At 46.0% G+C, this 57,671-nt stretch carries 54 protein-coding genes and 1 riboswitch (1 of these 55 running past the window's edge); of the genes, 12 read left to right on the forward strand and 42 right to left on the reverse strand.

Translation table 11 applies throughout. From position 1 onward, the window contains the following. Nucleotides 1-76: 76 nt before the first annotated feature. The 7 genes from ASD24_RS30345 to ASD24_RS15175 all read right to left on the reverse strand — a co-directional run bounded on the left by ASD24_RS30345 (nt 77) and on the right by ASD24_RS15175 (nt 4,573). A complete protein-coding gene (locus ASD24_RS30345; protein ID WP_156395467.1) occupies nt 77-235 on the reverse strand; it encodes a hypothetical protein in 159 nt (52 codons plus the stop codon). Between the two features lie 52 nt (nt 236-287). Continuing rightward, nucleotides 288-686 (reverse strand): hypothetical protein, encoded by a 399-nt coding sequence (locus ASD24_RS15150; protein ID WP_056697151.1) that lies wholly within the window; start codon nt 684-686, stop codon nt 288-290. 39 nt (nt 687-725) lie between these two features. Further along, a complete protein-coding gene (locus ASD24_RS15155) occupies nt 726-932 on the reverse strand; it encodes a hypothetical protein (protein WP_056697153.1) in 207 nt (68 codons plus the stop codon). 236 nt (nt 933-1,168) lie between these two features. Beyond that, nucleotides 1,169-1,720, reverse strand: coding sequence for a VanZ family protein (locus ASD24_RS15160; protein WP_056697155.1), 552 nt, complete (start codon nt 1,718-1,720; stop codon nt 1,169-1,171). A 63-nt stretch (nt 1,721-1,783) separates the two neighbouring features. Beyond that, nucleotides 1,784-2,647, reverse strand: a complete 864-nt coding sequence (locus tag ASD24_RS15165) for a M15 family metallopeptidase (RefSeq protein ID WP_056697157.1) — start codon at nt 2,645-2,647, stop codon at nt 1,784-1,786. A gap of 149 nt (nt 2,648-2,796) precedes the next feature. Further along, on the reverse strand, nt 2,797-3,885 hold the full coding sequence (locus ASD24_RS15170) for a HAMP domain-containing sensor histidine kinase (RefSeq protein WP_056697159.1): 1,089 nt from the start codon (nt 3,883-3,885) through the stop codon (nt 2,797-2,799). Further along, nucleotides 3,878-4,573: a response regulator transcription factor gene (locus tag ASD24_RS15175; protein ID WP_056697162.1), complete on the reverse strand. Its 696-nt coding sequence runs from the start codon at nt 4,571-4,573 to the stop codon at nt 3,878-3,880. The genes ASD24_RS15170 and ASD24_RS15175 overlap by 8 nt, the downstream gene beginning before the upstream one ends. An 84-nt stretch (nt 4,574-4,657) precedes the next feature. On the opposite strand from ASD24_RS15175, the gene ASD24_RS15180 reads away from it, so the two are divergent. From ASD24_RS15180 to ASD24_RS15190, 4 genes are all read left to right on the forward strand, one after another. Further along, nucleotides 4,658-5,608 carry a helix-turn-helix transcriptional regulator gene (locus ASD24_RS15180; protein ID WP_056697164.1) on the forward strand — a complete coding sequence of 317 codons (951 nt, stop codon included), beginning with the start codon at nt 4,658-4,660 and terminating at the stop codon, nt 5,606-5,608. 71 nt (nt 5,609-5,679) lie between these two features. Beyond that, nucleotides 5,680-6,501 carry a zinc ribbon domain-containing protein gene (locus tag ASD24_RS15185; RefSeq protein ID WP_056697165.1) on the forward strand — a complete coding sequence of 274 codons (822 nt, stop codon included), beginning with the start codon at nt 5,680-5,682 and terminating at the stop codon, nt 6,499-6,501. 514 nt (nt 6,502-7,015) lie between these two features. Continuing rightward, the gene (locus ASD24_RS30350) at nt 7,016-7,183 is read left to right on the forward strand and encodes a hypothetical protein (RefSeq protein WP_156395468.1); all 168 of its coding nucleotides are present in this window, start codon (nt 7,016-7,018) and stop codon (nt 7,181-7,183) included. A gap of 307 nt (nt 7,184-7,490) precedes the next feature. Further along, nucleotides 7,491-8,180, forward strand: coding sequence for a hypothetical protein (locus ASD24_RS15190; protein ID WP_056697167.1), 690 nt, complete (start codon nt 7,491-7,493; stop codon nt 8,178-8,180). A gap of 450 nt (nt 8,181-8,630) precedes the next feature. Here the strand turns inward: ASD24_RS15190 and thiC are convergent, their stop codons facing one another. Together thiC and ASD24_RS15200 are read right to left on the reverse strand one after the other, a co-directional pair. Continuing rightward, nucleotides 8,631-10,415: a phosphomethylpyrimidine synthase ThiC gene (gene thiC / locus ASD24_RS15195; protein ID WP_235540597.1), complete on the reverse strand. Its 1,785-nt coding sequence runs from the start codon at nt 10,413-10,415 to the stop codon at nt 8,631-8,633. 383 nt (nt 10,416-10,798) lie between these two features. Next, a riboswitch (TPP riboswitch) is annotated at nt 10,799-10,912 on the reverse strand. A 171-nt stretch (nt 10,913-11,083) separates the two neighbouring features. Next, the gene (locus ASD24_RS15200) at nt 11,084-11,827 is read right to left on the reverse strand and encodes an IclR family transcriptional regulator (RefSeq protein WP_056697171.1); all 744 of its coding nucleotides are present in this window, start codon (nt 11,825-11,827) and stop codon (nt 11,084-11,086) included. 344 nt (nt 11,828-12,171) lie between these two features. Here ASD24_RS15200 and ASD24_RS15205 point away from each other — a divergent pair, with 344 nt between their 5' ends. Together ASD24_RS15205 and ASD24_RS15210 are read left to right on the forward strand one after the other, a co-directional pair. After that, nucleotides 12,172-13,185, forward strand: coding sequence for an alpha/beta hydrolase (locus ASD24_RS15205; protein WP_056697173.1), 1,014 nt, complete (start codon nt 12,172-12,174; stop codon nt 13,183-13,185). A gap of 216 nt (nt 13,186-13,401) precedes the next feature. Then, on the forward strand, nt 13,402-14,682 hold the full coding sequence (locus ASD24_RS15210; RefSeq protein WP_056697175.1) for a Fe-Mn family superoxide dismutase: 1,281 nt from the start codon (nt 13,402-13,404) through the stop codon (nt 14,680-14,682). A gap of 190 nt (nt 14,683-14,872) precedes the next feature. Here the strand turns inward: ASD24_RS15210 and ASD24_RS15215 are convergent, their stop codons facing one another. The 9 genes from ASD24_RS15215 to ASD24_RS15255 all read right to left on the reverse strand — a co-directional run bounded on the left by ASD24_RS15215 (nt 14,873) and on the right by ASD24_RS15255 (nt 25,810). Continuing rightward, nucleotides 14,873-18,595: an S-layer homology domain-containing protein gene (locus ASD24_RS15215; RefSeq protein ID WP_056697177.1), complete on the reverse strand. Its 3,723-nt coding sequence runs from the start codon at nt 18,593-18,595 to the stop codon at nt 14,873-14,875. A 234-nt stretch (nt 18,596-18,829) separates the two neighbouring features. After that, the gene (locus ASD24_RS15220; RefSeq protein ID WP_056697180.1) at nt 18,830-19,054 is read right to left on the reverse strand and encodes a hypothetical protein; all 225 of its coding nucleotides are present in this window, start codon (nt 19,052-19,054) and stop codon (nt 18,830-18,832) included. A 79-nt stretch (nt 19,055-19,133) separates the two neighbouring features. Continuing rightward, on the reverse strand, nt 19,134-19,991 hold the full coding sequence (locus ASD24_RS15225; protein ID WP_156395469.1) for a lipoyl protein ligase domain-containing protein: 858 nt from the start codon (nt 19,989-19,991) through the stop codon (nt 19,134-19,136). A 270-nt stretch (nt 19,992-20,261) separates the two neighbouring features. Further along, on the reverse strand, nt 20,262-20,855 hold the full coding sequence (gene folE, locus ASD24_RS15230) for a GTP cyclohydrolase I FolE (protein WP_036668229.1): 594 nt from the start codon (nt 20,853-20,855) through the stop codon (nt 20,262-20,264). 55 nt (nt 20,856-20,910) lie between these two features. Further along, entirely contained in the window at nt 20,911-21,174 is a 264-nt protein-coding gene (locus ASD24_RS15235) for a YneF family protein (RefSeq protein ID WP_056697181.1), read from the reverse strand. A 177-nt stretch (nt 21,175-21,351) separates the two neighbouring features. Next, the gene (locus ASD24_RS15240; RefSeq protein ID WP_056697183.1) at nt 21,352-22,383 is read right to left on the reverse strand and encodes an HD-GYP domain-containing protein; all 1,032 of its coding nucleotides are present in this window, start codon (nt 22,381-22,383) and stop codon (nt 21,352-21,354) included. Between the two features lie 15 nt (nt 22,384-22,398). Next, nucleotides 22,399-24,300 (reverse strand): tRNA epoxyqueuosine(34) reductase QueG, encoded by a 1,902-nt coding sequence (gene queG, locus ASD24_RS15245; protein WP_056697184.1) that lies wholly within the window; start codon nt 24,298-24,300, stop codon nt 22,399-22,401. 170 nt (nt 24,301-24,470) lie between these two features. Further along, nucleotides 24,471-25,076: a signal peptidase I gene (gene lepB, locus ASD24_RS15250; RefSeq protein WP_056697185.1), complete on the reverse strand. Its 606-nt coding sequence runs from the start codon at nt 25,074-25,076 to the stop codon at nt 24,471-24,473. A 308-nt stretch (nt 25,077-25,384) separates the two neighbouring features. Next, the gene (locus tag ASD24_RS15255; protein WP_056697186.1) at nt 25,385-25,810 is read right to left on the reverse strand and encodes a GNAT family N-acetyltransferase; all 426 of its coding nucleotides are present in this window, start codon (nt 25,808-25,810) and stop codon (nt 25,385-25,387) included. A 531-nt stretch (nt 25,811-26,341) separates the two neighbouring features. Here ASD24_RS15255 and ASD24_RS15260 point away from each other — a divergent pair. Continuing rightward, nucleotides 26,342-26,953, forward strand: a complete 612-nt coding sequence (locus ASD24_RS15260; protein ID WP_056697187.1) for a superoxide dismutase — start codon at nt 26,342-26,344, stop codon at nt 26,951-26,953. A gap of 840 nt (nt 26,954-27,793) precedes the next feature. On the opposite strand, the gene ASD24_RS30355 is transcribed toward ASD24_RS15260, so the two are convergent. The 3 genes from ASD24_RS30355 to acpS are packed head-to-tail and all read right to left on the reverse strand — an operon-like array spanning nt 27,794 to nt 29,753. Further along, entirely contained in the window at nt 27,794-27,967 is a 174-nt protein-coding gene (locus ASD24_RS30355) for a hypothetical protein (RefSeq protein WP_156395470.1), read from the reverse strand. 9 nt (nt 27,968-27,976) lie between these two features. Then, nucleotides 27,977-29,308: an A/G-specific adenine glycosylase gene (gene mutY / locus ASD24_RS15265; RefSeq protein ID WP_056697189.1), complete on the reverse strand. Its 1,332-nt coding sequence runs from the start codon at nt 29,306-29,308 to the stop codon at nt 27,977-27,979. 49 nt (nt 29,309-29,357) lie between these two features. Continuing rightward, complete coding sequence (acpS, locus tag ASD24_RS15270) at nt 29,358-29,753, reverse strand: holo-ACP synthase (protein ID WP_056697191.1); 396 nt, start codon at nt 29,751-29,753, stop codon at nt 29,358-29,360. Nucleotides 29,754-30,080: 327 nt separating this feature from the next. On the opposite strand from acpS, the gene ASD24_RS15275 reads away from it, so the two are divergent. Next, a complete protein-coding gene (locus tag ASD24_RS15275) occupies nt 30,081-30,902 on the forward strand; it encodes an alpha/beta hydrolase family protein (RefSeq protein WP_056697193.1) in 822 nt (273 codons plus the stop codon). Nucleotides 30,903-31,101: 199 nt separating this feature from the next. Here ASD24_RS15275 and nadE read toward each other — a convergent pair whose 3' ends face one another. The 3 genes from nadE to ASD24_RS15290 form a co-directional block, all read right to left on the reverse strand. Continuing rightward, entirely contained in the window at nt 31,102-31,911 is an 810-nt protein-coding gene (gene nadE, locus ASD24_RS15280; protein ID WP_056697195.1) for an ammonia-dependent NAD(+) synthetase, read from the reverse strand. A gap of 137 nt (nt 31,912-32,048) precedes the next feature. Then, a complete protein-coding gene (locus tag ASD24_RS15285) occupies nt 32,049-32,483 on the reverse strand; it encodes a BrxA/BrxB family bacilliredoxin (protein WP_056697197.1) in 435 nt (144 codons plus the stop codon). A gap of 219 nt (nt 32,484-32,702) precedes the next feature. After that, nucleotides 32,703-34,397: a two-component system sensor histidine kinase NtrB gene (locus ASD24_RS15290; protein ID WP_056697199.1), complete on the reverse strand. Its 1,695-nt coding sequence runs from the start codon at nt 34,395-34,397 to the stop codon at nt 32,703-32,705. Nucleotides 34,398-34,692: 295 nt separating this feature from the next. Between ASD24_RS15290 and ASD24_RS15295 the strand changes: the two genes are divergently transcribed. Next, nucleotides 34,693-35,961 carry an NAD(P)/FAD-dependent oxidoreductase gene (locus ASD24_RS15295; RefSeq protein ID WP_056697201.1) on the forward strand — a complete coding sequence of 423 codons (1,269 nt, stop codon included), beginning with the start codon at nt 34,693-34,695 and terminating at the stop codon, nt 35,959-35,961. Between the two features lie 261 nt (nt 35,962-36,222). On the opposite strand, the gene ASD24_RS15300 is transcribed toward ASD24_RS15295, so the two are convergent. From ASD24_RS15300 to ASD24_RS15320, 5 genes are all read right to left on the reverse strand, one after another. Further along, nucleotides 36,223-36,606 carry a hypothetical protein gene (locus ASD24_RS15300; RefSeq protein ID WP_056697203.1) on the reverse strand — a complete coding sequence of 128 codons (384 nt, stop codon included), beginning with the start codon at nt 36,604-36,606 and terminating at the stop codon, nt 36,223-36,225. A 114-nt stretch (nt 36,607-36,720) separates the two neighbouring features. Then, on the reverse strand, nt 36,721-37,980 hold the full coding sequence (locus ASD24_RS15305; protein ID WP_056697208.1) for an ABC transporter permease: 1,260 nt from the start codon (nt 37,978-37,980) through the stop codon (nt 36,721-36,723). Nucleotides 37,981-38,008: 28 nt separating this feature from the next. Continuing rightward, nucleotides 38,009-38,743 carry an ABC transporter ATP-binding protein gene (locus ASD24_RS15310; protein ID WP_056697209.1) on the reverse strand — a complete coding sequence of 245 codons (735 nt, stop codon included), beginning with the start codon at nt 38,741-38,743 and terminating at the stop codon, nt 38,009-38,011. Between the two features lie 164 nt (nt 38,744-38,907). Next, nucleotides 38,908-40,077, reverse strand: a complete 1,170-nt coding sequence (locus ASD24_RS15315; RefSeq protein ID WP_056697211.1) for a hypothetical protein — start codon at nt 40,075-40,077, stop codon at nt 38,908-38,910. Nucleotides 40,078-40,126: 49 nt separating this feature from the next. Next, a complete protein-coding gene (locus ASD24_RS15320) occupies nt 40,127-41,470 on the reverse strand; it encodes a hypothetical protein (RefSeq protein ID WP_056697213.1) in 1,344 nt (447 codons plus the stop codon). Nucleotides 41,471-41,893: 423 nt separating this feature from the next. On the opposite strand from ASD24_RS15320, the gene ASD24_RS15325 reads away from it, so the two are divergent. After that, the gene (locus tag ASD24_RS15325) at nt 41,894-42,355 is read left to right on the forward strand and encodes a MarR family winged helix-turn-helix transcriptional regulator (RefSeq protein ID WP_056697214.1); all 462 of its coding nucleotides are present in this window, start codon (nt 41,894-41,896) and stop codon (nt 42,353-42,355) included. A 102-nt stretch (nt 42,356-42,457) separates the two neighbouring features. Here the strand turns inward: ASD24_RS15325 and ASD24_RS15330 are convergent, their stop codons facing one another. From ASD24_RS15330 to ASD24_RS15340, 3 genes are all read right to left on the reverse strand, one after another. After that, on the reverse strand, nt 42,458-44,011 hold the full coding sequence (locus ASD24_RS15330; RefSeq protein WP_056697216.1) for an MDR family MFS transporter: 1,554 nt from the start codon (nt 44,009-44,011) through the stop codon (nt 42,458-42,460). Nucleotides 44,012-44,067: 56 nt separating this feature from the next. Continuing rightward, a complete protein-coding gene (locus ASD24_RS15335; protein ID WP_056697219.1) occupies nt 44,068-44,646 on the reverse strand; it encodes a GNAT family N-acetyltransferase in 579 nt (192 codons plus the stop codon). Between the two features lie 269 nt (nt 44,647-44,915). Beyond that, entirely contained in the window at nt 44,916-45,203 is a 288-nt protein-coding gene (locus ASD24_RS15340) for a hypothetical protein (RefSeq protein ID WP_056697220.1), read from the reverse strand. A gap of 184 nt (nt 45,204-45,387) precedes the next feature. Between ASD24_RS15340 and ASD24_RS15345 the strand changes: the two genes are divergently transcribed. Then, nucleotides 45,388-45,867 carry a GAF domain-containing protein gene (locus tag ASD24_RS15345; RefSeq protein WP_056697222.1) on the forward strand — a complete coding sequence of 160 codons (480 nt, stop codon included), beginning with the start codon at nt 45,388-45,390 and terminating at the stop codon, nt 45,865-45,867. Between the two features lie 167 nt (nt 45,868-46,034). On the opposite strand, the gene ASD24_RS15350 is transcribed toward ASD24_RS15345, so the two are convergent. The 8 genes from ASD24_RS15350 to ASD24_RS15385 form a co-directional block, all read right to left on the reverse strand. Continuing rightward, nucleotides 46,035-46,847: a MerR family transcriptional regulator gene (locus tag ASD24_RS15350; RefSeq protein ID WP_056697224.1), complete on the reverse strand. Its 813-nt coding sequence runs from the start codon at nt 46,845-46,847 to the stop codon at nt 46,035-46,037. A 59-nt stretch (nt 46,848-46,906) separates the two neighbouring features. After that, on the reverse strand, nt 46,907-48,331 hold the full coding sequence (locus ASD24_RS15355) for an aldehyde dehydrogenase family protein (RefSeq protein ID WP_056697230.1): 1,425 nt from the start codon (nt 48,329-48,331) through the stop codon (nt 46,907-46,909). Nucleotides 48,332-48,528: 197 nt separating this feature from the next. Next, nucleotides 48,529-48,924, reverse strand: coding sequence for a universal stress protein (locus tag ASD24_RS15360; protein WP_235540595.1), 396 nt, complete (start codon nt 48,922-48,924; stop codon nt 48,529-48,531). Nucleotides 48,925-48,970: 46 nt separating this feature from the next. Then, nucleotides 48,971-50,191 (reverse strand): MFS transporter, encoded by a 1,221-nt coding sequence (locus ASD24_RS15365; RefSeq protein ID WP_056697232.1) that lies wholly within the window; start codon nt 50,189-50,191, stop codon nt 48,971-48,973. A gap of 230 nt (nt 50,192-50,421) precedes the next feature. After that, nucleotides 50,422-50,889, reverse strand: coding sequence for a MerR family transcriptional regulator (locus tag ASD24_RS15370; protein ID WP_056697237.1), 468 nt, complete (start codon nt 50,887-50,889; stop codon nt 50,422-50,424). A 122-nt stretch (nt 50,890-51,011) separates the two neighbouring features. Then, the gene (locus tag ASD24_RS15375) at nt 51,012-51,221 is read right to left on the reverse strand and encodes a DUF6366 family protein (protein ID WP_056697239.1); all 210 of its coding nucleotides are present in this window, start codon (nt 51,219-51,221) and stop codon (nt 51,012-51,014) included. Nucleotides 51,222-51,422: 201 nt separating this feature from the next. Next, on the reverse strand, nt 51,423-51,719 hold the full coding sequence (locus tag ASD24_RS15380) for an SdpI family protein (RefSeq protein ID WP_156395473.1): 297 nt from the start codon (nt 51,717-51,719) through the stop codon (nt 51,423-51,425). Nucleotides 51,720-51,894: 175 nt separating this feature from the next. After that, nucleotides 51,895-54,243 (reverse strand): heavy metal translocating P-type ATPase, encoded by a 2,349-nt coding sequence (locus ASD24_RS15385; RefSeq protein ID WP_056697244.1) that lies wholly within the window; start codon nt 54,241-54,243, stop codon nt 51,895-51,897. A 446-nt stretch (nt 54,244-54,689) separates the two neighbouring features. Here ASD24_RS15385 and ASD24_RS15390 point away from each other — a divergent pair, with 446 nt between their 5' ends. After that, nucleotides 54,690-55,061: an ArsR/SmtB family transcription factor gene (locus ASD24_RS15390; protein WP_056697248.1), complete on the forward strand. Its 372-nt coding sequence runs from the start codon at nt 54,690-54,692 to the stop codon at nt 55,059-55,061. Between the two features lie 442 nt (nt 55,062-55,503). Here ASD24_RS15390 and ASD24_RS15395 read toward each other — a convergent pair whose 3' ends face one another. Together ASD24_RS15395 and ASD24_RS15400 are read right to left on the reverse strand one after the other, a co-directional pair. Then, a complete protein-coding gene (locus ASD24_RS15395; protein ID WP_056697250.1) occupies nt 55,504-56,664 on the reverse strand; it encodes an AI-2E family transporter in 1,161 nt (386 codons plus the stop codon). Between the two features lie 304 nt (nt 56,665-56,968). Then, nucleotides 56,969-57,671 carry the 3' portion of an LLM class flavin-dependent oxidoreductase gene (locus ASD24_RS15400; RefSeq protein ID WP_056697252.1) on the reverse strand. It continues 332 nt past the right edge of the window, so only the last 703 of its 1,035 coding nucleotides appear in the window; its start codon lies beyond the right edge, outside the window — the gene reads right to left on this strand; its stop codon occupies nt 56,969-56,971.

A 57,671-nucleotide genomic window follows, 5' to 3' on the forward strand; every position in this document is an offset into this window, starting at 1 on the left:
CAACGGAAACTAAAAAAACTGACGCCGGTAGAGTACCGACGCCAGTTTGCAGCCTAGGGTCTTTTTATAGTGTCTATTAAATGGGGTCTTGACCATGGGTGAAGGGGTGCTTATATTCTAACGTCTGCAGAAAATCGGAAAATTCTACTCGCCACTCTTCAATTCGCTCTACGTAATGATCAGGGACATAAAAATAGTGGCCATCCGGGCTATAATATGAAATCTTCATTATCATTGAACAAACCTCCTTCTGACTTACCGTTCCGGTTGTAACTTCATATACAAACTCACAGTTTTAAGATTTCCATGCCTTCCCTGAGTTCTTCCGTCACAACAGTACTAAATTCAATGCTATTCGCCAGTTCACTTTCCGTCTTATGTACAAGGTAGTAGGAGTACTTCTGCATCAACTCATGCTGGTTTAATTCAATCGGTAGTTTAATGATCTCTATCTCATCCGATCCAGCATGGAATCGGTATCCTCGCTCTCCACGCCCTACTTTCATCACCGTTTTGATCACGAATAACTCATCTCGTGTAGAGCTATTGATCAACTCAGATCTCTTCTGTTCCAGATCAAGTACAGCCTTATCATCGACATCTTTGCTTTTGAATGCTGCAATCTCATTCTCAACTTCTATAATAGCTCTCATTCGGCTAGCCAGTTGTGTAGCTAATGAATACAATTGATGTCCTCCTGTTCAGTTGACGAACATGCCTGCTCACTAATGATCCATATGATGAGAGGCTTGATCCAGCATTTGCAGTACTCCCATGATAAGAAATAAGCATGACATCATGATGAGCGAGTATCCGATCCATCGGGATGCCGTACGATCCATCATACGACGATTCGAGGTATGCGTTACATAACGCGGACTAACAATAAACATAAGACCTACGCCAATGATCAGAAGAGCCATATAGAACATGTAAATCCCCCCCTCTAAGTGCGTGTTAAAAAAGGTCGGTTTTCAGTACCGAGAAGCTGGGATGAAGATAGAAATGGAGTAGCGGAACGTAGGCAAAACTACGTGAGCAACTACATTGTTTCCGAAGGAAACAAGCTTCGTAAGCATCCACTTATTTCGGCTGAATTCCATATCGGACGCTGAGATGCCGCTCGCGCATCCTTCGTAATCAAAAGCGGACTTTTTGAACAACCTCTTTAGGTGTGACTTTTGTTTGCATCATATCGTTTCTTCACAGTACGCTCAGGTTCACCTGCTATCATCCGTTTCACCCCACTAACCAACGCAAAGAGAACATACCCAATGATTCCACCCGCAGTATTGAGGATAAGATCATCCACATCAAATACACCCATACCGGTCAATAGCTGTGTCACCTCATAGGCCAGACTGAGCAGTAGAGATAACACCAACACGCTTGCCCCCGCCAACAACTTGTTACCCATTAGCACAGGAATAAATATACCTAGTGGAATAAAAGCGAGCACATTGCCAAACAGATGAATGGCACTACCCGGTCGACCCAACGACACACTATGCCAGTCTCTTGCAATCTCCTGAAATGGCGTTAAGTTGACAATTCGTGTATGAATAAGGTCTGGCTCTTGCATGAGCAACTTAAGTTGAGTCAGTACCAATTTAATATCAACCGGGTTACCTTTAAATAAGATCAGCTTAGTTAACAGATATAGATAGATGACCAAAGCGGAGATCCATAAGAGTTGGATTAATATTTTTTGGGTTTTCATGATGGAACCTCCATTATATTGTACGATTGCGAGTATGCAAATGTTGCGATGTTACTGGTAATGTTACTCCTTCACCGTCACGACGACGCCGTCCATGTTATCGCCCGATATCTCATATGAACGGTTCTCAGGGATGTATACCGCCTGTTCTCGGGAAGCAGTGTAATAATGAACGTGATAGGTCTGACCCTCAACATCAACAGTCAGGCTCTTCTTGTCCTTAAGCAGCTCCAGATATTGCTCCAATGCCAAATTTCGCTGAACCATGACGGCACTATGCGGTAAACCTACATAACGAAAGTGCCAGGGTTCGTATTGAATCCCTGTAATATGTACCTTGTCCTTCGGATACCGTAAAATGAAACCATATTTCCAAGCATTCTGCTCCAGCCATGCCCCTTCTGGTGCTTCACTCATGGCGGCTAGTGTAGAGCCTACATCTACGGACAAGCCTAGATTATGTTCACTGTGCCCTGGAGGGAGCGCATAATCTAAACCCTTTTGCTCATACAATCGCGCTTGTTCTGCCAAGTCCCGATAACCACTACTTATAATAAAATATCGGACATCATCGTGGCCAGCGGCTTCAACCATCTTCTCGAACGCTTGGGCTACGTAACGCGATAACATGATGTTCTGATCCATCAAGCCGTATCCACGCACCAACTCGTTCTGTTCAGCTAAATTCACAATATCCGTTCTCATGCCCTCTGGATGAACAGGATACTCCGAATTAACGAGTAATAGATTACCTTTATGTACTTCATTTTTCATATCTACATGAATGGTTTGGGCGTATTGTGTATGAATCTCATTCGTATACTGAATCTCGATCATCGGTTCGGTCGGTTCTTGTAACCAAGCAGTTGATCTGCTAAAAATATAACCCACGGCAATGATACATATCAAAAATCCCCACTTTTTCATCTCCACGCTCCTCCTTTTCCTCATTAAATCAAGGATAGAAGAAACTAGTTAAATAAAAGCAGGGCAATTCTAAAGTTTTTCTTAAATTAGAGTGTTTCTTATAACTATTTCATTTGATTTGATTTCATTTAAATTCATTTATATTCACTTCACGCTAGCGCGGGGAGTCGAATCTCAAATACCGTCCGTACAACATCACTTTGAGCCGATATGGCTCCATCATGCTGCTCCACAATATTCTTTGCGATAAACAGCCCTAGACCTGTTCCACCCTCCTGAGGTGTCCGCGAGCGATCGCCGGTATAATACATATCGAATATATGGGGCAAATCTTCTACATCAATATGTCCTCCATAATTCATGACCTGAACGATGACTTGTCCCGCTTCATTACGCCCGTTAATATCTACGTATAGGCCGTCCTTACCGTGGCGGGCCGCATTAATCAAGAGATTTTCGAACACACGAGCAAGCAGCTCACCATCCCCGGAAATGATTAATTCGGGATCCACGTTCAATCGAGTAACCAAGTGGTTCTTTTCAAATACCGGATACAACTCCTCACTCAACTGTCGGAGCAATTCGCTAATATCCAGTCGCTTTTTCTCAAGTGGTAACATGCCGTAGTTCATTCGTGTAATTTCAAACAAATCATCAATTAGTTTCTCTAAACGCTGGGACTTGGTATATGCAATGGAAGTAAAATGCCTAACCTGCTCCTCTGTAAGTTGATCATCCTTCACCAATAGATCTAGATAACCTAACACGGAGGTTAAAGGGGTTCGCAGATCATGTGCTAGATTCACCACCAGCTGATCCTTGCTGTTCTCTGCAAAATCACCCCGCTCTACCGCTTCCTTGAGCTTGAGACTTGCTAAATTAATATCCTCGGCAATGGTTCCTAATTCGTCTTTGGAGGAGATCTGCACCCGATGCTGAAAATCTCCATTGGCCAAGTGTCTTATACCTACAGAGATGTCTTTAAAGTAGGTAACATAGGGTTTGGTAAACCAGAAGAAGAACAATATTGCAAGTGGAATGAACAGGAGTAAGAAAAAATAAATATCCCCAATGCTCTTCATAAAATGACGATACTCAGCAAGCTGATCTTCTGCCCGCACTCCCGAATAGAAGTATTGCATCAGTTTGTACACACCATAGGTAATCGCACCAGAGGCGAGCATACTCAGCCCAAGTAACAGAATCATCGTTGTTCGAAAACTTCTACGTTTATTCATTGAATGTGTACCCCACACCCCAAATTGTTTTGATAAACTTGTTCTTGTCTATGTCTTCACCAAGCTTCTTACGCAGAGTTCGAATATGAACCATAACGGTATTACCGCTCTCATAATACGCCTCTCCCCACACTTGTTCAAAAATGCTCTCTGCACTAAAGACCTGTTTGGGATGGCTAGCAAGCAGATATAAAATATCGAATTCCTTCGGTGTTAACTCTACAGGCTTGCCGTAGAGCATAACACTATGCTGATCGGGAGAGATCACAAGCCCACCCTTCTCGAGAACAGAGCGCTGGACAGATGGTGCCTGACTGAATTGAAGCGAACGGCGTAGCTGTGAATTCACACGGGCAACCAGCTCCATCGGATTAAACGGCTTCGTCATGTAATCGTCCGCACCCATCACAAGTCCCGTAATTTTGTCCATATCCGAGGTCTTCGCGCTCAGAAAAATAATAGGCATATGGTGCTGCTCCCGAATTTTGCGGGTCACCTCATATCCGTCCATACCAGGCATCATAATATCCAAAATCGCTAAATCTATCGCTTGTGTCTGAACAGCCTGAACCGCTGTTTTCCCATCGAATGCTTTGATGACATGATATCCTTCTTTTTGCAGGTGCAAAGCAACCAAATCCGCAATCTCAACTTCATCATCTGCAATCAAAATCGTAATACGTTTCATTGCCTATTCCACTCCTATATGTGATAGTGGGCAGTATAATCTATCTGAATCTAACATAATCAACGATCGAAAGGAAACCCACTCATGAAACTGGATCGTTTATTAGCCATCGTGGTTCTGCTGGTCAATCGAGGTCGTGTACAGGCCAAAGATTTGGCGGATACGTTTGAAGTGTCTATCCGTACCATTTATAGAGATATCGACACACTGGGTCAAGCTGGCATCCCTGTCGTTACGTATCAAGGCGCTAGTGGCGGAATTGGTCTTGCAGATGGCTATCGGCTTGACCGTAACGTGCTGACAGATCAAGATCTGGCATCAATCGTGACCGCACTTCGTAGTATCTCTACTTCTCATAGCAACGTGGCACGTGATCTCTTGGTGGAGAAGCTCAGCAGTATTGTACCTGAAGCCAAAAATGAAGATTTCCAGTCCAATACGAGCCGCTTCATTGTCGATTATTCAACTTGGACACATCCCGAAGCATTGCAGATCAAGCTTCAGTTGATCGAATCGGGGATGGACCAGTCACGGCTCATCACCTTCACCTATTGCAGTGCTGGAGGAGATCAGACGATCCGAACTGTTGAACCCCACACGCTGGTGCTCAAGCGACATTCTTGGTATCTCTATGCATTCTGCCATGAGCGGAATCAATTCCGCATGTTCAAGCTAGTCCGTATGCGAGATGTAACCCTTGCACAAGGGTATTTTGAGCGAAGGCTTATACAACCACATGACAGACCCTGGCAGCAAGAATGGGTGGCACCCGACAACCAGGCTCCTCTGACCCTACGATTCCACGCTCGTGCCCGTCATCTAGCAGAAGAATGGTTTGGCATTGAAAATGTCATTCCCGATGGAAACGGATATTACATCAGTCAGGTCGCCTTTCCAGAAGATAACTGGCTGTACGGCTTCATTTTGGGCTTTGGAGCAGATGTCGAGGTGTTAGAGCCAGAGCATATCCGAGTTACAATAAGGCAAATGGCAGAACAGATTGTACAAAATTATACTTCTGCATCTCAAACCTGACAGACTGCTGTCTAGTTCCTCTCGGTATACTTTCCATATATTCAGTTACAACTATCGAGGAGGAATTGATAATGAACACGACGTTATGCCAAAGCTGCGGTATGCCGCTAACAACTCCAGCACAGTTCGGAACAGAGGCTGATGGGAACGCTACAAGAGAGTATTGTATCTACTGTTATAAGGAAGGGCAATTCGAGCAGCCTAACATTCCACTAGAAGGTATGATTGAAATGTGCACCGCGATTCTCAAGGAGGAAGGCATGGATGAGGAGTCCGCACGATCTATGCTGCGGAATCAGCTTCCTTATTTGAAACGATGGAATGGCACTATAATGAGAGGAACCTCGGCAAGCTCAGGGGACGATTCAAATGATACATCTACGGAGTCGAATGGTCTGAGCGGTGCGCTTCTTGGATTGTCTGAGCCTGTTCGTTATGTCACACTTCCGGCGAAACGTCTTGCGGGTGTGTCTGCGAGAACAACCAATGCAATTGAGATCAGTGGCAAAGGCTGCATTCAAGGCTTGTGGAATCAGTATTTCTCCTCCGACCAACTACCTGCACCAGAGGTAGCTCGCTATGGCTGTTATAGTGACTATACAGACGGTATTACCGGGGAGTACACCATTCTGGTTGGTCACGAAGTGAATGTGGATGAAGTTTTGCCCGAGGATATGGATTCAGTTCATCTGCCTCCGGCTACTTACGCCGTGTTCACCTCCAGAAGAGGACCTATGGCAGAAGTTGTAGGTGAAGCTTGGGGAGCAGTATGGGCTTGGGCAGATCAGCATAAACGTACATTTACAGGGGACTTCGAGCTGTATGATGAACGTAGCATCGACCCTGAGAATGTTCAGGTAGATGTGTATATTGCTGTTCAATCCATGCAATAGATTGTGATTTTATGTGATAGCAATGACTAATCATAAGTTTATACTCTAGATTCATATTGAGCGAGCTATCGGAGGAATCCGATGGCTCTTTGTTATGTGTACTTTTAGCGAATGGAGGTCACTTATTAGAGTCAGATCAACGCCAATGGCTTATTATTTGCGCAAATAGATAACCCTACTCCCTCCAAACAACGGTCTAAGGTACCAAGTTACTTAGCAAATCCCGTACCTATTCAACCAGACAATATGTCTTAATTAGAGCATGGTTGACTTATCTAAAATTGGGTCTATTCACTTAACAACCGATTCTATCCTCCCATATGTCCGCTTCGAAATACAGTCCTTTATTCCTGAATTTCCCTAAAAACGTTTACATCTCTCAAATACCGGGTAAAATCACTACAATCCAATTGGAATTACATCATAAATTTGCTCGTTTCATATAACAAGTCACATGTACCTATATAGGTATAAAACATGAATACATAGAAAATGCATCAAAGGAGGAACCAAGATGATCCGCATGCCTATTCAGCAAATGATCCCGTATCACCACCAATATCCGCGCAACACGGCGACCAATGCTCCAAAAAAGGAGAATGAGAGCACTCAAGGCCTATCCTTTCATGAAATTTTGCAGCAAAAGATCGCCAATAAGAACGCTACGCCATCTATGCGCTAATATATTACGGCGTAACCGTCTCTTGTTCTTATTCGGTTACAACCAGCTTACCGTCCTTCCAGAACGCTAGGGATGACGGTTATTCGCTGTTGTCGAGTACACAACGATCAGATCGGATGATGAACTACTAACAAGTGATAGCCTTCGTCCTCACACACGAGGCAGACCCTTCATGTGACGGTTTACCTGGCATTGTACGAGCGTATACCGTATGTACAGTGCCCTGTCCACCCTCTATAATGGTTAAAATACTCAGGCAAGCCTAGGTTGCTCACAGGTAGCTGAAGCCATTAGGGGGAAGATCACCATGATTACCATTAGTTGTTTTCACGCTCACTATTCCAACATTGCACTTATCGAAGAAGCTCTCTCTGCCTATGCGGTTGAACTCGTACATTATGTTGATCCCGGGCTGGATCGGCTTAAACATGATGTAGGCTTCTCGGACACAATAACGAAGGACAAAGTATCCCAAACCCTGCAATGGATTGAACGCTGCCATACCGATGCCATTCTTGTGACCTGCACCCTGTTTGCTGCTGTTCTGGAACAGGAAGCACGGGAGATTGCCATTCCTGTCATCGGCATTGATGACCCACTGTTAGCGGAGATACAGCGTGAGAACAAGGAATACATATTCGCTTTTACCAACCCGGCTACAGTTGAAGGTACGATGGCACGGGTGTATCAGGCTTTACAACAGGATTATGAGAAAGAGCCGAACTGTGTTACCGAGGTGCCTCAGCCAAAGGCCGTGTGTATTCCTGGGACGTTTCAATTGATTATGCGCGGTGACAAGGAAGGTTATCTTGCAGCAGTACGTGAAGGATTACAGTATATTGCTGGGCAGCATCCCGGCAAAACGGTAGTCGCAGCCCAATTATCCATGGCTCCTGCTGCTGCGCTTGTCCAGGCAGACACGGGTATTGCGATCCATAGCCCTTTGGCATTGCTTGCAACGTATTTGGAGAAGAAGCTAGGCATAGCACCGCATTGAATGTTGGAATGGGGAGTAGATTAGGGCGTTAGTTTTTCGGGTTCAGCCAATAATGATTCCAGAGGTGTAATTAAGAATTTCTATTATTAATAAGGCCTTTATTAAATAATATTTTATATGTATGAGGTAAAATAAAACATATAGAATTAAATTCAAAAAAGAGAACGATTTAAAAATCGTTCTCTTTTACACATTTTACTTAATGAGAGAGGTGAATAAGTAAATGCGATTTTTATATACTCTTATCTTGTTCCTAGTGGGTATGGGCTGTTCTGCACTTCTGCATACTGGTAATCTTAAGCTGTCCGACGGGGTCCTGTTTGTCATCGCAGGCATCCTATTTCAGATTTGGCGTAAGTTGGATTGAACCCAAACGTTAAGTTGAATTGGAATTCGGCCTTTCAAAACATTAATATTAAAGCTATGGAAGCCTGTCATCTCCGAATTTTATTAGGAACGTGTCCGATATTCCTCAGCCTTCGCCTGCATCCCTGCGGCTACCGCATCATCTTCGGACAATCCCTTGTCTGCGGCAAATGCACGAATATCTTGCGTAATTCGCATACTACAGAACTTCGGCCCACACATCGAGCAGAAATGGGCTTCCTTAGCTCCCTCAGCAGGCAATGTCTCGTCATGGTAAGAGAGCGCCCGTTCAGGGTCAAGCGACAGGTTGAATTGGTCACGCCAACGGAACTCGAATCTAGCCTTGGACAGTGCATCATCTCGGCGTTGAGCTCGTGGGTGACCTTTGGCTAGGTCGGCGGCATGCGCAGCAATCTTATAAGCAATGACACCCTCGCGTACATCATCCTTGTTAGGCAGCCCCAAATGTTCCTTCGGTGTAACATAACAGAGCATGGATGTCCCGAACCAGCCAATCATCGCCGCTCCAATGGCTGAAGTAATGTGATCATAACCTGGAGCAATGTCCGTTGTCAGGGGTCCCAAAGTATAGAACGGAGCCTCTTTACAGATTTCCATCTGTAGATCCACATTCTCTTTAATTTTGTGCATCGGCACATGCCCTGGACCTTCAATCATCACCTGTACATCATGCTTCCATGCAATCTGCGTTAACTCGCCCAGCGTAGCCAGCTCTGCCATCTGAGCTTCGTCATTGGCATCATAGATACTCCCCGGACGCAGTCCATCTCCAAGCGAGAATGCCACATCGTACCTTTTCATAATTTCACAGATCTCTTCAAAATGCGTATACAAAAAGTTCTCTTGATGATGTGCCAGACACCATGCCGCCATAATAGATCCACCCCGGGACACAATGCCTGTCATGCGTTTGGCTGTCATCGGGATATAGCGCAGCAAGACACCTGCATGGATGGTGAAATAGTCTACGCCTTGCTCTGCCTGCTCAATTAGTGTGTCTCGGTACAATTCCCACGTTAGTGCTTCCGCTTCCCCATTGACCTTCTCCAGCGCCTGATAGAGCGGCACAGTACCGATCGGTACCGGAGAATTACGAATGATCCATTCCCGCGTGGTATGGATATCCTTGCCGGTAGAAAGATCCATAACGGTATCCGAGCCCCAGCGTACAGCCCAGGTCATTTTCTCCACTTCTTCTTCGATGGAGGAAGAGACAGCAGAATTCCCGATATTCGCGTTGATCTTCACATGAAAATGTCGACCAATCAACATCGGCTCACTTTCAGGATGATTGATGTTGGACGGTAGAATCGCTCGGCCACTGGCCAGCTCTTGTCGCACAAACTCCGGCTCTACTCCCTCACGAATCGCGGCAAACTCCATCTCTGGCGTAATGATGCCCTGGCGTGCATAGTGCATCTGCGTTACACATTGTCCAGCCTGCGCTCGCAGCGGCTTGCCACGCAAGCCTGGGTAGGCTTCAGCCCCGGTTCTCCTGCTCCCCGCCTTCAGCCCGTTATCTTCCGGTTGCACCGTACGCCCTGCATAAACCTCCACATCCTCACGCTCCGTAATCCAGCGTGTGCGCAATGCGGGTAGCCCTGCCCGGATATCAGCGTGAAAATCAGGGTCGGTCATCGGGCCGCTCGTATCGTACACACGCAGCGGCTCATTATGCTCCACCCCTTGGGGAGTACTCGTGTCATGAAGGGCTATTTCACGCTCAGGCACAGCAATGTCTGGACGTGAGCCCTGAATGTATACTTTACGGCTACCGGGAAAAGGTTGAATCCCTCCAGCCGTACCTGTTTCTTTTGCCACCTGTGCTTCTGTATTCCCTTGTCCCATCAATGGTTGTCCTGTACTCATCGTCTTTGTCTCCTCCTCATTGGTCTTCACGACTGCATCACTTCATTTCCATGCGGGCGCATCTAACCTGGAGACCATCCATACAAGGAGCAATGACAACCTTCCCTAGAGAGACAATATACAGTAAGACAACATACGGCAGAGAACGATTCATTCACCGAGCTCATTCGAATAGATTCCATAACCGATTCCAGCCTCGGTTCTTTCATCGAAAGTAACCCTAAAGCTAGATTCTGTCTCTGCTCACTGTATATAAAAAAGCCGGTTCCCGAGGGAACCGGCTATGTCCATCACCAATGATGTGCCGACTACCGAACTCTAATCGAGTCCAGCCATAGGTTACATCCCATTGATGTTCATGGTTAATTGGCCGATTACTTCCCTACGCTGGTATGATCCAGATCAGGTGCAAAGGGTCCAGAATCTCATGCGATTCCGTCTCAGTCCGGACAATTCGGACTCCCCTAGTAACGTTAACAAGTTGCGGCAAGTATACCGCAGTGTCATATTCAATTCATTAAGCCCCGCTTGGGCTGTCCATATCAGGATAGCTCAAACGAGAAGGAAAAACAACCTTTATGCTCCAGAATCAACAGATTCATCATGATATGCCTGTTCCTTAAGAGCGTTGTTGTTGAACACCCTCTTTAAGATAACATCAAGCCCATCTGAGCAGCTGCTTCCTTCAACACCGGCGCATACTCATGTAATGTCTCTTGTGATAGACGGCTGACAGGCCCTGATACAGACAATGCGGCAGCAATTTGGCCTTTGCGATCCATAATCGGCACAGATACCGCTGCAGCCCCAGGCTCACGCTCCTCATAGCTCGTTGCATAACCATGCTCCAGAATATCCTTCATCTGCGCTAGATAGACCTTAGGATCAATAAAGACAGGCCACTCCGGCCCATTCATCAGCTCCTCACGATCCTCTTCCGTTGCAAAGGCCATCAGCACCTTACTGGAAGCTCCTACGGATAAAGGAAGGCGCACACCAACAGGCGCTACACGCCGTATAGCCTGATCGCTCTGAACAGCTTGAATTCGAATCCGTTCACTACCATCGCGCAAATACAAGCTAACCGTCTCCCCGAGTCGATCTCTTAGACGCTCCATCGCAGGTAGAAGAAGAATGGCAGGATCATCGCTACGGGACATGTGCGCGGAAAGCTCCCAGATCCGGATACCAAGCCGATACTTCTCAGTAGCTGCATCCCGGATGACAAATCCACGTTCCTCTAAGGTTGCCATCAGCCGGTGAACCGTGCTTTTGTGCAGACCAATCTGGCTGGCAATCTCGGTAAGCCCCAGATCACTCCGCGTTGTGAAGCACAATAATATATCCAAGGCTCGTTCCACAGCCCTGACGGTCAACTTACGGTCTTCCATGACACTAAGCCTCCTCATGTTTCATCACATGAAACTTGGTTACATAAATTATATGAGAAACGATCTCATCTGTAAACTAAAAAGGGGCAAAATTCTCCTTTTTATAAGACTAAATCTCCCGCGATTTGTACACTTAGGAAATGTTAACCAGATTCTCTCGGAACTATATAACAATTGCGTAACAAATGCTGCCAATCAATTGACTTTGGTTATATAGGAACATACGATAAAGATATATTATGCATTTGTATCATTCGTTCCTGCGACTTAGGAACTACGTATATGAGTTGAATGGTTCTCGTTGTTATCCTCAATTTCATCTGAACTTATAAGGAGGGGCAATCATGTATTCGACATCCCAGAGCGAAGCCCCGCTGCAAACGAAAGTGTCCGATCTGCCTACTTCGTTATCGCCAAGGCTGATTCGGTTCAAGCATATTATCGTAGCGTTGCTGCTCTCCGTGGTATTTTTTCTACTCTTTTGTTTCATTGCACTACACGGTTACATTGCCTGGGTTTTATCCAACCCAACGGTAGCCCCTGTCTTCTCTAATCCGATGCAAGCGAGGAACATGAAGTATGAAGACATTACGTTCCCTGCGGCAGATGGAAGCCGAACGATGCAGGGCTGGTATATTCCTGCCGACAAAGATGTGAATAAAACGATTATCTTCAGTCATGGCTATGGTGCCAACCGTGAGGAAACCTGGGTTCCGATGTATGACCTTGCCCATTATGCGCACCAACTTGGATTTAACGTCATTATGTTCGATTATGGTTTTGCTTCTCAGGTAAATAAGGCTGTCGCTACAGGCGGCAAAGCGGAATCTCAACAATTGCTAGGTGCCATTCAAACGGCGAAGCAACGAGGGGCTCAAGAGCTCGTCGTCTGGGGATTCTCCATGGGTGCCGGCACAGCATTACAGACAGGCCTTCTCACTGAGGATGTCGATGCGATGATTCTGGACAGTACCTTCTTACTTGAACCAGATACGCTGTATCACAACATTCATAATCAGATCAATCTTCCACGCCAACCTACACTTGAGATTATGAAGCTGCTGTTCCCGGTTCTGAACGGCACTGGATTACAGCAAATTCCGTATCAAGAGGTCAAAAAAGAGGATTATCCTTTCCCGATTTTCTTCATTCACGGTACGGAAGATGAGAAGGCGCCTTATCCAATCGCGGAGCTGCTCGCCGCCAATCAGACCAATGCAAATTCAGAGGAATGGATCGTGGACGGAGCCCATCATGAGTTAATTTTCCGTGAGCATCCCAAAGAATACCTGCGCCGCGTATCTACTTTCCTGAGCCATGTAACGAAGACCACCAGTGACGATCTGGACAGATATTAACATTTATGTCCTGAAGATATAACTTCTGACTACGAACTACGTAAGAGCCCTTATAGGGCTCTTTTTTTGTATACATAGGACAACATCATTTATGAATATATTGATGCGATGGCTATGCACGACATGTTCGAGGATAAAGAGACTGGGCAGTTTTAGCCTAATTTCAATGTTAAAAATGGATTCGGAATCATATCACTGATGGGAGGATGCTTGGTTATGCAATGGAAAGGATATGGGCCGCTCTTACCCCTGCGTATACTCGAAGAAATTCGTTTCTGGAAAGAGCAAGAGAAAGAGCACACCCTTGTTATTCGTACACTTGTACCTGACTTAGAGCCTGAATATGTCAAACTACTGGAGGAATGGGAGGTAGCATTTTCAAACAGTGAACACACGGCTAACCAGCTTATAAAACAAGTATTACCCGGAACTCACTCTCCCGCCCCCTATATTCTTCGTAGCGTAGAACAGTTAGTGTCTGCGAGCATAGCGCAGTCCAGAGAGTTCATCCGGCAACTCTATGTTTTATTGGAGCAGAGTGCTGCGGTGCAGGCCGTACCCTCTGCCAAAACCGTCATTCTACATTTCATCCGGGAATCAGAGTACTTCCTTGGTGTGTTAGATACACTTCGTGGCCCCGGACTCTTGAGAGACTCAGCAACGGATGCCCCTTTTACGCTGGACAGTCTCCTTCAATCATCCCAACGAGAAAGCGTAGAGAAGCCTGCAGCTACATCGTCTAAAGAAACCTCTAATGCTTCTGCATCTGCTACTCAGACTCAAAACTCTCCAGCAATTCACTCAGCCCCCACACAAACAAGCGATAGCACCATCACTTCCGTAGCTGCAACACCACCTGTTAAGGAGCGCCCTGTACCGATTGGCGGGCATACCTTACCACCACTGCCTTATGCGTACAACGCCTTGGAGCCACATATTGATGAGCTGACCATGCGCATTCACCATGATAAGCACCATCAATCCTATGTAGACGGATTAAATACCGCTGAGAAAAAATTAGCAGAATCCAGGAAAAAGAACAATTTCGAACTCGTAAAACACTGGGAACGGGAACTCGCCTTTAATGGGGCAGGTCATTACCTGCATACCATTTTCTGGACGATCATGAGCCCTCAGGGTGGCGGCAAACCATCCGGTATGCTGGCTGAACAGATCAAACGTGATTTTGGCAGTTATGAAGCATTCAAGAACCAATTCACAGAAGCGGCCAATAAAGTAGAAGGCAGTGGCTGGGCTATGCTTGTCTGGAGTCCACGGGCACATCGTCTTGAAATTTTGCAAGCAGAAAAGCATCAGAACCTATCTCAATCCGACATTGTTCCGCTTCTCCCTCTGGATGTGTGGGAGCATGCGTACTATCTGAAGCACCAGAATGAACGCAAAAAATACATTGAGGATTGGTGGAAAGTCGTCTACTGGCCTGCAGTAGCTGAGCGATACGAGACGGCAAGAAAGCTACTTTGGCCACCTTATTAAAGGCTCTTATGATTTTTAAAGTTTTTCCACTCTAAGAACGACTCCATCAGCAAGAGACAACATAAATAAATATGTCAGACCTCTTTAAGCCTGATGCTTCACAATATAAATGTAAAAAAGAGATATCTCCAGCCGAATGACTGAAAGATATCTCTTTGCATTATTTGAACATAACTATAAATGTAACGATCTATTTGCGGATAGAAGCTGCTTCAATCGCTGCATAAGCCCAATGTGTGGCAGGTACATCCGACCACTGTCCTACTGCATCTGTTGCAACTTGAAGACCAATCAGCTTATTCAACATCGTCACGGCTTCAGCGCGAGTTATTGGCTGACTTGGACGGAACGTGCCATCTGTGTAGCCAGTAACTATTCCCGCTGAACTCAATTGTTCTACTGCCTGTTGTGCCCAATGCCCGTTTACATCGGTAAATGTTGACGGCACAGCAGTCATCAGATCAGATGTTACTAGCGGCTGTAACAGAGCAGCCATTTCTGCACGAGTAATTGCTTGATCTGGCTTGAAGCTGCCATCGTTGTAGCCTTGAACATAACCGGATTGAGCTGCTGCTGATATAGCTGATTCTGCCCAGTGACTGGAGTTCACGTCTGTAAAACGATGACTGTCTTCCAGTGTGCTTGCTCCTGTAATACGTGTAATTAATGTTGCCATTTCTGCACGAGTTACATTACGCTCTGGTCGGAAACTTCCATCAGTATACCCTTGAATATATGGCTGAGCTTTCAAGCTGTTGTCCGTCCAGTCTTTCACTTTAACAACGGAGAACGTACTGAATTTGTTGACTTGAATCTCAATACCCTGTTGATTATCATTGTTTATCGTAACGAGTTTACCGTGCACAAGCTCCTTCGTTCCATCGCTGTGCTCAATATATACGCCTAACTCCTCAGAATTCACACCTGCGATCTGACTAGCCTCTACAGGCAATACGAGCGTTACAGGTCTGCTCTGCAAATTCGTTTCAATCGTCATTGGACGACCGAGAATCTGGATATTCGTTGTGCCTACAACTTGAGTTATTGTCTCATTGCTTTGCACTCTCGTTTGGATTTCTGAACGTTCAGTCTCTTTTTTCACCGGTACAAGACGGAAATAAATATCATCAGTACGTCCAAGCAAGGAACTTGCCGGGATCGTAATCTTCACGTTTGGATTGGAGATAACGAGATCCACACCTTGCTCAGCCAGCATTGCTGACGATTGTGGAGAGAGATTAAGATCCCACTGCGATACTTCATCTTTGGTATCTGGAATCAAGACAACCGCCGTGTGGGAGCCTGTCCGTTTCAATTGGTCGATAATAGTTTGTGTTTTGCTCTTATCAAGCAGTAGCTCATCCTTAATCGTACCATCTGTACTCCGTGTACGACTAATTTCCAGAGAAGCGATTGTTGAAGCTTGATTCCCATTCTCCACATCCACTTTAATTACTTCTTTCTGTGGAGCTTGTGGTGTGGTAGGTGTAGGACTTGTAGTCACAGGTGCTGGTGAAGGCGATGGTGTTGGCGTTACAGGGATAGGTGTAATAACTCCCCCGCCTCCTCCATTACCTGGCGTTTCTGGATTGGATGGAGTGATGTTAATCTTCACTGAATTAGAAATTCCATATTCCGATTCGCCGCCATCATATACAGCTTTAACAGCGAATATATATTTTTCGCCTTCTTTAAGATCTTTAATTTCCCAACTACTATTCAAAATATAAGAAGTTACAAGTACCCATTGTGAAGGATCTGCTGGTGCTGATGAACCTTCGTACATATAGACCGAAGCTACGCCATTCATGATTGGACCCCAAGTTAACGTAACCTTTTTATCTCCCTTTGTTGCCACTACATGCTGCGGTACAGGAAAATTCGGGTCTGGGTCTGGGTCTGGGTCTGGGTCTGGATTAGATCCACCACCATCATTACCACCACCTGTATTCTCCTCTTGTGGGATCACAACGTTAGATGCAACATAATCTGAATTCACCTCTTCAGAAGCATACGATCTAACTGCAAATACATAAGATTCACCATTCGTCAGCCCACCGATATGTCCATCGATGTAACTGTCCGTTACATTTGTCCACAGATCTGGATCTTCAGGTGCTGCTGTTCCTTGGTACATATACACGCGATAATCTAGTTCTGGTTCTGTAGTCCATTCAATAGCAGCCTGACCATCCCCCGGTGTAGCTACTACGTTTTGTGGAAGAGGCGTTGAGTTTGCAAGCGTTGGATATCCTCGATCTCCCATGTTCTTGAGCTGACCATTCTTATCTTCTACCGCCAGGAACACACGGTACCAAGTGTTCTCGTCCAATCCTGTGAACAAGAACGACTTCTCTTCATTGGCTTCTAGATCAACATAAGATTGATTAGCCAAGGCATGTAATTTAGTATCTTCGTCAGACTGTCCTACGATTTCCCCATCATATAATTGATTGTCAAAATAAAATCTACCACCTTCATTAAGCTTCACTGTAACTTTAGATGTGGACTGAGTAACTGTTCCATACGTAGGATATGGGTACAAATAATTTATTGTAGGATCAGGTAGCGGTGGAGTCGGTGCATACATCAGCTTGGATGACTGCAAAATCGGATACCCGTCATTAATACGTTGTCTGAATGTCCAAACTCCATCGAAATTCCATCCACTGAAATTAGATTGTTGTTTCATCTGTTCAGTAGTAAGAGCTGTTGCATAATCAGAACCATTCTGTTGGTTCGTACTAATTTTGTTCAAATCAAAATAATTATTGAAAATAGTCACTTGATCTGTTGAACCTTTCACTTTGCCGATGACTGACCCTATCGTCTGATCATCAATGGGTGATGATACGCCATTAGAGAGGTCAACTGCGAGAGATGCAGCGACATAATTATTCTGAATAATTACTTGGATATCATCATTACGACCATTTTTTCTTACTTCACCAATCAGACCTCCAATAGTCTCAGCAGAAAATTCATCCTCACCTGCGGCATAAGTTTTTACAGAACCAACCACATAGTTATCTTCAATGGTTTGGTTTAGTTTAGACTCAGATTCATAATTAAGTTCACCAATCAAGCCGCCGACCTGATAATTACCTATCACCTGTCCTGAAGCGTAACTCTGACGAATGGTATTATCATTCGATTCTCCGATCAGTCCACCTATCGTCTGATAACCACTCACTGTACCTTCAGCAGCATTTGCAATGACTGTACTCTCGTAAAGTTCTCCAAATAATCCCCCGAGAGAATAACCATACTCATCTAAGGTGCTCACCACGACGTCAGTACTATTATTAATATATTCACTATTATTGGAATACCCTGCAATGCCTCCTAATCTTCCATTTCCTTGTATATGCCCACTGATATGCACGCCCTCGATACGTGATCGTGAAATACTACCTGCAAGCCCACCTACCGACGCATTCCCTGTGAAGGATACATCATTTAATATAAGATTTTTAACCTCAGCATCATATAAATCAGAGAACAGCCCCACATCATACTGAGTTTCATCTGTTGTTCTCAAACCAGAAATGGAATAACCATTTCCATCGAACCTACCTGTAAAAGGCATACGCTCATCTTCTATCATGTCAACAATTGGAGTCCAAGATCCTCCATTTAAATATGTGCTCATAGCTGCTTCAGAAATATCATTCTTCAACTTGTAATTGCCATCCAAATCCTCAACCACACAAGCTAATTCTTCAGGCGTACTGATGAGCTTCCATTCCACACCATCAGAATCTGTTTCCGTTTGATAATAACAACTCTTGGCCTGTACCACTCCTTGTTGGAACAAACCTGGTAGCAAACCTAAAACCATAAGGAACGTCAATAACACAATCCCTATGCGTCTATGAAGCCCAGAACGCTTCCCTTGATCCTTTTTATGCATGTTTGAATCTTCCCTTCTCTTTCTTTATGTGAGAAGAGTATACCTGTCAGCTCTGAACGGATTCTGAACATTTTCGACATTTTTCGCGAAAAAGAGCTTTTCTCGCATTTTTGCAAAAAATATTTTCAAATATGAATGATTTTTTCATTTTCGCGCGTTTTACAACACAAAAAAAGCAAGCCTCTATACCAGAGACCTGCTTATCATTAGAACCTATCCGTGCAAGACATTCACTTAAGAAGCGCAACCTTCACACGCAACATAGTTGTCGCCAACTTGTTTGCTGATTGCGATAAGATCGCCTAGCTTAATATCTTCCTCGCCTGTAAACTCTAGGTCAGCAATCCGCGCAATAATTAATGCAGCAGCTTCTTCTTTGCTTGTAGCCATCTGACTGAATTCAGACTTTTCGCCCGAAGATACAACCTCGTACTCAAATGTATATCTCAATGTTTCCATTCTGTCACTCTCCTTCCGAAATCACATCATATCATCTCTATTAACCAATTCCAAGTCAGTGTATTCCAATCGAATCATTCTAATCATATCGTAATTTCATCTGCTGCATCGTCTGTTCAACCGTCTCCCGGTTCACAGTCAATACTCGGCTCGTTTCTGCCGAAGGATACTGGTCACGTAGTGTGCGCACCAAGGAAGCTGTATATGCCGCCGCAGAGGGAACACCGGCTAGCTCTTGCAGACTCGCCATCGTACCTGAATGTACATCCGGATAGCCTGATTTCATCCCATTGGCTGCTTGCTCATAGAAACGTCTTACTTCTGCGGCAAGCACATCGCCCTTGCCTTCCACGATCACAAACGCAGTAATAATGTAAGCCTTAGCCTGTCTTCGCTGTGCGATTCCGCAAAATTTCAATCCCCCGACACTAACATCATAGTCCCCTGGGCAAAATGCACCTTCGACTTCTCCCGTCTGAGCCTGATTGGACCATGGATTCAGAGAACGGGCAATCAAGGCAGCCATATGGCGGAAATCATCATGAATATTGATTGCGTGCCTAGGATTAGGCAAGATTAGCGATAAGTTAACCACACCTGGATTGAGTGGAACCGCCGCACCGCCAGAAGGTCGAACACAGACGGAGCTCCCTTCATTTCGGATACGTTCCATGGCCTCTACTGCATGTGGCAGTTTGCGATCACGCAAACCAGCAACAAATGCATCCGTATGCCGCCAAATATGAGCCACCGGTTCATGCCCCTGTCCTACAAGTCGACACATCACTTCTTCCCAAGCAAAAGCCTCAAGTACACTTCTATTTGATCCCATAAGCGGTGTCTCCCATATCTGAAGACGGCTGGGTGGACGATGTTCCGACGAACTCTGCTCCATTGTTTTACCAAATCGATCCTCTGGTGTTGAAGGTACACTCATAGAAGACAGCCTCCGTTATATATAGATGAATGAGAGCCTACAAGTCATTATACATTCTCGAACCAACCATAACTCACACCACAATTATAAAATAATTTCATATAAATAAGCCGGGTTCCTGAGGGAACACGGCTTATTATGGTACAACCTCAGATGCTTGCTCTATAATGCGCTGCTCCGCATACAGACATTCGAGTTCGTCCTAATGCGAAGCAGCAAGGTAGAACGCAGGTGAGAGTATGCAGCTTGTCTATTAAGCCAAGCTCAGCCTCAATCTTTAACAAGTGACAGGAACTCGGCACGCTGTGCAGGGTTCTCACGGAAGGAGCCACGTACGGCAGACGTTACCGTCTTGCTGCCCGGTTTCTTCACGCCGCGGGAACACATGCACAAGTGCTCGCCTTCCACAACGACCATAACGCCGTGAGGCTCAACTGCCTCTGTCAAAATATCAGCGATCTGTGATGTAATACGTTCTTGAACCTGGAGGCGACGCGTTACCGCTTCGACCAAACGAGCCATTTTGCTAAGACCAACGATCTTGCCGCTTGGCACATACCCAATGTGTACCTTACCAAAGAACGGCGCCATATGGTGCTCACATTGGCTATAGTAGACGATATCCTTAACGATAACCAACTCTTCATGATTCTCGTCAAAGGTTACCCCCAGCACATCACGTGGATCTACCTCATACCCACCAAAAATCTCTTCATACATCCGGGTTACGCGTGCAGGCGTTTCAAGCAGCCCTTCCCGCGTACTATCCTCGCCAATCAATTTTAAGATCTGTTCCACATGGTACTCGATCTTCTCCCGATTGTCGGATACTTTTGAATTCAAATAATCTTTCACGCCAGCCACTGCCGAACGCCTCCTTTCGAACCACATAGTGTAAAGCAGTTACCATACACTGCTATTATTTTCGGCGGCCCGAATTTTTACGCGCAGGATGTTGTTGCGGTTGAGGCATTTTCGCACCCGGTTGCTGGTTCTTCATCATCTGCTGGGCACGCTGCATTTGCTTACCATTCAGGTTATACCCCATTTGCTTCGCCATCTTCTGAAGTGCGTCTGGATCGCTTTGCATTTTCTCAAGCTGTTTACGCAAGTAGAACACCCCGATGAAGAAGCCCCCGACCAGACCAACAATCAATGTAATAATCGGTATTACAATTTCCATCTCTTAGACACCTCTTTATGCAATCTAAAAAGCATGATGATCCGCGCATATACATAACATCCTAATGCCTGTTCATACACGTGTCACGGACCGGATTTCCTGAAAATTATCATAGCATTTCCGCACGCATGGAGCAAACGGATTTTCCAGCTTTCGCTTTCTTTGGTTATCCGAATTCTACGTCATGACCGTTTCAATAAAAACGGTGGTATGCTCCGCTAGATCAATTTCAATAACATCGAGAGAGTAGCGTGTGCTCCCCCGAGCGATCCGGACAACAGGTCGGCCTGGCAATCCACGATGCTGTCGCACGATAACGCCTGACTCTTTGGTTGAAAGTCGTACAGCCGTCCCATTCGGATATACGGATACACTTTTGTTAAATTCAATCAGAATGTCCCGATCCAGCCTCGTGCCTGACATCGCCATCATCTCTTCACAAGCTTCATGTGGCAACATGCTGCTTCCAGATAGTCCATTGATCAGATTATCATAGATGTTCGCCGTGCTAACAATTTTGGCAAAGACATGAATGTCGCTGCCTTTGATTCCTCTAGGCAACCCCGTACCATCGACATGTTCATGATGCTGCAGAGCCGTGTGAGCGACGAGCAGGCTGAACTCCCGCTTGTTCTTAATCACTTCGAATCCCCGCCATGTATGATGAAGCGAAGAATTGGCAGCAGAGCCACCACCCGGAGGCTCACCGACTTTGCCGATGTCGTGCAGAAGCGCGCCTACAGCGAGATCCTTCAATTGATTGTAGTTAAGCCCCATATTCAGTCCGATCACCGACGACAACAAGCATACATTCATCGCATGAACATACTGTGCATTGTCCTTCGTGCGAATATCCGTAAGTTGTACAAGCAGCTCACGCCCGTTCAATACATCGTTCAACAGTTTATCAATGCTAAGCGCTACTTTCTTCGGACTCCAGTCCTTTCCGGAACGAACCGCTTCTAGGGTAACGCTCATTTCATTAATAACTGCTCTTTTCGTGGCTTCATCCAGAATGTCTTCTGTCTCCACATCTTTAAACGCTTCATCCTGGATGTACAGCATGGTTACGCCAATACGCTTGAGCGTATTAACCATAAATACGGTAAGCTGGACGCCGGCAGACAGCAAAACAGTTCCGTTAGCTGAATATACGGTCTTCCCCAGAAGCTCCCCCGCCTCCACACTCTCCACGTTTACATACTTCATGCACGTCCCCCGCTCTTACGATTGCTGCTCCAATGTGAGCAATTGCTCCTTGGTTTGCAGACCGCCTACATAACCCAACAGGGTACCGTCTTTGTCACTGTTGCGGTGACAGGGAATAATGATCGGCATCGGATTTTTACTGATAGCATCCGAAACTGCACGAACCGCCTTCGGTCTTCCGATCGTTTCCGCAACCTGTTGGTGTGATGAGGTCTCTCCATAAGATATATCGGATAGAACATGCCATACTTGTAGCTGAAACGGTGTTCCATGCAAATTTAGCTTTAATTCGAAGTTTTTTCGTTCTCCGGCAAAATACTGCTGAACCTGCTTCGCAGCCTCACTCAGCTTCTCTTCATTCTTCTCGTAACGATATTCACCGATCCAAGTTCGAGCCCATTGTTGCAAATGTGCCTCGCGCACATGAAATGTTCCAAAATCAACGTGGCATAAACCTTCATCTGTGGCACATAGCGTCAATGTCCCTATCGGCGTCAGCAGTTCATCATAATACACAGGTGTACCCTGCAGCCCCGTGACTGCTGAAGGTTTCCAAGCCGCTGCTTCCGGTTTGGCCGGCTGCACAGGTAGCTCACCGCTCTGATCAGATGCCATTTCCGATTGCAAACTCTTCTGTAACTCGTGTAGTGACTCAAACTGTTGTTGTTCCACTGGTTGTTTCACTGATTGTTCCACCGACTGCTTCTCACTTACTTGCCCAGCCTGTGGTTGATCGGGTAAGGTCTCGGACGAACTTAGTCGTTCCTTGGCCTTCTGCAGCATGCTTAGCACGTTCCCATCTTGTTCGTTAGCGGCAGCTTCCCCAATTACTCTCATTGCGTCTTCTCCTCCAATTCTGCTCAGCGCCCAAGCTGCGGTTCCCCGCAGTTCAGGACGCGGGTCTCGCTTCAATACTTCCGTGAGTTTTGGTACAGCACTCTTATCCTTGAAATTACCTAAGGCAATCACTGCATTACGTTGGATTGGTTTCTTTCCCCGCCATGCGGCAGAGCTTTGGCCAAAACGTTCTTTAAATTCACGGTTACCAATGTCTAGGAGTGGCAGTAACAAAGGCTTAACAATCTCCGGATCAGGCTGTAGATCGGGATGATGATCCCAATTTTTGCCTCGATTCTTCGGACAGACAATCTGACATGTATCACAGCCGTATAACCGGTTGCCTATTTTCAACATAAACTCTTCATCTACAAACCCTTTGGTTTGGGTTACAAAAGAAATACATCGCTGTGCATTAAGTTGCCCTGGTCCCACCAACGCTCCGGTTGGGCAGGCATCAATACATTTCGTACATTCTCCACAATCCTCGGTTACAGGTGTATCCGGCTGGAATGGAATATTGGTCACCAGCTCACCCAGATAGATCCATGATCCGAACTTAGGGGATATAATGGCACAGTTTTTGCCGCTGAATCCGATCCCTGCACGCTGGGATACCGCCCGATCAACGAGCGCTCCCGTATCGACCATGCTCTCAATCATAGCCTCAGGTACACGTTCACGGATGAAATTCACCAGCTTGTCCATCGCTTCACGCAGCACATAATGATAATCTCTGCCCCAAGCTGAACGTGCCAAAATCCCACGATATGCACCCGGCTCCGACTTCGGTGGGTTGACCATCTTCGACGGGTAAGCCACCGCAATGGCTATGAGAGAAGCAGGCTCACCATCCTGTAGCGCAGGCCGTACCCTTTTCTCAATATCCGGCTCTTCAAATCCCGAAGCGTAGCCCTTGTCCCGAGACTGTTCTAGTAACGACTTAAGTGATACAAACGGCTCTGCAGAAGCAAATCCAATATCATCAATGCCCAGCCCGGGGGCAGCCGCCTTAATCTCTTGTTTTAACTGTTCCCATACGGAACCTGCCTGCGCCGCCCCGGTCTGTACGCTTGTCATGATTCTTTCCCTCTTTTCTATTCCCTGCTCTTATTCCCTTAACGATTGAACGCCCGCCTCATTCAAGGAGGACAGGCGTCTATATGCATATGCAACTCAGGCATACTCGCCCCGAGCTTTATTATAGTTAAACGCAAAACGTCGAGTGAAGTTGTTGTTATAACAACATTTTACAGTTTCTTCATTTCGGAAAATGGCCAGAAGATGAATTCTGCCTTACCTACAATCTCGCCAGAAGTGATGCTTCCGAATACACGGCTATCTTTACTTTTACCCTCATGACGGTTATCTCCCATGACAAAATAACGATCCGCCTCCAGCGTAATCGGGCCAAAATCGGGATCTTGTACCTCGATATCCGTATACGTCTCCGTCTGTCGCTCACCATTCACATACAGGTGGTGTTCACGCACTTCAACCGTATCCCCGGGAAGCCCTACGATCCGTTTCACGAGAAAGTCTTTCTTCTCCTGACCCTCACTTGGGTCACGAAGGACAATTACATCAAAGCGAGAAGGTGAACCAAAATCATAACCAATCTTATTCACAAACAAACGGTCACGCTCGACCAACGTAGGCTGCATGGACTGCCCTTTAACCATCGATAGGTTAAATACAAATAAATTCAACAACATCATAACGACAAAAGCGATAATGATTGTTTTGGCCCAGTCCCATAGCTCTGCTGCCCATGAGGTACCGGAATGATTCGCTGTTGCCAGTTCAGTTCGCTCTTCGGAAGACACCTGCTTCGTGGAAGGGTTGTCAGAATTCAAAAGGACACCTCGTTTATTAAGAATAATCATATTCTCTTTAAGTCTACTTCATTTGGAAGAGTGAAACAATTGGTTATGCCCACCAATGGCAGATGAGCTAAAATTGTGAGGAATATGGAGCGGATGTATATCATACAAATAGAAAGGCATATCCTCAAGCGTGGTCACGCTGATCGGATATGCCTAATATGAAATGAAAATCTTCTTTTTTTCTTTAGTTTAAGAGGTTGTTCAAAAAGTCCACGTTTGATTACAAAGCACACCTACTACTGGCCTTTTTGAACACGCACTTTGAGGCCGAACTTCCGTTACGCTTTGGACAAAATACTCAGTTTCTGGAAAGCGCTCATAATCTGATTCGCACCGTAACCCATTGCTTCGTATAAAGGCATGGCTACTTTGTTGTGCTCATCTCCCGCAACCCATATTTGGCTGACTTTACGCTGCTGGAAACGTTGTTCCATAGCTTCGACAAGTTTTTTGCCGACTCCGCGGCGACGATAGTCCGGATGAACCGCAATACGGTAGATGCATCCCTGGTTTTGATCAATCGTACCGATCAAGGCTCCAACGAGGTCTCCCTCTTCTTCTGCAACCATGATCAAATCAGAATCCCATGACAATTGACGGGCAAACGGGCCCATCGTGTTCTCATAACACTCTTCCGATAGCGCAACCTGGAGAAGCTCCGTCATTTGGCTTGCATCACTCAACTGAAAGGAACGAACGTGCATGTCTTAAATCTCCCTTTTCGTTAGCTTGATGAGGTTTTTACATAGAAAGGTTACCCTTTTTACCAAAAACCCAAAGTTCGTATAATGACAAAAAACGAGAAAATACCTCTTCTCCGTCAATTAAACCATACTTTACGCCATAAAACACGCATTTTCTTTTGAAAGCGCTTAATTGTAACCGTTTTCAACAAAATATGAACGATTCCCTTTTAATTTTAAGGAAATTTCACATAAATATATTCAAAAAGGGTAAAATATGTTTGTTATCTCTGACCCATTAATAGATCAACGCCCCGGGGGACTTAATAAACAAAAATGTTGCTTAATTAGCCCGAATGCGGTTTAATATTAGTGGCAAGGGTATTAATACATATGTACCTGAGCAATTTGCATTTTATTCGGACGAGCCACTTCTGCAAGATATGGATAGGTACGTTTCTTAATCTATGTCATGTCCTGGGAGGATTCGAATCGAACGGATGCAAAATGCTGAATTACCAAAAATCATAAAATATCAGGAGGTTTTTCACTATGGCTTTTCAACTACCGGCACTTCCTTACGCTAACGACGCACTGGAACCACATATCGATGCACAAACGATGGAAATCCACCACGATCGCCATCACAATACTTACGTAACTAACTTGAACGCAGCTCTGGAAAGCGCTCCTGAACTGCAAGAAAAAAGCTTGGAAGATCTGATTGCTAACCTGGATAGCGTACCTGAAAGCATCCGCACAGCGGTTCGCAACAATGGTGGCGGACATGCTAACCATAGCTTGTTCTGGGAAATCATCGGACCTAACGGCGGCGGCGCTCCAACTGGCGACATCGCAGCTGCAATTGACAGCGAACTGGGTGGCTTTGACAAATTCAAAGAAGATTTTGCTAAAGCAGCTACAACTCGTTTCGGTTCCGGTTGGGCTTGGCTCGTTGTAGGCAAAGATGGCAAATTGTCCATCACTAGCACGCCTAACCAAGACAGCCCACTCTTCGAAGGTCTGACTCCAGTATTGGGTCTGGACGTATGGGAGCACGCTTACTACCTGAAATACCAAAACAAACGCCCTGACTACATTGGCGCTTTCTGGAATGTAATCAACTGGGATGAAGTAAACAAACGTTACGCTGCTGCGAAATAAGTTTGTTTCACTTAAATACGTCTCATCTAAACAGATGCTTCATCTAAATAGATGTTTCATCCGATAAAAGAAGAGCCCGACTTGGTCTGATGACCGAGTCAGGCTCTTTTTTTTGTTAGGACTTTGGCCAGTTGAGTGCGTGAAACGCAAGAAAATGAGAGGAAAGGAAACAAAAAACCACCCGTTGGATGGGTGGTCGTGACTTAGGAGAAGCACAGGTATGTTGCTCATCTCTGGTGGTAGCGAGATTATCGAACCGGATGATGATGCTCGTCAACATGCCGAAGATTAACAACTTCGCTGGCTTAAGTTCTATATAATAGCTTTCATGTGATTAACTAAGGTGCGAAAACCACTCATTAATCCTCTACGAAAGCTTCCCGATAGCTCTGTCCCCTGCGTCATGACACAAACTGCGCGTGGGTCACAGATTATTCTCTAGTGTTCTATCTAACAGCGTTCAATCTAACGAACTGAGGACACGCTCTCTCTCTATATTTCATACCACAGATAATCTAAGGAACCCTAGGCACGCTATTATCCCAAATATGGACTTGGCTTCGCCCTTTTTAACCGTTTCAGCTTAAATAGCGTCATTCAGATTCGTTAAAACTTATATTTTAGGTTTATCGCCATAATAAGCTCTTTCGGATTCGTTAGCCACTATTGGTAGTACTTCTGGTAGTACTCCTGGTAGTTCTTTTGTTCATACTTTTGAGATTACTCTCGGAAGTTCTTTCCGTAGTTCATTCGGTAGTACTATTCGTTAACACTCCTGCTCGACTACACTCTTACACATTCCAAACGGACAGTTAACCTTGAATATGGAATACGCCATTGTTACTCTTCCGGTACAATACCTGTACATACCGGTACATACCTGACCGCCTCTTCCAGCATCCATGTATGAAAAATCCCCTCTCCCGGGCACATGAATGTTTCCGTCCGCTTGGATGTGCTCTGCGCTTTTCCTATTACGTCAAAAAGTAAGGTGTAGCCCCATTTACTCTTCATTACTCTTCATTACTCGTTACTATCATCATACACGCCAGCAAAATAACTGCTAAGCAGCTTCAAGAAGATATTGGGGAATGCCATCTTGTCCATATCTTCAGGCCCGATCCAGCGATACGTGAGCTGATCGCCTTTACCAATATGGATCTGAGGGGCATCTCCTACCTCTACATCATCTGTCAACTTCCGCTCCGCTTGATCTGATGTTGAGAATGTGGATGCGAATGTGGCTGCTGATTGTCCATCAGGATCTGTAGCAACGGTATCCTTGGTTGCCGCCTGTGCATCGTAGGCGGCTCTCGCTTCCGCCGCAATCAGCGGAAGCTCACTGCTCTGGCTCTGCTCGGTGCACTTGTACACCTGCAGTTGCCAAACGATATGGCTGAACACATGCTCCGCATGAGTAGCCAGCCCTTCTGGGCGGGCAGCGAAGCCCTCCGCCCACAGACTGCCGGCGAGCAGCGCCATCGCCGGCTCATCCGCCAGCGGCGCCGCCTTCTTGCCAGCTTTGGCAGGCGGCTCCGCTAGTACATGCGGCAGCTCCCACATTCGGGCCAATAGGCCGCTCTCGGGGCGCTGGCGCACAAGCACACGGCCGCGATGTGCGCCGCGGCCTTCCACAATGGCAACCAGCCGCTGCTCAGGGCGCGGCGGCTTCGCCTTGGTTTTGACCGGCAGCGTAAGCTCCCTGCCGGCAATGCGGCCTGAACATTGCTCCATCACTGGGCAAGTTAGGCAGTGTGGCGCTTTGGGTGTACACACCAGCGCGCCAAGCTCCATGAGCGCCTGGTTGAAATCGCGCGCTCGCCCTTCTGGAATGAGCTCTCCTGCGAGCTCTTCCATAAGAACACGGGTGCTGCCCTTCATAATATCCTCATCAATGAGGAAGTATCGGGACAGTACCCGCATAACATTGCCATCCACCGCAGGCTGCGGTTGGTTGAAGGCAATGCTAAGAATGGCCCCTGCCGTGTAGGGGCCAACCCCTTTTAACGCAAACACAGCCTGTTTATCTTGAGGAATCTCTCCCCCGTGCAGCTCCATAACTTGCCTAGCCGCCGCCTGTAGGTTACGTGCACGGGAATAATAGCCCAGGCCCTCCCAGTTCTTAAGGACATCTTCTTCGGGTGCTTCAGCCAAGGCTTGTACCGTCGGGAAATTGCCAATAAACCGGTTGAAATACGGAATCACGGTATCCACCCGTGTCTGCTGAAGCATAATTTCGGATACCCACGTAAAATAAGGATTGTTATGGCGACGCCAAGGTAAATCCCGTCTATTGATCATATACCAGTCCAGCAGATTTACACTGAAATGTTGCTTTTGTTCAATTAAACCCATGTTCCCGTCCTCTCCTGATTCCCTTACTACTCTTTTCACACTACTTCTCTTAATCCATACGCTCAACCACGGCAAATGCCGCCGCAAGCTCTGTCTGATGCGTGATGCTCAGATGAATCATATATCGATCCTCGGCGGGCAGACCAAGACGCTCCCAAGCCTTAGCAGATAAAGTTGCTACCGGCTTTCCTTTGCTATCAGGTAGCACTTCAATATCGGTAAAGCTCATCGTACCGCCAATACCACAACCGAATGCTTTGGATATTGCCTCTTTGGCAGCGAATCGTCCTGATACAAATTCAATCAACCGTTTTCCCCGCCGGTTTGCAATTTCCCGTTCCGCTGGGGTCAGAATTCTATCCATGAATGACTCGGCATGTCGCCCAGACATTAGCTTATGCATACGTGCAATTTCCAGCACATCATTTCCGATTCCAACGATCATTAAGATTCACCCGCTTAATCATTTATACAATAAAAGGTTGCCCAAATATTCACTTCGCTTCGCTACTGCAATCGAATTCCATGAACAGATGCCCTAATCTCTCTCCATCCGGAGTTTACGTCTATAAGGTACATCCGAACACGTATTCTATTGTAGCAGGAGGAGAACCTAGATGCGAGTATATCCGTTAATAATCCGTATGTTAAAATAATTACCAACGAGCATTTGGAGAACAAATGCGTTCGCGTTCCATTCGGTTCCACATCGCTAGGCGAATGAATGGTTCAGTGTAGAATAGCCACTAAATATACGTAGGAGGAATGCTACATGTCTACAGCGTTTGAACTACCCACGGGCGATAATTCCGTTATTCGTGGGAATACGTTTCTTGCCCGTCAATCGGCTCAAGGTGTCATCATCGTCGTCCATGGATATAAAGGCTTCAAAGACTGGGGCATGTTCCCTTATGCTGCGTCCCAATTAAGTGAAAACTATCATGTCCTAACCTTTAATTTCTCTCATAATGGTGTAGGGGAAGATTTGCAGCAATTTACCGAGCTTGAGAAGTTCGCCGTAAACACCTACAGCCAGGAACTCAGCGATCTTGCCCTCATGCTTGAATATGTCTCTACACAGCCTGAACTTGGCAATCTGCCTATATATCTGGTTGGACACAGCCGCGGTGCTGGTGTAAGTCTTGTCTACGCGCTGGATCACCCTGAACAGATCGCAGGTGTATGCTCATGGAACGGCGTTACCAACCTAGACTTATTCACTGCTGAGCAAAAAGAAGAAATGCGTACTCACGGCCGTAGCTACGTTACGAACGGAAGAACCGGACAACAGATGCCTCTGGACGTTTTGATTCTGGATGACCTCGACCAACATAAGGCACGATATGCCATCATTGAACGTCTGACGCAATCCACGCTCCCCGTCGCCCTCATTCAAGGATCAGAGGACAGCGCACGCCTTCGTGATGGCTCATCCACATTGGTACAAGCCCGTCCGGATATTCCGTGGCAGCAGATTCCTGGAGGAAACCATACCTTCAACACCGTACATCCATTCCAAGAAACAACACCGCAGCTTGAACAAGCAATATCCGAAACTCTTCGGCAGATTGGTGAATGGAATCATTCGAAGTAACCTAATTTCATGATAGTTGTATCTGTATAAACGAGGAAACACCACAAAAAGACTCTGTAACCACGTATATGGTGGAAACAGAGTCTTCTTTGATTTGGCTTTGATTTGGCTTAGGTTAACAAGCTTAACGATTAACATCATTAAGTACTACATCTTATAGCGTAACTGAAACTTTAATCATGATGAACGCAAACTTCTATTAGATGCCAGGGATGGCATTACGTTTGTGATGCGTGCGTGTATAGAACGCCTCAAGCTTCTCCTGTGCAGCAGGATCAATCTGCTTGCCTTCCAGGTAATCACTGTTTGCTTCGTAAGAGATGCCCAGCTCCGTCTCATCAGTCTGGCCTTCCCATAGTCCTGCGGATGGTGCCTTGTCCAGAATCTCTTGTGGAACACCCAGATGCGCAGCGAGTTGACGTACTTGGCGTTTGTTCAAGGTGCTAAGTGGTGTAATATCCACCGCTCCATCGCCCCATTTGGTATAGAATCCTGTGATAGCTTCCGAAGCATGGTCTGTACCCACTACAAGTAAGCTCTCTTCAAAAGCAAGCGCATATTGCATGACCATACGTGTTCTTGCTTTTACGTTGCCTTTGCCTTGATGCGTCATATGACGTGGGCTACCCATGGATTTGAAGCCTTGCTCTACCTCAAGTGCGATCTCGTTAACCGCATCCTCGATATTGGTTTCCACCACATGTTTCAGGTCAAACGCTTTGGCTACCGCGTAGCTGTGATCGATATCCTGTTGTTCACCATAAGGCTGGAATACGCCGAGCGTTTTGTACTCCTTATTATTCTCCGCTGTCAGCTCGTCCGTTGCTTTTTTGCAAAGCGCTGCCGCTACAGCACTATCGATACCGCCACTAATTGCAATTAACAATCCTTTGGTGCCGGAATTTTTCACATACGTTTTCAGGAAATCCACACGCGTGCGTACTTCCTCTTCCAGATTAATACTTGGTTTAACCTTCAATTCAGCGATGATCTGTTGTTGCAAACTCATCGTTCATCACACCCCGTTTCTAAAGAATGAAATTTGATGTTCCAGTTGAAAGGTTCGAATGGTTCAATAACCTTATCTACTCAAAATGAAACGCCCCGGCATCGGTCATCCGAAGGGCGGGGCGCTTTATGAGCTGATTAACGGCAGTAACGATCAAACACGCTGGTAAGCTCAGCAGCAATTTCCTCCGCGGAACGATCTTCCACTTGGTGACGCTCGATGAAGTGAACGAGTTCTCCGTCTTTCATCAGTGCGATGGATGGGGAGGACGGTGGATATGGTGCAAAAAACTCACGAGCTTTAGCTGTAGCTTCTTTATCTTGTCCAGCAAATACGGTATACAAGTGATCTGGTGTAAGATCATTTTGCAATGCTTGAGCAACTCCTGGACGGCACTGACCTGCAGCACATCCACATACCGAGTTGATTACGACCAGTGCTGTACCTTTAGCATCTGGCAGACTTGCTTCGACTTCCTCAGGTGTACGCAGTTCTTGAATACCCAGGCGAGTCAGTTCATCCCGCATCGGTTGAACCATATCTTTCATGTATTGATCAAATGACATAGACATTCGTTTCACTCCTTAAAAATGATTATTCTATTATTGTCGAGAGAATTAAAGACCATAGAATCACATTCACATGTTCTCCGTCAATACAAAAACGGTTTCCATGATGTGCTATTCCTATTATACATCGCTATGCAATGAAAGCAAGGTTCAGACACGACCTGCGGGAAGGCTTGCTCCATCTGTAGTATGTATCTTCTCTTGGCAAAATATGCTGCAATCTTATCGCTCAAATGCAACTTTAAAGGTCGTTCCTTTGCCTTCTTCCGATTCAACAGTAATCGTTCCATTATGCCGCTCCACAATACTCAGACACATCGATAACCCTAGCCCCGTGCCTTTGGCTTTTGTCGTGTAGAACGGTTCAAATAGCTTTTCCTGAGCTACTTGTGGTATGCCTAAGCCTGTATCCCGTACACAGAGCTCTACTTTATCATCCACAACACGTGTTTCTAGGGTTAATACCCCCTTCTCACACATCGCTTCCATCCCATTGCGAGCCAGATTAAGTACAACCTGCTTAATTTCTTTGGAATTCAAATGTAACTTCGGTACATTATGCGCTAACATAAGCTCGATGCTCTGACCTCTCAGGTTCGCATCTGCCCACAATAATGGACTGAGTTCATGGATGATATCATGTAGCTGATACTCCTCTTTCTCGGCAATGCGATCTTGAGCAAGCGACAGAAAGTCATTAATAATGCTATTCGCCCGATCCAGTTCCTCCAGCACAATGCGGTAATAGTGATCCAGCGTATCAGGACTCTTCTCCTGCATTAATTGAAGGAAACCACGTACAACCGCCATCGGATTTCGAACTTCGTGCGTAATGCTCGCCGCCATCTGTCCTACTAAACTCAAACGATCTACATTGTCCAGCTCACTTCGCAGCATCTCTAGTTCAGTAATATCCTGAATAATCAGCATCGCTCCCGTAACCTCTCTAGACTGGTCGGTCGAGAATGCGTAGATGGGTACCGTTCTTGATTGAAATACATGGGAACCGTAACGTACTGTTAATCCATCGACTTCACCGTGAACAAGTGCCTTGTGAATGCTTCTCTCCATTTTGTCAGCCTGAGCTTGTTCTACAAATTGACTGGCTGGATGGCCAATTAGATCTGGCGTTGTTGTACACGGGAGCTGTTCCTTCGCGGTCTGTTCCATCGTATCGTTGACGAATTTCACATTTCCTTGTTTATCTACAGTAGCAATGGATAAGGGCACGGCGTTGAGAATCTGATGAAGTTGTTCCGTTTCCGATATGTACTGATGATGGACTTCCGATAAGTGATGTTCGAGACCACGGTAATGCTTCATATGTTCAATCCAAAGGACGCTGCAGGCTGCTACCATAATGGCGCCTAGCGAATAACCTAGTGTAATCAATATACTTGGAAAAAGGGTTAACGAAGGACCGCTGTCCATCAGCAGAATGCACAGTAAACTGGCTACAATTAGCCCTGTTGCAGTTATGGAGATGACCATCGTCATTTTGCGAGTACGTGTATAATGCTTGAATCGTCCTGCTGACAACCATACAATAGGATAGAGAAGAATACCTGTTTGAACTAGAAATTCGTACAGATTATAGGAATGCGCAAAGAGGCAGTAGTATAATAAATGAAGAATGGATAACGTCAAGCCAATTGCGGGTTTGCAGTATAATATGGCAAGTGTAAGAGGTACAATACTTAAGGAGATTGGAATATTTCCAATATTGGCATGTAGAGCAAAGAGCAAACAGAGCAGCATGCTTAAAGCGCTGGTAATTGCAAGACCGATCTGCATCATTCCGGTACGTTCGAGCTTGGTCATCGTTTGCTTGATGAGCCCAAGATGAAATAAGGGAATTAGGAATACTGCTGCACCTGCCAGCAGCATTTGTAAAAGAATGTCTTTCAAAGCAACCACTATGCCATCTCCCTCCTCGCCTGTACATTCCCTCATTATTTCTGATTAAAACATAGGCGACAGTATATTACAATATATCCCTTAAAACTGCATAATAGAACTTGAAATACACCATGAATGGTCAAAAAACTGAACCATTTACGCATAATCCTGCATGATTCGATGTTTAACATTCTAGGCACAAGATATAGATAAACTAGGTCATCTAAATCTATATCTGGCAGTATGCAATTCCATTGTAAATAGATGGCAAATGGGTTGTACAAAATCAATAAAAAAAGAAGGTAATTATTGTATGTATGATGTAATCGTAATCGGTGGCGGGTCTGCTGGTCTCATGGCCTCTGTTGCCGCTGCTGAGCATGGAGCTTCTGTGCTTCTGCTGGATAAAGGCGACCAACTGGGGCGCAAGCTGGGTATCTCTGGTGGGGGTCGCTGTAATGTGACCAATGCGAAGGAAACAGATGAATTGATCCGGCATATCCCCGGCAATGGGCGCTTTTTATATAGTTCTTTTCAAAATTTGGACAATCAGGGCATTATGCGTTTTTTTGAGAATCTGGGAATTGCCCTCAAAGAAGAGGATAATGGAAGAATGTTTCCTGTGACAGACAAAGCCAAAACGGTCGTTGATGCATTAGTAGGTAAAATCGTCTCCCTCGGTGTAAAAATTCGCACCAAAGAACCCGTGAAAGAGCTTATTCATAATGGTCAACAAGTTCAGGGTGTAAAGCTAGCTTCTGGGGAGATTGTGCCTGGACGGTCTGTCGTTATCGCCACTGGAGGTAAGTCTGTACCTCAAACTGGATCAACCGGTGACGGTTATCCATGGGCTGAATCTGCTGGACATACGATCACCGAGCTATATCCAACAGAAGTGCCTATCGTCTCTGGTGAGAGCTGGATTCAATCCAAAGAGTTACAGGGATTATCACTACGAGACGTAGGACTCTCTGTTCTCGATGCCAAAGGGAAGTCTGTCATTTCCCATCGAGGGGATATGATCTTCACCCATTTTGGTGTATCCGGTCCTATTGCGCTGCGTTGCAGTCAATTCATTCGTAAAGTTCAGATGAAATCGGGGAATCCGCAAGTCATGATGAGCATTGATCTATTCCCAGATCTATCTCCTGGTGCTTTGGAAAATAAGGTTCAACAGGTACTGGAACAAGAATCGCGCAAAGCCGTCAAAAACATTTTGAAAGCATGGGTTCCTGAACGCATGATTCCTTTACTGATGAGACGTGCTGAGATCAGCGACGACCTTACCTATCACCATTTTCCTAAAGGTACACTTAGTACACTATGCGGGTTAATGAAATCTTTTACCTTCCGTGTAGACGGAACTCGCTCGCTCAAAGAGGCCTTTGTGACGGGCGGCGGAGTCCACTTAAAGGAGATATACCCTAAAACGATGGAATCCAAGCTACTGCCTGGGCTATTCTTTTGCGGTGAGGTTCTGGACATTCATGGTTACACCGGCGGTTATAATATCACGGCTGCCTTCTCTACAGGCTACACGGCTGGTATGCATGCGGCTGAATACAAACACGCTCGTGCCTAACAAGCTACAGTAAGCTGATGCTGAAGATCTTTAAATCATGGGTCTATCTAATTGAAATGAACGAATGAGCTACAAGCAAAAATAAACAACCTAAAGGGGCTGCCATACGTCATGAATATGACCGTTGGCAGCCCCTTTAGCGTTATATTGAATTAATGAATCTGAATCACGCTATTCGCTCCCATTTCCCCAGATTCGAGATCTAAAGAATCACATAAGCGTTATTTCGTCGCTCAGTCATTTTTTGATTTTGACATCGTTTTAGGCCTTCACACTGCCTGAGAATCCATCTACTGAATCATCAAATGTAGGATCGTTATCTCTGTTATGCTGAGTCTGTCCAGAAGGACTCTCCTGTAATCCAGTTGCGTACCCTTCACTCCAATCCTCATTCACCATATGTGCTGGAATTGAGAATTCCTGAAATGCGTTAGCAGCATCAGTTGCAGAAGCAAATACGGCGCTTCCCCCATGAGATTGTACAATCTCTACAGCCGACTGAGGATCTTGACGATCCGTAGGAATGTACAGTTCGAGTGGCCCGGATTGATAAGGCTTATAACCAAGCTCATTCAGTGTTGCTTGTGCGGCAAGCAACGCATTAGGGTCTGCAAACTGCACTTGAATTTCACCATCACTCATCATCACCTTTTTCCTCCTTACGTTTGGGCTTGTCTTATCTTCTACTAATGAGATACATCTCCTATAGCATGGTCAGATATTCAGCCTGATATGCGGTTTTTGTAAGGAAGATAAGACTTAGTTACTGCGAGTCAGTCGTATCCACCCTGCCACGGATAAAACGAATAGCCCACTTGCCACGACACCCACCGCGGTAAGTATACTTGCCATCCATCCGAGCCAGGTTAACCCGAGCGCTAAACCCATCAGAATGCCAAGCGGCACAAAGAGCATCCGTACCATCATCAGCCCTGCCCGATGCAATGCATCTGAATCATATGAGACCAGTTGTACATAATCCGAAGTAGCAAAGTGATCCCATGAACGATAAAACATGACTATCAGCATAATAATTAACAGCCCACATACGATGACATTCACAGGGAAAGGAGGCAGAGCTACAGCAGCAATGGATAGACTGCCCATCTGAAAGTACAATTTCAACGTCGATGATTCGCGAAAAAAGGCCTTAAATGCCGTTTCGGCAGTCCGGTTTGCTATGGAACGATTGCGTAATATTTTGCGCGGTTTGCGGAATATCATCGTTTTGGTACGCGGAGCTTTCGGTTTATTGACCGCCTGACTGATCATGATAGCCGTTAATTTCACCCTTGCTCGCAGGTCTTCGCGTACATCACCTTCAAACGTTCCTTGCATCTGTAGTCGGATACGACCGAGCAGAATGATCAGCAGGATTGTGCATACCAATGCGATGAATAGAGAACCCATTTGCGCATGAACGGATGAGGTGACTGTGATAAAAATGATGCCCATTGCCATCGCTAGAGAAATGATCCGTATCCCGCGTCGCCATCCGTTATAACGAACTTTGATCATATGTAACGCAATGGCTTGTAACGAAGCAACTGTACCCAACCAGATGCATAGAAGCAGGATCTCAGCAATGGACATGCCATATACCCGGTACCATAACGGTGCGGTTAGAGCAGTAACGATCAACATTTTGCCTATATGGAGTGTACACGCTCGGTACATCCCCTGAAGCATCAGGGTTTGCATCCAACGCTTCTGCGATTTTAGAAATAATACATCGGCCTCTTCCACAAAAAGAAGCACACCACCCGTCAACATCACGATTTCGATGATCAGTGTTAACAAGGTCAGGGGTGTATTAGAAGCCCAGAGTGGCAACGACTTACTCCACAGACTGACATACCATCCGATCAGATAGAGCACACCCGGGATTAGCAGGTATAACCATACGGTCCAATCAACCACAAGCTTTAGGTTCTTCCATTGTTCTCTGAGATGCTCTTTGTGCCTACGTCTATATAATCTTAAAGGTGTATATCGCCTAGATTTGGCTGCTTCCTCCACCTCTATCAGCTCCTCTCCATCCTTGGTATCAGGAAGTCAGTATGTCAAAACAGTCAAATAACGATGCTTCTGGCAGCTCTGCCACAGCCCGAATCTCATCTAGCGTTCCTTCTGCAGCCGAGTGCCCTGCATGGATGAGGATAAAACGATCACATATCCGCTCCGCCGTATCTAACACATGTGTCGACATCAGAACCCCTGCACCCCGCAAGCGTTCCTCGTCCAGTAGCTTCAGGAAATCCTTCGTCGCACGCGGATCTAAACCAATGAAGGGCTCGTCTACAATATATACATCCGGGGAGGAGAGAAATCCGATCATCAGCATCATTTTCTGACGCATGCCTTTGGAGAAGCTGGCAGGCAGATCATCTCGAACATGATCCATGCCGAATCGAACCAGCAGCTCTTCTGCTCTAGTAATGAATATATCCTCTTCCATTTCATAGGCAGCAGCAGCCAGATCAAGATGTTCCCACAGCGTCATATACTCGTAAAAAACAGGCTGTTCCGGAATATACGCGTACCGCCCCTTTCCCCCAATCCTCACCTCATAATTGGCATGTTCAAGTAGACCTAACATCGTCTTAATCGTGGTACTTTTACCCGCTCCGTTTGGGCCGATAATGCCCACCAGCTCACCTGGTGACACATGAATATGGATGTTTCGGATCGTAGACTGCCCCGCCTCATAACCAGCTTCACTAATATGTACGTCCAACACAGACTCTTGAAGAGATATCACGCTTTCGCTTGCTGTCTCCATAGTGCTCACTCCTATCCTAATTCGGTGCTCGGTTGTTTCTTTCTTATTATTGTAATTCAGTTATGGAGCTAAATGTTTGATCATTTTAAGCATTTCATCATATAAAAAAAAGAAGCAGGGGTTCCGGAGCCCCTGCTTCTTCCTATTAGAGTGAAAATCTCATATTACCGATTGTTCTCCACCACAGTCATCGTTTCACTTTCACCTTCCGCATTGGCGTTCAGACCGAGATCCAGTGCACCACGGCTTTCGCTCGCGTAGCTGCTGTTCGTGCTGTCCTCACGGTCATTCACGTTACTATTGCGTTCAGATTGAGCCATTGTTGCACTCTCGCCTTCTGCTTTAGCGTTCAGACCCAGATCCAATGCACCACGGCTTTCGCTTGCATAGCTGCTGTTCGTGCTGTTCTTGCGGTCATTCACGTTACTATTGCGTTCAGATTGAGCCATTGTTGCACTCTCTCCTTCTGCTTTAACGTTCAGACCGAGATCTAACGCGCCACGGCTTTCGCTCGCGTAGCTGCTGTTCGTGCTGTCCTCACGGTCATTCACGTTACTATTGCGTTCAGATTGAGCCATTGTTGCACTCTCACCTTCTGCTTTAGCGTTCAGACCGAGATCCAGTGCACCACGACTTTCGCTCGCATAGCTGCTGTTCGTACGTTCACGGTCATTCACGCTGTTGTCACGTTCAGATTGAGCCCATGTGGAGCTCTCTCCTTCTGCTTTAACGTTCAGACCCAGATCCAACGCACCACGGCTTTCGCTCGCATAGCTGCTGTTCTTGCTGTCCTCGCGGTCTTTCACGCTGTTATTGCGTTCAGATTGAGCCCATGTGGAACTCTCTCCTTCTGCTTTTGCGTTCAGATCGAGATCCAACGCACCACGGCTTTCGCTCGCATAGCTGCTGTTCGTCGTGCGCTCATCGCCGCTTCGTGAATAATCGTTCATCGTTGTTCCTTCTCCCGAGACATTGGCATTCAGGCCAAGACCCAACTTGCCTGAGCTAGTGCGCTCACTTGTATAATCGGAAGAATGACTATTGTAACGGCTTGTTCTCTCAGAGGATACGCCAGCATTCAGCCCCAGATCCAAGTTCAATGCTCCGGTTGCACTTGATGAACCTCCATAGCTGCCTTGATTGCCGTAACCTGTGTCACGTTGTCCTGACAGTAGAGACCCTAGCTCTAGACGCAAACCTGCATTTAGATCCAGATTACCATTGCTGTTATTGCTATAACTGTCTGCATAAGTTGCCTGCGTAGCTCCCAGCAATCCAGCGACCAACGTACCCGACAATACCGACAATTTTACCCAACGATTCACTTTTTTCATGATAATATACACTCCTTCTCAATTTTGGTTGAATTAACGCCATTGTTGCCTAAGAGAAAGAGGTATATTGCGGCGGCCGCCCTGGCGGCGCTTGTGACCATTGACTGAACCCATCGAGCTGTTCTATTCGAAAGCCAACATCATCATCTGACAAAAATTGGTTCGTTATTGCTCCCGGAAGTGCAGCGGCTGGAGCCGTTGCTCCACCTCCAGTTGCACCAGACGAGCCGGAGCTTGTACCCGCGTAAGCACTAACAGCTGGAGAAGTTACTGCAACATTCCAGCTTGTTGGTTGCTCTGCACGTGGTTGCAAGGGAGGCACTACACGTGTGTCTGCTTTACTCACACTTGCATCTGTCTTGCTCTGTACTTGCTCAGTAACAATCGGTTTCACAGATGGTTGATCGATAAGGAACTGCTCGTTATCTGGCAATCCTCCATCCACATCAGAATGTTGAATCAGATCGGCTCTTTCCACAGGCAATGCCTGCGGGACAATACCTTCTGGACGGAGAGCCGGTTCAGGAGTAACTTCAGTCACCTTGCCTGTAACCTGTACTACATCTTGTCCTTCCGTGTTGTCCGGGGATGATGCCAGATCAGAAGATTCAATAGTATTCGGAATTGGAGCTTGCGGTGTTTCCACAACCACCGGCTGTTCTGATGTATTCACAGGTCGATCCGGATTAACCTTAGGAATGTCAGCCGATCCCTTACCAGAGTCCAGTTTTGTGGATATGCCTACGGCTGGAACTGTTGTCTCCACCGATGGGAGCTGCACTGTACCTTTACGCAGATCTACACCAGAGGAAGAGACATCCACCGAAGTCACTTCAGGTACATCTACCTTCACGGAAGGTAGTTCAACCTTGCCCTGCCCAAGGTCTGTTTTCACAGCAGACGTCTCTGCTTGAATGACCTCTGGCACCTCTGCGGTAACACTAGGCAAGGAAGCTGTTCCTTCGTTCAGGTTGACCTGGCTGCTTGATACATCTGCCCGAATTATCGGTGTATCCGCCTGCACGGACGGCAGTTCTACGGTTCCCTTATTTGCATCGATACCAATCTCTGATGTTCCAGCCGATCCAAGCGGTGTATCTACCTTTAGCTCAGATACACTCAGCTTGCTAGCCGAAGCATCCGCTTTGATCGACGGAACCTCAACATCCAGTAATGGTGTTGATACCGATACCGATGGAGTCAAGTTCAGCCCACCATCTGAATCACGTGAGAACAAATTCAGCGACAATCCGTTGGAGGGTTTCTCCGAAGCGGCCTTAGCATCATCCGCATAGACATGCGATGAACCCAAACTTATTACCAATGCTCCTGTAATGACAGCCAGTGGTATGCTGGCAAGACGTACAATCGATTTGGGTAGCTTTACCTTCAAGTTGCTTCACCCCCTTTCGCTTGCTGCGTTGGTGGGACAAGCCATATGAGTTTTCCCCTAAGAATAATTAGAATACAGGGATTTGTGCCTGTTCCTCATTAAACGTGAAGGCGTTTACTCAAACGGTATTGTGGCAAAAAACTTTAAATTTAAAGTGTTTTGCCGCCTTCATTTCATTATTATTGCACTCCTAGCTCCTTCTTCTCTTTCTGTTACGTTATAAATCGGAGATTGGATCACCTACATATGTATTTTATTGAATTTGATTAATGATTAAATTTTAAATGCTAAAAATGCAGATCTTGTGACATATCGCATGTTTTTCGTAGAATTAGAGGTTTACAATACAGTCATGGCGACAATTCGAAATCGTCAAACGTCAACGTATCACCCCATATAACTAACTGTAAAGGCGGGATCAGCATGCTAGAATTACAGGAAATTGAAACAGAACGTTCTCTTCATCTGTACCGCACCTTGGCCAAGACATTTAAGAGCGTGAATGAACACGCTGTATCTGGAAGCAAAGTGCATGGATTCAATCCTACAGCATATGGTTTACTTGAAGTTCTGTATATGAAGGGGGCACAGCCTATTCAACAGGTTGGGGCACAGCTTCTCTTACAGAGTGGTAATGTTACGTATGTTATTGATAAGTTAGAACAAAAAGGACTTTTACACCGTAAACACTGTCCTCAGGACAGACGGATTATATTTGTGGAATTGACAGAGGAAGGGCAGCGCACAATGGACGATATCTATCCAGGCTATGCTCACAAGATTGATCGTGCTGTCAGCGGCTTGAGCGAAGAAGATAAGACGATGCTCGCTGACTTACTGGAGCGACTGGCGATTGGCGCAGATCGGTTATCAGCCAACAGCTGAATAAACTTAAATAGTTATAGCAAACTAACAAGTAGCAAAAAGGCAGCCTCATTAGGCTGCCTTTTTTATTTTTTTTCGTTTAGCGATGGATAGCCATCCCCACTATTTTTTCTCCTTTTTCACACCAGCCACTTGCACGGAGCCTTGTACTTGCTGTGGGGCATCTGCGTCTTCTGGAACCATGAGGCGTTTGCGTAGAGCCAGCGTAGCAACCCAAGACACAATCGCAATCACAAACATAATGATGAACAAGGAATGCAAACTGCCCTCAAGCACACTTCGCAGCAACCGCCACTGATCGTCGGACAAAACCGTTTCCGTATGAGGTGCCAGCAATTCGTTCAGATCCCCATCAGAGATGCCAGCAGCCGCAAGATTTTGTGCACTGGATAATGTTGAGATTCGATAATTCAACCATGTACCAAAAGCTGCCGCACCAATCGTTTGTCCCAGTGTACGCATGAACGTATGTAGTGCTGTGGATGAACCCCGTTCCCGATATCCTACAGATGACTGTGCAATGATGGTGAAGATTGTGAATGCAAAACCAAAACCAAGCCCATAGATAAAGGTCAGAACAAACAGCACGTACTGCGGCGATGAACCGCCGACAAGGAATAATCCGCCTGAACCAACCACAATGCCAGTCAGTCCGATGAGAGACGTCATACGCGACCCAATCTTCATTAAGAGTCGACCTGCCCACACACTGCCGATCAGCCAGCCAACAGACATTGGTGCAAGCAACAATCCGGATTCAGTCGCATTTCCCCCACGCACACCCTGCACCCACAGCGGCAGATAACTCGTAAGACCGATCATCAGTGAGCTCGTTAACAGCCCAGCAATATTCGCCACACGAATGTCTTGAATGCGGAAGAGGTGAAGTGGAACCATCGGAGCTTCGGCTCTTTTTTCAACCATGAAGAATAATACGATAAAAGCTACTGCTACCGCGCTGAGTCCCAAAATCAACGGAGAGCTCCACGCATAATACTGTCCACCCGCTGACAAAACAAAGAGCAGAGCTGTAATCCCAACAGTGAAGGTCAACGCACCCATAACATCAATTTTGGCAGTACGCGGTGACACATTTTCTTGCAAATAACGGAATACAAACCACATAGCTAACAAACCAAACGGCACATTAAAACCAAAGATCCATTGCCAACCTAAATTATCTACAAAATAACCGCCTAGCAGCGGTCCAGCCAGAGATGAAATACCCCATACTGAGCTAATCCAGCCTTGAATTTTGCCCCGTTCCTCAATAGGATAGATATCTCCAATAATCGTAAATGTCACAGGCACTACCGCACCTGCGCCAATCCCCTGGATTGCACGAAAAACAATGAGCATCTCCATATTCTGCGAGAAACTGCATAGTAACGAACCGAGTATAAACAGAGCACATCCGATTAAGAATACAGGCTTCCGCCCATACAGATCACTGATTTTACCAAAAATCGGGGTACTAACCGCCATTGTGAGCAGATAAGCTGTAAAGATCCAGCTAAGCAGTTGCACACTGCCCAATTCACTGACGATCGTTGGCCCTGCAGGCCCAATGACCGTACCTTCAATGGCGGACAAAAAGGTAGCTAGCAGCAAACCCGCCAAGATGAGACTGCGTTTGGAATTTCCCGTCGTATTCAATGGAACCCTTCTCTCTTCATTTCTATATCAACTAGAAAATGTCTAGTTGAATTTTTTTATTTATTACGCGCCCTTAGCCATTCATCATAGAGTAAAGAATACATTAACATGTCTTTGTATCCCGTAGACGTATGTTGAATTTGACGAAGTAATCCCTCTTTCGTAAATCCCATATTCTCCAGAAATCCACCTGACGGCGCATTACGCGGATCCACAAGCGCCTCAATGCGATTAAGTCCCATCGTCTCATATCCAAAGGACAGCAGTACCGAGAACGCCTCCGACATATACCCATGCCGCCAGTAGTCACGTCCTAGCTCATAGCCGATCTCACCGCGAAACGCGCCCTCAAGTTGCCATGTATTGAATCCACAGCTTCCAATGAGGCGTCCTGTCTCTTTGAGCTCTATGCCCCAACGAATCGCATCCTCTTCTCCCGCCATCTGGTTAAGCAGACCAATCATATCCGCTGCTTCGGTTGCCCCAATCATTGGCGCAAGATTCATATAACGGGTCACCTCTCGATCTGACCAGCACGCGAACATTTGTGCAGCATCCCGGCGTCGCATTTTGCGCAATCGAAGCCGCCCCGTCTCAAGCTCAGGGATTCTACCTTTACATTTATACATCAACATACTCTCCGATCCGATCCATCTCTAAAGACCATAAAAATTCACTAATTATCTAACCATAACCTGCGCATGATGGCAACGGTTTAATCCTCATTCGTGCATTCAAAAAAGTACGATGATAATAGAAGTGTGCCGTTTGAACAGCCTCTATTATAACATCAAAAAAAACCGGGCCACATCGTGCTCCCGGTCTTAATCTACATATTGCTCCATTCATCGGACACATTCAAGCCATAGAGCTTGTCCAATCATGTCTTCACGATTAGGTTTACCTACGCTTCGGTACCTGTCGCCAGCAATTCGTTACTGACTCGGCCGAGTACAGCCGTAATTTCCTTATACTCCTCAATGCCTGTGCCTGTAAGGCTCCACTGGTCTCCATGTGCAGTCAGGAAATTCTCTTGGGTCAGGTGTTCAAGCTCCTGCTTAATCTCCCGCTCTCCCACACGATATCCCCGTTCTTCCAGCCAAGGCAATGCGTCACCAACCGTCAAATCCTGATGCTGAGCCAAATATAGAAGATGAATCCGTACAAAAAGATTCTGTACCTCTGCGTGCATAAGTCAATCTCCTTCCAGGGTTCGCCCTCTGTGATTGCTAAGTAATTACCCCAGTGAAGAAGCAGAGAAACAGGAGGAATTTACAGGTTAGTTCCTTCGTTTTCAAAATCCTCCGCTTGACTAACGACATACACTACACTATCTTGAAAATAAGTACCATTTTTGCTCGGGAGGGTGATTAACCATGTTTCAAGCTGTTTCTTATGAAGGAACACGAAGCGAGCAGCACAACGCCGTCCTGGGACAGTTAAGCGCTCTGATTCGCGATGAACCTAGCGCCATTGCCAATCTGGCAAACGCAGCGGCGCTGCTCAATGTATTTTTGACCGATACCAACTGGGTCGGCTTCTATCTGTATGATGGCAAAGAACTTGTACTTGGTCCATTCCAAGGACTGCCTGCCTGCATCCGTATCCCACTTGGACGCGGTGTATGCGGCACATCTGCTGCAGAAAAACGTACCCTCGTCGTTGACGATGTACATGCTTTTCCAGGCCATATTGCCTGTGATGCTGCATCCAACAGCGAAATCGTTGTGCCGATTATTAAAAATGGGGAACTATACGGAGTACTCGATATCGACAGTCCGATTAAGAACCGTTTTGACGACGAAGACCGAATCTTCCTAGAGCAAGCAGTGCAACTGCTCGTAGACCAACTGTAAGTAGGTCTTGTGCGCCTCTCTACGCATTAAGCTTGTGAGGGTTCACTTGCCTCATACAAACGGAACATTCGGCAAAATGAAAGAGCACAGTCCGCAACTGGACTGTGCTCTTTCATTTGCCATCTTCATACACCCATGTTCTGCTCGCCCTTCAACATGTTATGCATCTAAGACAATTCTTGTTCCGCCTTAATGATCATTGCATCCCTTAAGAATTCAGCAAGCTTAGGATGATATCCGTCATACATTTGACGGAAATTCTGATGTTCAACATACAGATTACCTAATTCCCGGTAGATCTCGGCTGTAGGTGTGTAGTATCCTTTGACCCATTCCAGGTGCCTACTAATAATCTGCTGCACCTTCGGACTATCCGCAGATAATCCATCCTCAATGGCCTGATGCAGATCACGATTGATTCCATCGATCTTCTCCTGGGAGTCCAGATAGTCTCTTTTCGTCTTAAGCTGCACACTTTGGAGCGTGTTATCAGGCGACTGATTATGACTAGGCTTGTCTGAGTTCATCTCATCCAGCTTCGGACGATGCATCGAATCAGCACGCGATGAAGGTTGTTGCAGTAACATATTGCGCTGTCTCGGCTCAACAAATCCCTCGTATAGTGCGCTCTCTTCAATTTCTTGCTCACCTTGCAGATGCGATATCGTTTTGTCGAGTGTTTGTATCAGACCATGCAAGCGAAGTGCCTTTTCTAGCATTTGAATACGTTGCTGTTGCATCATTTGAATCATGTCATACGGATCTTCCTGTAGCATTGAGCCGATCTCTTCCTGCTCCACACCAAGTTCCTTGCAGAACAGTATCTGCTGGAGCTTCAACAGTTCCGGCTTCTCATAATACACGTCGTTCGGGTCACTTCCGACAAACGCCGGGGTCAACAGCCCAGCATCCACATATTGACTTAACTCATCCAAACTTACTCCAGACATACCGGATACGTCAGCGATAGTATATGCCATTCCAAACACCTCCTGTCCTGGTCTGTAACTACTGAGTTCAGACATGTTATTGAATGTACTTAATTTTTGTTAAACATTACAAATTTCAATTCCGTCATCTCTTCCACCGCGTATTTCACACCTTCACGTCCCATACCGCTCTGCTTCACACCACCGTATGGCATATGATCAACCCGGAAGGTAGGAATATCATTAATCATGACACCGCCAGCTTCAATGTGTTCCGCCGCATGTAAAGCGGTCTGAATATCATTCGTGAATATACCTGCTTGCAGTCCATAGATGGAATCATTCACGTGCTCAATACCTTCTTCAATCGAATCAATCGTATTAATGACCACAATCGGAGCAAATACCTCCTGACAGGATACTTTGGCGTCGCGGGGTACATTGACTAGCACAGTAGGACGCAGAATCCCACCTTGTACTTCGCCCCCAGCCACCACTTCAGCTCCTGCCTGCTTCGCTTCGGCTATCCATTCTTGTGTACGTTGTACATCCTTCGCTGATATTAGCGCAGACACAACTGTATCCGGATTCAAGGGATCACCTATGACGACTTGCTTAGCTGCCTCAGCAAAACGACGAATAAATTCATCTGCGATCTCACGGTGTACATAAATCCGTTGGAGAGAGATACACACCTGTCCCTGATAAGTAAATGCGCCTGTCACACTTCTAGGGATCACTTTATCAAGATTCGCATCCCGATCCACAATAACAGCGGCATTCGATCCGAGCTCAAGGGTCACTCGTTTCAACCCAGCCTGGCTACGAATGCTCTTCCCTACAGCAGGACTCCCTGTAAAAGTAATATGGGCAATACGTGGATCAGCCACGAGCACATCACCAATCGTCTTGCCATCTCCACTAACCACGTTCAGAGCACCATCTGGTAAGCCTGCTTCCTGAAGTAGATCAGCGATATAGTATGAGGACAATGGGGTCTGTTCTGCTGGTTTCAGCACAATGGTATTACCTGCTGCGATCGCCGGTCCAACCTTATGCGCAACCAGGTTCATGGGGAAGTTAAAAGGCGTAATTGCTCCAATGACACCGAGCGGCTGGCGCATCGTAAATCCAACACGTCCTTCTCCGCCCTTGGCTGCATCCATAGGTACGGTCTCGCCAGTTAGTCGTTTCGCCTCTTCTGCTGCAAAACGGTATGTCTCAATGGTTCGTTCTACCTCGGCTAATGCGGCTGTAATTGGCTTCGCCGCCTCCAGAGCGATAACTCGCGCAGCCTCATCCTTGCGTTCCTGGAGCAGCGCTGAAAGCTTATATAGGATATCCGCACGCTGATGTGCGGGCATTCGGCGCATTGTATCTCCAGCCTGGGTTGCCGCAGCAATAGCTGCTTCCGTCTCCGCTGCCGAAGCCGTAGCAACCTCTGCAAGTGTCTCGCCGGAATAAGGTGCCTGAAGCTCTTTATATTGTATAGACTCGGTAGGTTTCCCCCCGATAAACAGATGTTGTTTTTTCATTGCTGCATCCTCCATCCCTTCATTACTACAAGATGAACATATAAATTAACACGGGATCACCCTATTTATTTATACACTATTTTATTATTCTCAACCCAGTAGAGCGGCTTAATATTGCTTATTTTATCTAAGCAACAATCTCAGATGCTTTGAACCGTAAAGCTCATATATAAGCTCTTTATCATGCAGCTATAGCGCTATTTAACTGTTAGTACAGGACAATGAGCATGTTTCAAGACTCCGTGACTCACACTGCCAAGTACGATCTCAGCCAGCATACCTTTGGCTCCCGCACCCATGACGATTAGCCCACATTCTTGATCACGTGCTACCCGGCAAATCTCATTCACAGGATCTCCGGCAATTAGAAGTGTGTCAGCAGGGACGGAACGTCTCGACAGGAACGCATGAATCGGCTCAACGATATGTTTACCTTCTTCGGCAATTCTAGCGTCCAGATCAACGCCCAGCGCAGGCTCATTGATGGATATCGATGGATTCACATGTACAATGAGCAATTTCGGATTTTTTTGCATGCCCTCTGCTAGTTCGACCGCTGCCTCCAGCGCCTTATGAGCATGAATCCGATCCATCCACCGCTACAAGTATTCGTTCAATCATGTCGCTTCCTCCTCCATATTAATGATGTGAAATAGCCGAATCGATCTCACGCAGATGGCTGCGGCGAACCAATAGAACAACCACACCAATCAGCACCATGATCGCGCCAAAATAAAACGGTGTCTCCGGCATATACCACTCGGATAATTTACCTGCAAGCCAAGGTGCAAGCGCACCGCCCAAGAAACGAACAAAGCTGTACGCCGCAGATGCTACGGAACGTTCCACAGGTGCGGCTTCCATGACAGCAGTAGTGATTAGCGTATTATTAATGCCTAGGAAAATACCCGCTACAATAACAGCCACAATGACGGTTGTAGAGGAGCCCATGACTGTACCTATTGCCATCACAACCAGATCAATAGCGAACAAGGTTAACATGACACTCATGGATGGAACCGATCCGAATCGGCGTTGCAGTCTAGGAGCTACGAATACAGATGTAATCGCCAGCGCCAGTCCCCAACCGAAGAACACGTATCCTAGACCATGCTCGTCCAGATTCATGACATATGGTGAATAAGCCATTAATGTAAAGAAACCAAAATTATATAAGAAAGCGGTAATCGCTAATGTTTTTAGAGATGGATAACTTAGTGCCTTGAACGGATCGGACAAGGAACTTCTTGTTTTCGGTTTGGCTATCTTAGGCAGCATAAACGTAATACTAATAAACGCAATGGCCATTAACACAGCTACACCGTAGAATGGACCGCGCCATGAGATCGAGCCAAGCTCACCACCGAGTAGCGGACCTACTGCGATCCCAAGTCCCAGCGCTGCCTCGTACAAAATAATAGCTTTGGCCGTCCCTGATGTGGACAGACCAACAATGGCAGATAATGCTGTTGCGATGAATAGTGCATTACCAAGACCCCAGCCGCCGCGATATCCTACCAGAGCACCTACCGTATCCGATGTTCCTCCAAGAGCGGAGAAAATGATAATGAGTAATATACCGCTCAGTAGCGTCCATTTCACACCAATCCGGCTGGATACAACACCGGTGATCAGCATAGCAATACCTGTGACCGCATTGTAACTCGTAAATAACAGGGAAACCTGACTTTTGGATGCATGCAATTGATCCGCTATAGCAGGTAAGATTGGATCGACAAGTCCGAGCCCCATAAACGATATAATACATGCAAAGGCGACAGCCCATACGGCTCTCGGCTGTGATAACAGCCCTCCGCGTGATGACGGTAATTCGTCAGGTAGCGATGGTTCTCTTTTCATAACTAATTCCTCCTGATGATGGTCTGTGTAATCTTGTTGCTTGGTTGGTTCATTATTTAATGCTTTAGTTTTTGTAAATAGATGAAAATTTCATTTCACTTTCATAAAAAACGCAATCAAAACGGAACAAAAGAACACCGACATGAACGGTGCTTATGTTCTCAGATATATTTATTTCATGTGGCTGACAGCCCTATTTCTAACAAAACAAATTATGATTAAACTGCCATTTATCCGTCTTGGACTCGATCTAAAGCGCCTTGGTCTTGCTTCTGCTCCTGCAACCGCTGAATGCCTGTCTGAACCCGTTCTCGTAACTCCTCCAGTTCACTCTGCACGGCATGAATGCTATGAAGTTTCTGTTCAATCAACTCCAGTTGTTCATTCAATGTTGTCTCCATCTTGCTCAGCTTCTCAATGCGCTCCTGAACTTCAATCGTCTGCTGATAATCAAAACGCTGTTCATTCAGCGCATCTGATGTTGCCACATAAGCATGTAGCTCCTGTAGCGAGAAACCCAGTACCTCCTTGGCGCGGACGACCTTTTTCAGATACGTAATATCCTCCCAGGTGTATAATCGTGTGCCACCATCTGTCCGTTGAGGTGAAGGCATGACACCAATCTCTTCGTAATACCGGATTGTACGTTTGGTTAGTCCGCTTTCCTTAGCGACATCATCAATTTTATACAAACTCATTTCCTTCACCTCACTTATATGTCTGTAATGTTATGTACATAATTATATATAATTGTAACGTTAACGTCAACGTTAGATTTTATTCACACGGAATTCGATATAAAGCTCTCCACTTCAAAACATCAAAAGAAAATCGATTTTACTGCGACCCCCACTAAAATAATCAATATAATTATCCCGATACCCTTCCATCCTAAGGTACTTACTAGTTCTCCTAGGTTGCCAATCGTAGCCCGATCATATGCATCCTTCATCGTTCCCGTTGGATTATTCTTTAATTCTTCACGAGCTAGGCGTTCTCTTTCTCGCTGTGGGCTCTCTTGATTCGTCATGTTAACTCCCCCCTGTTCTCAAAATTGGTTGTACTCCTATTATACTGAATAAATGTTTAATTTATGGTTAAATTATCCACTGATATCTCTCTATTTTATAATCAGCATATATTCCATGTTTATTCGTAAACACCTACTTTAATGGTTACAAAAAAGGACCCGCTTGTGCGAGTCCCTCGGTTGGTGCTATGCCTATTTATATTATGCATCCTGCTGCTTCTTTTTAGGTTTACTTTGTAACTCCTTCAAACGCCCTTCAACCTTCACAAACAATCGAATCGTATAGAATGCTAACGACCCCAGACTTAGTACCAATGCTTGTACTTCAGTAAACCAAAATCCAAGAATCCCGAATACCAGAATGATAAAGCCAAACTGCATCATCAGATTCGAGGCGTAATACTGCGCTTCCTTCCACAATTCCGGATCACTCATCGCTCTTGGTGTACGATAACCGTAGATTCCATTGATTGCTCTCGGTGGTTTCTTGAACATCATGAAACCCAGTATAAAATAACACACCCCACAAATTATCCCTAAAATCGATCCAGCCAAAACTGCCTTTCCCCTTTCTTCTGTTGAGCTTTCCCATCATAAATGATCACGACCTATTAAAAAACAAAAAAACGGCTCTACGTATATACGAAGAGCCGCCCTGGAGCGTTTCGAAAACTTAGCTTTCCTGTACTCGCAGTACCCGCATAGCGTTGAGGACAGCAAGAACCGTAACGCCTACATCCGAGAATACTGCTTCCCACATGGTCGCAATTCCGAATACACCGAGCAACAGGAAGACGACTTTGACACCAAGGGCAAATCCGATATTTTGCCATACAATAGCGCGAGTTCGCTTGGCAATGCGGATTGCACCAGCAATCTTGGACGGTTCATCCGTCATAATCACAACGTCCGCGGCCTCAATTGCCGCATCTGAACCGAGTCCTCCCATAGCAACACCTACATCAGCCCGGGCAAGTACCGGTGTATCATTGATCCCATCACCGACAAAGATCATTTTCTCCTTCGGTGACTTGGCTGCTTCCAGCTTCTCCAATTGCTCGACTTTGTGCTGAGGTAACAATTCCGCGTAGACCTCATCCACACCAAGATCATGCCCGACTGCTTCACCTACTGCCTTTGCGTCCCCAGTGAGCATGACCGTTTTGCGAATACCCAGCTTACGCAGTGCTCGGATTGCATCCGCAGCATCATCTTTCACTTCATCAGCAATGATTAGGTGTCCTACGTACGTTCCTGCCTCGGCAATATGAACGACAGTACCCACTGTTTGCGGAGCAGTGTAGGAGATGTTCGCCTGCTGCATTAGTTTGGCATTGCCCGCCAGTACCTCTCTTCCATCTACCTTAACCTTGATACCATGTCCGGCAACTTCATCGTAACCGTCCACACCTTCGGTTGGAATCTCTCGTCCCCATGCAGCGCGAATAGATTCTGCGATGGGATGATTGGATTGGGCTTCTGCAATAGCAGCTAACCGCATAAGTTCTTCTTCCGTACGCTCACCCTCTGGGTGAATAGCTGTGACTTTAAAAACACCTTTGGTTAGCGTGCCCGTTTTATCAAAAACAACAACTTTTACATCGTTCAATGCTTCAAGATAGTTGCTGCCTTTCACCAGGATACCATTCCGAGAAGCCGCTCCAATACCGCCGAAGAATCCAAGTGGGATCGACACCACAAGCGCACAAGGACAGGAGATCACCAGGAAAACCAATGCCCGGTAGATCCAATCTGCAAAGGTAGCACCACTAAGGAGCAGAGGTGGAACCAATGCAATCAGCGCAGCCAAGATCACGACAAACGGTGTATAATACCGAGCGAATTTACTTATAAAATGTTCCGTTTTGGCTTTGCGGCTGCTAGCATTCTGCACGAGATCAAGGATTTTGGAAACCGTCGATTCCCCGAATGTTTTGGTCACTTCGATTGTCAGCAACCCATTTTTGTTCACAAAACCACTGAGTACATCATTTCCTGGTTCCAATTCCCGCGGTACGGATTCACCTGTTAAAGCTGACGTATCCACCATCGAATGTCCTGCCTTCACGACACCATCCAGCGGAACTCTCTCTCCTGCTTTTACAAGGATACGATCTCCAACTCGAACCTCTTCAGGAGATACTCGCTTCGTCTCATCCCCTGTACCGATCAGAATGTGAGCATAATCTGGGCGAATGTCCATCAGCGACTGAATCGACTTCCGTGAACGGTTAACCGCCATGCCCTGAAACAGCTCACCAAGCTGATAGAAGAGCATTACTGCGACCCCTTCTGGATATTCACCAATGGCAAAAGCTCCAATTGTCGCAACGGACATAAGAAAGTATTCATCGAATACCTGACCACGTAGTATATTCTTACCTGCTTGGAGAACGATATCTCCCCCTGCAATCAAATACGCAACAATGAATAAGGCAAGCTGCGCCCATCCTTCTAAAGGAGACCAGATTGCAGCCGCCATGAGAACCGAACCTGCTGCAAGCCTAGCGAGTAGCACTTTGGTCTGACCAGCTCCATGCTCATGGGAATGGCCTGCATGAGCATGACCTTCGTGACCGTGCTGATGCTCTGCATGGATATCGTGGTCATGATTATGGCTATGGGGGCTATGCTCATGAACGTGACCACTGCCTGCAGTTGAATGCCCATGGTCATGAGTATGCTGATCATGACTTCCATGGTTATGTTCATGATCGTGCCCATGAGCATCCAGATGTTGAAGTGCGCCTGCTGTAGAGCGACCAGCGGTAGACGGTTTGCCTTTTTCCGAGATACGAATATGTGGCTCTAATCGCAGGACTTTACGCTTCGCTTCCTCCACAATCTGTTCATCCATATCTGATGTTGTGTGCAGCGATAATGTTTTGGTTACAAAATTAACAGAGCATTCGGTAATGCCGCTAATTTTTTTGACACCATTCTCAATCTTCAACGCACAGTTCGCACAATCTAACCCATCTAGCAGCAGTTCCCTCTTCACCTGTTCTGATCCAGTTCCCATGTGAATTCTCCCCTTTGCAGTTGCGAAACTATATCAGTTCAATTAAAGCATGCTTACACTTACCACTTCGATGACAGAATAACCTTCCGATCGCTGTTATCCCCAGATTTTTTTGATTCCCTTCTTCAAAGGGAAAATCCGGTGATAAAGGCGAACGCTCCGCTTCTTCATGTTATTTCTGTCCTCTCCGTTCTCGTGTAAAAAGTTTGTTTGAACGAACTTATATAGTCAAATAATCCATTCAATATAATGTATGAGCAATCATTCATATGTTCATTTATCCTCATTATATGCATGCCTAAATACAAGTGTCAACATTCGTAATTGATTTTTCATACAAATTATGCTAATAGTAATCATTTCGCTTTAGACGATTTTTGGATATAATAGGCGTATATCGTATAACAAGTTATCCAGTGTTGATTGAATATAGGCGGTGATAGGTAATGGAACAACCGGTTAAAGCTGTATCCGAATGCGACGTCGCCTGCTCAGGTACCGAGGCGGATGTGCAGACCATTCGTACATCTCTAATAGATCGGGAGACTTCTTCCGAAATGGCAGATTGGTTCAAGGCATTCAGTGATCCGACGCGTCTACGTATTATTGATGCTCTGTTGCAAAAGGAATTATGTGTGCATGATCTTACGGTGTTGCTTGATATGGGACAGTCGGCCATCTCACATCAGCTGCGGTCCCTACGTAATATGCGTATTGTGAAGCGGCGCAAAGAGGGCAAGACGGTGTATTATTCCTTGGATGATACACATATTGAGCAGATCTTCCTGCAAACGCTCCAGCATATTAAGCATGGCTAGGTATAACTAGCCTGCTGAACAAACAAGAACCCCCGTCCATCGGCAGGAAGCCGACAGGCGGGGGTTCTTGTTCATTACCTCTACAATACATGTTCAAAAAGGGCGGTTTTCAGTACCAAGAAGATAGGATGAAGCTAGAAATGGAGTAGCGGAGCGCAGGCAACCTACGTGAGCAACGGACATTTCGGCTGAATCCTATCTTCGACGCTGAGATGCCGTCAGGCATCCTTCGTAATCAAAAGCGYMCTTTTTGAACTACCWCTACAATACATGTTCAAAAAGGRCGGTTTTCAGTACCGAGAAGATAGGATGAAGCTAGAAATGGAGTAGCGGAGCGTAGGCAACCTACGTGAGCAACGGACATTTCGGCTGAATCCTATCTTCGACGCTGAGATGCCGTCAGGCATCCTTCGTAATCAAAAGCGTCCTTTTTGAACTACCTCTACAATAGATTGTTTTTGTTAGGGTCATATAGACCTGTACTGCTCTTGAACCAATTGAAGATGTGGGAAATACATACCTTCAATACCGCATAACCCGGTACAGCCAGTAGGATGCCGACTACACCGAACAAGTTACCTGAGGTCAAAATAACAAAGATAATAGTGATTGGGTGAATTTTCAGTGTTTTCCCCATGATCTGTGGCGAGATAAACTTGCCTTCGATCAGTTGCACTATCGTCCAGACAGCAATCATTTTGAGCAACATTACCGGTGATGTAACCAGTGCTACGATCAACGCTGGTGTAATGGCAATAGCAGGACCGAGATACGGCACCACACTGGTGAATGAAGCAATAATAGCAAGAATCAATGCATAGTCCAGTCCAATAATCATGTAACCAATGTAGAGCAGAACACCGATACAGAAGCTGACGATGATCTGTCCACGAATGAACGAGCTAATCTGATGATTGATATCTTCAAGCACATGCATCGCACCAGTACGACTCTTGATCGGTAAGAAGGACAGAATTTTCGCCGGAAGCTTCTTGCCGTCCTTAAGCAGGTAGAACAGAATGAACGGAACTGTCACAATGGACAGCACGGTCTCCGTGAATACCCCTAAGAAATCTCCAATTCCCGTCCACGTGTGATTCAGAATTTCCGTAGCACGCGCAGAGATCGTAGCCCATAGATCTTCAAAATTAAAATTAATCGTTTCTTGAACCTGGTTGAACATTTCACTTCCCGTAAGCTGCACAAACTTCTCTTGCACTGCTGTGCTATATGCTGGGAAGTTCGCAATTAAGCCCATAATCTGATTGCGCAATACAGGAATAACGGCAAGTACTACAACGGTCAGAATACCCCCTATAGCGAGATACAGAATCAATATTGACCAGCCGCGCTTAATTTTCCACCTCTCCATCACATCGACCAACGGATTCAGCAGATAGTACAATACTCCAGACAAAATGATAGGTAATACAATGGTTTTGATCAACACTGCAATGGGATGAAAGACAAAGGATATCTTCGTCATCACCATAACGTTCAATCCGACCAGTAACAGAATCAATAGGAATAGGACAAACTTATTATTCAAGAAAAATCGTTTGAATCGATCCGGCCAAATTCGGGGTTGTTCCGGTTGTTCCATAGACTTGTCTTCCTCTCTTCTATTGCTGATGTACGCTAAACTCTGTACAAGCCAACTTATGTATGATACTCCCGATTTATACGTATCGACTCAATCTGTCGTTTCATAAATGATCGGTATATTCATTTTACCCGAAATAGAACCTTCTGCCCCAAAGCATGCATTTGCAATTAATCCCAAAAAAAGACTCGCCTCAGATGAGACGAGCCTTGATCGAAAACCTAAAATGTATGTTAACAGAACCGTCTCAACTTAAAGGTTAAGGATGTTCTTTGTTTTATCTAATATCCATAATTGGATGGCTTTACGCTTTTCCAGCCAGTTGTGCGATCAACTCATATGAATGTAGACGCGCTTGATGATCATAGATCATGGATGTGATGATAAGTTCATCTGCTTGGGTCTGCGCGATAAATGACTCCAGTTGTCCACGCACGGTTTCAGGAGAACCATTTACGGCTGCTTTTAATGTTTGTTCTACACCAGCTCGCTCACGATCTGTCCATTTGCCTTCCATATCCGCTGGCGGCTGTACCAGTCCAGTCGTGCCACGGATAATGTTCAGGAATTGCTGTTGCATCGTTGTTCCTAACCATGCCGCTTCTTCGTCCGTATCCGCCACCACAGCATTCACACCCACAATGACATGTGGCTCTTTCAGCAGATCGGATGGTTGGAAGTTGTTTCGGTACGTTTCTAGGGCAATCCGTGTGTAATCAGGTGAGAAATGGCTGGCAAAAGCAAACGGCAGCCCCAGCTGTCCTGCTAGTCGGGCACTGAAATCACTGGAACCAAGCAAGTAAATCGGAATATTCAGCCCTTCCCCTGGCACTGCACGAACCGGAGCATGATATGAAGTCGCTGAAGCATCGAAGTAAGCTCTGAGCTCCGCTAACAATTCAGGGAAGTCCTCCCCACTGTTCAAGTCTTTGCGAAGAGCAAGCGATGTGCGGCGATCACTTCCTGGTGCACGTCCTAACCCTAAGTCGATCCGCCCCGGATAAAGT

Origin of the sequence: Paenibacillus sp. Root52, assembly GCF_001426865.1 — a bacterium.
GTDB lineage: Bacteria > Bacillota > Bacilli > Paenibacillales > Paenibacillaceae > Paenibacillus.

Coding starts and splice junctions, on each gene's coding strand:
- ASD24_RS30355 (WP_156395470.1), bottom strand. CDS start 27,967: ATGAAGAGTAAATGGGGCTACACCTTACTTTTTGACGTAATAGGAAAA.
- ASD24_RS15200 (WP_056697171.1), bottom strand. CDS start 11,827: ATGGAAGACCGTAAGTTGACCGTCAGGGCTGTGGAACGAGCCTTGGAT.
- ASD24_RS15345 (WP_056697222.1), top strand. CDS start 45,388: ATGTTTCAAGCTGTTTCTTATGAAGGAACACGAAGCGAGCAGCACAAC.
- ASD24_RS15240 (WP_056697183.1), bottom strand. CDS start 22,383: ATGAAGTATGTAAACGTGGAGAGTGTGGAGGCGGGGGAGCTTCTGGGG.
- ASD24_RS15370 (WP_056697237.1), bottom strand. CDS start 50,889: ATGAGTTTGTATAAAATTGATGATGTCGCTAAGGAAAGCGGACTAACC.
- thiC (WP_235540597.1), bottom strand. CDS start 10,415: ATGGGACAAGGGAATACAGAAGCACAGGTGGCAAAAGAAACAGGTACG.
- ASD24_RS15335 (WP_056697219.1), bottom strand. CDS start 44,646: ATGTTGATGTATAAATGTAAAGGTAGAATCCCTGAGCTTGAGACGGGG.
- ASD24_RS15260 (WP_056697187.1), top strand. CDS start 26,342: ATGGCTTTTCAACTACCGGCACTTCCTTACGCTAACGACGCACTGGAA.
- ASD24_RS15175 (WP_056697162.1), bottom strand. CDS start 4,573: ATGAAACGTATTACGATTTTGATTGCAGATGATGAAGTTGAGATTGCG.
- ASD24_RS15170 (WP_056697159.1), bottom strand. CDS start 3,885: ATGAATAAACGTAGAAGTTTTCGAACAACGATGATTCTGTTACTTGGG.
- mutY (WP_056697189.1), bottom strand. CDS start 29,308: ATGGGTTTAATTGAACAAAAGCAACATTTCAGTGTAAATCTGCTGGAC.
- ASD24_RS15375 (WP_056697239.1), bottom strand. CDS start 51,221: ATGACGAATCAAGAGAGCCCACAGCGAGAAAGAGAACGCCTAGCTCGT.
- ASD24_RS15295 (WP_056697201.1), top strand. CDS start 34,693: ATGTATGATGTAATCGTAATCGGTGGCGGGTCTGCTGGTCTCATGGCC.
- ASD24_RS15210 (WP_056697175.1), top strand. CDS start 13,402: ATGCAATGGAAAGGATATGGGCCGCTCTTACCCCTGCGTATACTCGAA.
- ASD24_RS15165 (WP_056697157.1), bottom strand. CDS start 2,647: ATGAAAAAGTGGGGATTTTTGATATGTATCATTGCCGTGGGTTATATT.
- nadE (WP_056697195.1), bottom strand. CDS start 31,911: ATGAGTTTGCAACAACAGATCATCGCTGAATTGAAGGTTAAACCAAGT.
- ASD24_RS15205 (WP_056697173.1), top strand. CDS start 12,172: ATGTATTCGACATCCCAGAGCGAAGCCCCGCTGCAAACGAAAGTGTCC.
- ASD24_RS15190 (WP_056697167.1), top strand. CDS start 7,491: ATGATTACCATTAGTTGTTTTCACGCTCACTATTCCAACATTGCACTT.
- ASD24_RS15255 (WP_056697186.1), bottom strand. CDS start 25,810: ATGCACGTTCGTTCCTTTCAGTTGAGTGATGCAAGCCAAATGACGGAG.
- ASD24_RS15340 (WP_056697220.1), bottom strand. CDS start 45,203: ATGCACGCAGAGGTACAGAATCTTTTTGTACGGATTCATCTTCTATAT.
- ASD24_RS15315 (WP_056697211.1), bottom strand. CDS start 40,077: ATGAAAAAAGTGAATCGTTGGGTAAAATTGTCGGTATTGTCGGGTACG.
- ASD24_RS15180 (WP_056697164.1), top strand. CDS start 4,658: ATGAAACTGGATCGTTTATTAGCCATCGTGGTTCTGCTGGTCAATCGA.
- ASD24_RS15300 (WP_056697203.1), bottom strand. CDS start 36,606: ATGATGAGTGATGGTGAAATTCAAGTGCAGTTTGCAGACCCTAATGCG.
- ASD24_RS30350 (WP_156395468.1), top strand. CDS start 7,016: ATGATCCGCATGCCTATTCAGCAAATGATCCCGTATCACCACCAATAT.
- ASD24_RS15275 (WP_056697193.1), top strand. CDS start 30,081: ATGTCTACAGCGTTTGAACTACCCACGGGCGATAATTCCGTTATTCGT.
- acpS (WP_056697191.1), bottom strand. CDS start 29,753: ATGATCGTTGGAATCGGAAATGATGTGCTGGAAATTGCACGTATGCAT.
- ASD24_RS15185 (WP_056697165.1), top strand. CDS start 5,680: ATGAACACGACGTTATGCCAAAGCTGCGGTATGCCGCTAACAACTCCA.
- ASD24_RS15355 (WP_056697230.1), bottom strand. CDS start 48,331: ATGAAAAAACAACATCTGTTTATCGGGGGGAAACCTACCGAGTCTATA.
- ASD24_RS15350 (WP_056697224.1), bottom strand. CDS start 46,847: ATGGCATATACTATCGCTGACGTATCCGGTATGTCTGGAGTAAGTTTG.
- ASD24_RS15325 (WP_056697214.1), top strand. CDS start 41,894: ATGCTAGAATTACAGGAAATTGAAACAGAACGTTCTCTTCATCTGTAC.
- ASD24_RS30345 (WP_156395467.1), bottom strand. CDS start 235: ATGATAATGAAGATTTCATATTATAGCCCGGATGGCCACTATTTTTAT.
- ASD24_RS15395 (WP_056697250.1), bottom strand. CDS start 56,664: ATGGAACAACCGGAACAACCCCGAATTTGGCCGGATCGATTCAAACGA.
- ASD24_RS15360 (WP_235540595.1), bottom strand. CDS start 48,924: ATGGATCGGATTCATGCTCATAAGGCGCTGGAGGCAGCGGTCGAACTA.
- ASD24_RS15310 (WP_056697209.1), bottom strand. CDS start 38,743: ATGGAGACAGCAAGCGAAAGCGTGATATCTCTTCAAGAGTCTGTGTTG.
- ASD24_RS15390 (WP_056697248.1), top strand. CDS start 54,690: ATGGAACAACCGGTTAAAGCTGTATCCGAATGCGACGTCGCCTGCTCA.
- queG (WP_056697184.1), bottom strand. CDS start 24,300: ATGACAAGCGTACAGACCGGGGCGGCGCAGGCAGGTTCCGTATGGGAA.
- ASD24_RS15215 (WP_056697177.1), bottom strand. CDS start 18,595: ATGCATAAAAAGGATCAAGGGAAGCGTTCTGGGCTTCATAGACGCATA.
- ASD24_RS15285 (WP_056697197.1), bottom strand. CDS start 32,483: ATGTCTATGTCATTTGATCAATACATGAAAGATATGGTTCAACCGATG.
- ASD24_RS15365 (WP_056697232.1), bottom strand. CDS start 50,191: ATGAAAAGAGAACCATCGCTACCTGACGAATTACCGTCATCACGCGGA.
- ASD24_RS15155 (WP_056697153.1), bottom strand. CDS start 932: ATGTTCTATATGGCTCTTCTGATCATTGGCGTAGGTCTTATGTTTATT.
- ASD24_RS15235 (WP_056697181.1), bottom strand. CDS start 21,174: ATGGAAATTGTAATACCGATTATTACATTGATTGTTGGTCTGGTCGGG.
- ASD24_RS15160 (WP_056697155.1), bottom strand. CDS start 1,720: ATGAAAACCCAAAAAATATTAATCCAACTCTTATGGATCTCCGCTTTG.
- ASD24_RS15225 (WP_156395469.1), bottom strand. CDS start 19,991: ATGAGTGTACCTTCAACACCAGAGGATCGATTTGGTAAAACAATGGAG.
- ASD24_RS15380 (WP_156395473.1), bottom strand. CDS start 51,719: ATGATGTTCAAGAAACCACCGAGAGCAATCAATGGAATCTACGGTTAT.
- ASD24_RS15220 (WP_056697180.1), bottom strand. CDS start 19,054: ATGGAAACATTGAGATATACATTTGAGTACGAGGTTGTATCTTCGGGC.
- ASD24_RS15385 (WP_056697244.1), bottom strand. CDS start 54,243: ATGGGAACTGGATCAGAACAGGTGAAGAGGGAACTGCTGCTAGATGGG.